Genomic DNA, 56,146 nt, shown 5'->3' with positions numbered 1-56,146 from the left:
TGCGCACAAAAGGTTTGGCGAAAGCGGCCAAGAAATCTGGTCGCACCGCGGCCGAAGGTTTGGTTGCGGTTGCTGTCTCAAACGGCAGCGCGGTTGCGGTTGAAGTGAACTCGGAAACCGATTTCGTTGCAAAAAACGCTGAATTCCAATCCATGGTTGCAGGTATCGCGCAAGCGGCGCTTGGCGTGGATGATGTGGATGCGTTGAAAGCGGCGGATATGGGCGGCAAGCCTGTTGAAACCGTGATCACCGATGCGATTGCGAAAATCGGTGAAAACATGGCGCTGCGCCGCATGGCGAAATTGTCGGGCCAGACGGTTGTGTCTTATGTGCACAACGCCGCTGCTGATGGCATGGGCAAGATCGGCGTTCTTGTCGCGTTCAATGGCACCGATGAGGGTTTTGCCCGTCAGGTGGCAATGCATGTTGCAGCGGTAAACCCTGCATCCTTGTCTGCGGATGATCTGGATCCTGCGATTGTTGAAAAAGAGCGTCAGGTGCAAATTGACATCGCGCGTGAATCTGGCAAGCCAGAGGCCGTAATCGAGAAGATGATCGAAGGACGTATGCAGAAATTCCTGTCCGAAGTGACCTTGTTGAACCAAGCCTTCGTCATCAACCCAGACCTGACCGTTGCGGCTGCAGCGAAAGAGGCGGGTGTTGAGCTGACAGGGTTTGTGCGCCTTGAGGTTGGTGAAGGCATTGTGGTTGAAAAAGAAGATTTCGCCGCAGAAGTTGCGAAGGCAGTTCAAGGCTAACTCCGCACCAAATTGCGAAACAATGAAGGGCAGGGGGCAACCCCTGCCTTTTTTCTTGTTAAATGAAAACGGCGTCACTCAGGGACATGAATGACGCCGCCAACAGCCCGCTTTTTATTTAGGGACTCTAGGTACAACCTGTATGTCCCTGCGGGGGACACCGCGCGACACATGGGGTTATTATATTCAATTTACGAACATTCGACACTGAGTAATTCCTCAGGGTTGACCATGGTCACGCAACTGTGAGATAGGTTATTAATTGGTTAATAAAATTGTTTTACGTTCAATTTTATAAAAAAATTTGGTTTAAAATTAATGTCTTAGCTGCGGCTTGCGCTGTTGTGTCAGCCTGTAGGATATCTCTTGCGCCGCGGAGATGTTTCTCTACCGTTGTTACATTTATCTCCATGGCGAAGGCGATTTTGCGCATGGTGCGTCCCTTGATCACCAATTCCAATGCTTCGCGCTGTCGTTCGGTTAGGATTCGCAAATGTGGCGAGACGGGCAGCGCAGTGGCGCATAGGTTAAACAGATGACAATAAGCGAAGATATCTGCACCATATTAACCCCAGATGTCGATAAGCGCCCCTTGGGTCATATGTTCTACGCCGATCAATCCAAACTCGGCATTTGCCGCATGGTGATGCCGTGGCAGCGAAACTGTATGTCCCGCAGTGATCGCGTGAGCCGTAAAAAGCTCATATAATTCGCGCTCGGCACGAGATAACGCGGTTCCATCAGGTGGTGCTGATGACAGATGCGTCCAAGGTTCTGCACCAGTGTTGGACATGGCCCATTTGACGATGGGACAGACGCGATAGAGATTTTCGCCAACATAGCCCGCAATCAACGTTTTAGGACAGTTGTGCAGGATACGGTTGTCTTGCGCGTGACCCGTTTTGCCAAATTCAGTAGCGATCGGGTTGGTGGCATATATGAAACAGCGAAAGCCATAAGGCGTCAGCATCTCTTGATGAAGCGTGACCAAGCTCTCGGCATCAGCGCAGGCTAAGTAACGCGCAGTTTGTGCATCAACCATAACAACCCCCATGTTTAGCGCTGTAAATTTATCGGCGCAGGGGGATGATTATTATTTCCGCTTTAAATCAACTGGTTGCTGCAATTTATTGAAGTTAGGCTGTATCTTACCTCATCATAAACTTAACATAATCATGATTATCGGATAAATAGATAGGCGCAAAATCTCGCGCCCCCATGATCACCCAAGCGCGTATCCAGCGCCGCGCACAGTGCGAATTGGGTCACCCTCGCCCCGACCTCGCAGCGCCTTGCGCAGACGGCCAACATGAACATCGACTGTGCGACTGTCGACATAGATATCGCGGCCCCAGACGCGGTCGAGTAATTGTTCTCGGCTCCAAACGCGACCAGGACGTTCCATGAACGCGGTCAGCAAACGAAACTCAGTCGGCCCAAGATTTATCTGTGCGTCACCGCGGAATGCGCGATGTGCGCTGGTGTCGAGTTTGATATCCTCATATTCCAATGTCTCCCCCACCGAAGATGGTCGTGTGCGGCGCAACTGGCTGCGGGTGCGGGCCAAAAGCTCGGCCAAGGAATAAGGTTTCGTGACATAGTCATCTGCGCCCGTCTCAAGGCCGCGAATTTTGTCGACTTCCTCGGATCGAGCAGAAAGCATGATCACGGGTATCCGCGCCGTTTGCGTGCCTGACTTTAACTGACGACACACTTCAATGCCTGACACATTGGGCAGCATCCAATCCAGGATAATCAAATCGGGCGGTGTTTCGCGCACGATAAGCAATGCCTCATCACCGCTATCGGCGGTCAGCACGTCAAACCCTTCAGCCGCGATATTATATGCCAATACCTCGCGCTGTGCGGGTTCGTCTTCGACAACCAAAATTACGGGGGAATGTGCCATGTTGCGCTACTTTTTTGTTGGATTACAACTTGTAAGAGGATTCAGAGATCACATCTTGCTTAGGGCGGATATCTTCGGGCATCGAGCCCGTTACGAGATAGACCACCTGCTCTGCGATCGAGGTGACGTGATCCCCCATGCGTTCAATGTTTTTTGCCATAAAATGCAAATGCATACAGGCTGTAATTGATCTTGGATCTTCCATCATAAAGGTCAGATATTCGCGGAAAAGTGCAGAATAAATCTGATCAATTTCAAGATCGCGCTCGCGCACATCTTCGGCCAAGCCCAGATCCCGTTGGATATAGGCATCAAGCACATCTTTAAGCATCAGTTCCACCTCGCGCGCCATTCGGCGCAGTGAGGCAGTTGCGCCCTCAATCGGGGGCTGCGCCATCACCGCATGGCTGCGCTTGGCGATGTTTTTCGAATAATCCCCAATCCGTTCCAAATTGGTCGAGACACGGAAGACAGAAAGCACAGTGCGCAAATCGGATGCTGTCGGCGAGCGCAAGGCCAAAATGCGCGCGGCTTCTTCGTTCACTTGGGTTTCCAAGGCATCAATGGCCGCGTCCCCTGCCCGCACCAGATCGGCCAGTTCAGGGTCGCGCGTGTCCAAAGCCAGGACCGATTTATGGATCGAGTCCTCGACCAACCCGCCCATCTTCATGATCCCCGCCTGAATGCTCTCTAGGTCGCGGTCAAATGAGGAAACGATATGTTCATTCGTGTTCATGGCAGCCCTTCCAAGCCGAGAATTAGCCGATACGGCCCGTGATATAGCTTTCGGTGCGCGGGTCTTCGGGATTGGTGAAAATCTTTGAGGTGTCGTCAAATTCAACCAAGTTTCCTAAGTGGAAAAACGCGGTCTTTTGGCTGACGCGCGCCGCCTGCTGCATTGAGTGGGTGACAATCACCACCGAATAATTGCTGCGCAGCTCGTCAATCAGTTCTTCCACCTGCGCGGTCGCGATAGGGTCAAGCGCTGAACAAGGCTCGTCCATCAGCAAAATCTCAGGGTTGGTTGCCACAGCCCGCCCGATACAAAGGCGCTGCTGCTGTCCGCCCGACAGACCCGTTCCTGGGGCATCAAGGCGATCTTTGACCTCATTCCACAGGGCTGCACGGCGCAAACTTTTTTCGACAATCTCGTCTAGATCAGCTTTGCTGCGGGCCAAGCCGTGGATGCGCGGGCCATAGGCCACGTTTTCGTAAATGGATTTTGGAAACGGATTTGGTTTTTGGAACACCATCCCCACCTTGGCGCGTAATTGCACAGGGTCAACGCGGCGGTCGTAAATATCCTCGCCATCAATGCGAATATCGCCCTCAATACGCGTAATCGAGATGGTGTCATTCATGCGGTTCAAACAGCGCAGAAAGGTCGATTTCCCACAGCCTGACGGGCCAATGAAGGCCGTCACAGTTTTATCGAGAATTTCGACATTAACATCCTTAATCGCATGGGTGTCGCCATAATAGACCTGCACATTGCGCGCGGCGATCTTGATGGCATCCTCGCCTGCAATACGGGTGTCGAGTTGCATATTATTCACTTTCGTCTCCATGACTTACCACCTCCGCTCGAATTTACGGCGCAGGATAATGGCGAGGAAGTTCAACAAGAACAGAAGGGCCAGCATCACGATGATCGCGGATTGAGCCAAACCTTCGCGCACAGGCGCATCTTCATTTTGTGCCAAAAGGTAAACAACCGTTGGCATCGATTGTGTCTGCTCCAACAGACCCCCGCTGAAGGGCGAGGATAGCAGATCCGCGCCCGTTGATACAGACAGACCAATCAACAGCAAAGGTGCAGTTTCCCCAAGGGCCTGCGCGATACCGATAATTGTGCCCGTTAAAATGCCAGGCGCTGCGAGGGGCAGAATATGGTGGAACATGGCCTGCACCTTCGAGGCCCCTACCCCAAGGGCTGCTTCGCGAATTGAAGGCGGCACCGCCTTTAGGGCCGCGCGGGTGGCGATCACAATGGTGGGCAGTGTCATCAAAGACAGAACAAAGCCACCAAGCAAGGCCGTGCCGCGAATGGAGGTTGTAATTCCAAGATCCGTCAGCGCGAACAAAATTGTGGCCCCAAGGATACCGAACACGATGGACGGCACCGCCGCAAGGTTGGCAATGTTGATCTCGATGAAATCGGTGAATTTGTTTTTGGGCGCGAATTCCTCAAGATAAATCGAGGCTGCGACCCCAAAAATCAGCGAGAACACCAAGACCACCAACATCATATAGAGCGAGCCCATCAAGGCAGGGCCAATCCCCGTAATCTCACCGCTTTGCGAAAAAAGATTGGTGAAGAATTTCCAATGGAAATGGCGATTGATGATGTCGGCCTCAATCATTGCATCCGCCATGGCCAAATGACCCAATCCAAAACCAGGTGGCATATCGGCCTGACCGCGGCCTTGCAATTCACCCGTCAGATAGCGGGTGAGTGAGATTGCAACAGGCACGCCAGTGAATTCAGTTTCGCCGACTAGATTGGGATTAGCTACGAGGTAATCACGTGTATCACGGCGATTGGCGGCATAGATCATCGAGGCCAAGGCCGCATCATCAAATTCTGAAGGTTGGCGCATCAGACCTGCTGCATCGAGTAAGGCGGATTGCAGGCCTGTTTGCGCCAATGCGGCGGCGGCAGCGGGCATGGCGTCAGCCGTGTTTCCATCGGCAATGGCCTGAACCTGTGACGCGGCAGATGCAAAGCCCGCTCCAGAAAGGGCCGTAACGGCGGCCTCAAGCGCGATATTTGCGGCCGCGATATCATCGCCTTCAAGGGCAGATTGTGCCCCGCGCAAGACGCTGCCCGCTTGGCCGAAGATACGGGCGAGATCACCGCCTGCGACAGCACCGTTTCGCAGATCCGACAAAGGCACCGCTGCCCCATCCATGAGCCCTGCTTGGGCAAGAATTTCATCCGCACGGTCAGCGTAGCGCGCGGTCACAGCGGCCATGACGTCAATCCCTGCGGCCTCAATTGTGGCCTTGAGGGAGTTTGCGTAAATCCCGCGCTCAAACCCCGAGCGCAAGCTGACATCAGCGATTTCCTCTGGCGTGACTTCGCCCCCGTTTTCATTCAGAATTGCAGGGTCGTAATAGAGTTCAATCTCGGCTTGATATTGCCAGAGCGCAGGGATACCGCGCGAGACGATTGACCACAAAAGCACACACAGGAAAAACAAAACTACTGTGATAGCAGAGATGCCAAGAATGCGCAGCGCAAGACCCTTTTGGTGGCGCTTTTGCACCTGTTCTGAGCGGGCATATAGCGATTGCATTTTGCGCTTTGGCAGATCAGAGGGGTTGGACAGATCAGTCATCAGTCATACTGCTCCCGATATTTGGCAACAATCCGCTGTGCGAGCAGGTTCAACCCCAGCGTGACGAAGAAGAGCGTGAAGGCCAGCGCGAAAACCGCCAGAACATCGATCGAGTCGAACCCTGACCCCTCGCCCGTGAGGACGGCCACGATGCGGGTTGTCACAGTCACAACCGCCCCGAATGGGTTTGGCTCCAACCCTGTGACCGAGGACAATGCGCCTGCGGCCAGAACCACAATCATGGTTTCCCCAATCGCGCGGGATGCGGCCAAAACGATGGCGCCCACAATGCCCGGCAGCGCGGCAGGCAATATCACCTTGGTCACCGTTTCCGCAGGTGTCGCCCCCAGACCAAGCGAGCCATCCCGCATCGCCTGTGGCACGGCATTGATCACATCATCGGACAAAGACGAGACGAACGGCACCAACATCATCCCCATCACAACGCCTGCGGTCAGAACCGAGACCGTGTTGGGCATAACCGTTGATCCCACCACCGCCTGTAAAAACGGGCCGACTGTCACAAGAGCGAAGATACCATAGACGATTGTCGGGATACCCGCGAGGATCTCTAGCGCGGGTTTGATCGTGGCACGCAACGCGCTTGGGGCGAATTCCGACAGGTAGATTGCCGCAGAGAGGCCCAAGGGAACCGCGACCAAAAGTGCCACAAGCGCGATGTAAAGCGTGCCCCAGATCAAAGGCAAAAACCCAAGCGCTGAGACATAGTTGCCATATGGCCCCTCAGGCGCGCCCGCAACATCGCCTGCAGGGGCCCACTCCATCCCAAAGAGGAAATTGAAAATCCCATATTCCTTGAAAAAGGCTAATGTGGGGAATGTGATGGCTGATAGAATGCCAACAGTCGTCAAAATGGCGATGGTGGAGGCAAAGATCAAAAAGGCAAGAATCCAACGCTCGACCGAGATGCGCGCGCGGAAATCGCGGTTGATCAATTTTAGACCATAGAGAAACCCGCCGATGGCCAAAAATACTGCGCCGAGCCGCCCTGTCAGTTCGACCATGGCGTTAAAGCTGCGCAGGCGCAAAGCGGTCTCAAACATTTTTTGCGAGATATTCGCGCCAATAATTTGCCCGTCATCGCGCAAGCGCTGCGCCAACGGGGTGAAATCTATACGCCAGCCCTCAATATCGGCTTCGGTTGCGTTGCCATTGGCGATATAGCCATCAATCGCAACCGCCAACCCTTTGACATTCGCAACGAAGAGATCGCGCTGCGCGGCAAGGCGGACGTCTATCACATCCTGTGGCAAGCCATCGGTGACGTCAGCGGATAACTGTAATTCAGGTGCATTGGGATCAATGATCGAGGCCGTATAGCTGTTCGATGCAATCCCTGATCCAATCGACCAGAGAATAATGAAAATCAGTGCTGGCACAGAGGCCGCAAGGGCCACATGCATGCCATGTTGTTTCGGAAGTGAATGCAGGCTCGACTCAACCCCGTTTGCGACAGAAATCGCGCGGGCGCGCCCGATAAAAAAGCCCACAATCGCAAGCACTGCAATTAGGGCCAAAACAAGCGAAATGCTGATGGTCAGGGGCATTTGGTCGTCCGCTCTGCTCTTGTAAGTTTTGCCTTTTGGGCGGGGTGGATCTGGGCGGTGGAACCGCCCAGACCGAATTTAGAAAACTGTCAGATCTTAGAGGCCTGCAACCATTGCTTGGGTCGCTGCCAATTCTGGATCAGGGACAAGGCCGTATTCAGCCAATGGGCCACCAGGGCCTGCGATTTCGTCAGAGATGAAGAACTCAACATATTCCTTCAAACCTGCGATCACGCCGATATGCTCTTGCTTGACGTAGAACTGCAGAGGGCGCGATACGGGGTATTCGCCAGATGCGATTGCATCAACAGTTGGGGTTACGCCAGACATAGTCGCAACCTGAAGACGGTCAGTATTGTTTTCATAGAAAGACAGGCCGAATACGCCAATACCTGTTGGGGTGCTGTCAAGATTTGCAAGCGTCTGTGTATAGTCGCCTTCGATATCGACAGACCGGCCATCGGTGCGCAGGGTCATGCAGGCTTCTTCAACTGCATCTTCGTCCATGCCCATACCAGCCATTGCTTCTGCTGCGCCAGTTTCCTCACAGCCTGCGAGGATCACATTTTCTTCGAAAACTTCGCGTGTGCCGTGGTTCGTGCCAGGAACGAACATGTTGATTTCCTGAGAAGGAAGATCGCCATTTACGTCAGCCCAGTTGGTGTTTGGGTTGGCAACCATTGCGCCATCAACAGGCAACTCAGCGGCAAGCGCCAAGTAGATATCTGCAGGTGTGAAAGCGAAAGAAGGGCCATTGATGTCAGAGGCAAATACGATGCCGTCATAGCCAATGCGAACTTCGATTGGGGTTACGCCGTTGCCTGCGCATACTTCGCGCTCGGAGTCTTTCATCAAGCTAGAGGAGTTCGCGATATCGATTGTGCCTTCGCCAACGCCTTCGCACAGCATGCGGCGACCAGTGGACGAACCGCCACCCTCTACAACGGGGGTTGCGAAATCGGTTTCAGCGCCAAACGCTTCGGCAACGATATTTGCATAAGGCAGAACCGTGGATGAGCCCGCGATGCTGACATAGTCACGGCTTTGCGCGGCTGCGCCCGTTGCGGACAATGCGGCCAAGGCAAGGGCGGAAACGGTCAATTTTGTGAAAGACATTCTTCTGTCACTCCAAGTGGTTTTCGGGTTGGCAGAACGGGCACCAGTGCCGCGCTCTTGTGGGCCTGCCTATGCGTGGTTCGCCAAGCTTTTGTGACGGAAACGTAACAGTTATATGACAATGCCCTCGGATCGCCCGAATTTTGTGACAATTTTGCGAAATTCCGAAATTTTGAGCATTTCTTTATGAAAATGGCGAATTCCGATGGTTATTCGCTCGGAAGAATCACGGAAAAGCAGCTGCCTTTCCCCTGTTCCGAAGTGATTTTCAGACGCCCGCGATGGCGCTGGACGATGTGTTTTACAATCGCAAGGCCCAAACCCGTTCCCCCCATGGCGCGACTGCGGTGATTGTCCACGCGATAGAATCGCTCTGTCAGGCGCGGGATGTGTAAGGGATCAATTCCTTCCCCCTGATCGATGACATCGACACATAAAAGCCTGCCCTTAAGGCTGCCCTGCCCTGTCTCGTGGCGCATCTTGATTGTTACGGTCTTGTTCTGTCCGCCATATTTCAGGGCGTTATCAATAAGGTTGCGGAAAACCTGTGTCAGTTGATCGTTGTCGCCGCGTAACTCGGTGCTGACATCATCGGGGCGCTGTATCATCAACTGACAGCCGCTTTCTTCGACCAAGGGGCTCAAGGCCGCCTGCACGCGCGAGACAACATGCATTACGTCAATCACTTGATCGGGGCGTTGACGCTGTTGCGATTCAACCCGTGACAGCGACAAAAGATCCCCGATCAGGCGGTTCATCCGCTGTGCTTCATCTTGCATGATCTGCAAGAAACGCGATTGCGCTGCGGGGTCTTTGGCGGCAGGACCGCGCAGTGTTTCGATAAACCCAAGAATTGCCGTAAGCGGGCTGCGCAATTCGTGGCTGACATTGGCCACAAAATCGCGGCGCATTTCTTCGACCTCGGTCACATGGGTGACATCTTCGAAATGCAATACAATGCCAAGCTTTGCTTGGGGCAAGGCCGTGATACGCACGATAAACCGCTCGGCCCCTGCGGTGCTGGTTTGGATAAATTCCGCCTCGGATGAGACGCCAAATTGCAAAACCTGTTCAATCGCCCGCGCCAAAGTGGGCTGGCGAAACAGTGTCACATAAGAGCGGCCCTGCGCCCATGTTCCAAACATGGCTTCAGCTTCTTCGTTTTGTTCGAGCAAAATACCATTCGGCCCCAAGCGCACCATTGGGTCAGGCACGCAATCGAACATGGCTGTCACAATTGCCTCAAAGGAATGGATGTTGCTCATTTTCTGGGCCTTTTCGGGGGGTAAAGGGTCGAATCAATACGCTCCTTAGCTTCGCCAAGTTTCGGAAAATGTCGACTGCCCCTTTTTTTTTGTGCTTTTTCATTTTAATTCGTTGCATCTGTAACGATTTTGCGGCGGATAATGGATTAGGCGTCAGGGCTTAGATGTCCGAATTGAGAGTGCGGCACGATGTCATCGGCTTCGAATAACGACACTGCGTTGCGTCAGATGCGCAACTTGGTTTTGGTGGAGGTTCCCCCAAATCTCGCCTCTCGTTTGCCGCGCATGGTTGATGCCGCGGAAATGGTTATGGCGGCGAATATTGATAAAATGCCCGAAATTTTGGCCACTGAGCGCCCTGATATGGTGATCTCACCCTTGATTGGCCCGAAATTTGACGCGATTGAACTGGCGGCTCAATTGCGCAATGCCGCATTTCGGGGGCGGTTGGTGGTCATTTGCGATAAGCTGCCTGACCCCTCTTTGATCCGACAAGAACTGGAAAATCAGGCCTTGGGGTTCACGGTTAGCCTGTTGGTTTTGGGCGATAAGGACAGGTCCATCAGGGTTTAGACCGCCGCCAATGCCGCTGTGAAATCGGATTTCAGTTGCGTTACATCTTCGATCCCGACTGACAGGCGGAAAAAGCCTTCGCTGATGCCAAGGGCCGCGCGCCCCTCAGGGGTCAAGGCGCGGTGACTGCTCGAGGCGGGATGGCTGAGGGAGCAGGCCACATCCCCCAATGTGGGCGCAAAGGCGATATTGGGGGCCGCTTGCACAAAGCGATTTGCCGCCTCGCGACCGCCCTCAATCTCAAAGGACAGCATATTGCCCCCCTGCCCCTCAAATAGCTCCATGGCGCGGTTGTGATCAGGGTGGTCGGGACGCGTTGGATATAGCACGCGCTTTACCTTTGGATGATGGGCCAAAAATTCGGCCAAGGCGGCTGCATTTTCCTGTGCCCGCGCATAGCGCAGATCAAAGGTGAACAAACCCCGTTCGGCCAGCCAACATTCATAGGGTGCAGGCGTCATGCCCGTTGTGACCGCAAAATCATAGATCGCTTTGCGATGGTCTGGGTTTTTCGCGGAAACATATCCCAAGGTCACATCGGCATGGCCCGCCAAAAGCTTGGTCACGGAATGGATGATGATATCTGCCCCGACCTCATAGCTGCGCATCATTGCCGGCGTGGTGAAGGTGTTATCCAATACCATGATCAAACCATGTTGGGCGCAAATCTCGGCAATACCTGCCATATCGGCCACACGCAAGGTGGGATTTGAGAGGGCCTCGACCAAAACGAATTTCGTATTGGGGCGAAGGGCGCGTTTAAGGCTTGGCGCATCGGTCGGATCAAACTGACCGGTCTCGATTCCAAAACGCGGCAGGTCTTGCGACATCAACCGCAAGGAGCGGCCATATAGCTGGTCAGCGCCGACCATGTGATCGCCCGCCTTCAAAAGCCCAAGAAGTGCGGCGGTGATTGCGGCCATGCCAGACCCCGTGATCAGGCCGCCTTCTGCGCCTTCTAGCGCATCAATACGCGCGGCCAATGCGGCTGCGTTAGGATGACCTTCGCGCGCATAGGTATAGCCCGCCAATTGCCCGCTATATTGCGCGTCCAGTTGGTCAGGGCTGCCTGCGGCATAGACCACGGATTGGTGCAAAGGTGTGGCCACTGGCCGCGCCGCGCCAATATCCATGGCTTGACGGCGGATGATCTGACTGGTGGTTTTGGAATCTTTACTCATGCGCGGGTCGTCCCATTTCCTTTGACGATATATTTGAATGAGGTCAGCTGCTCTGCGCCTACGGGCCCGCGGGCGTGCATTTTGCCTGTGGCGATACCGATTTCAGCACCCATTCCAAATTCCCCACCATCGGCGAATTGGGTTGAGGCGTTGACCATCACAATCGCGCTATCGACATTCGCGGCAAAAATCTGTGCGGCCTCAGGGTTTTCCGTCAGGATCGCATCCGTATGGCTCGAGCCAAACTGGGCAATATGATCCATCGCAGCAGATAGGTTTTCCACGGGCTTGGCCGCAATGATCATTTCCAAGAATTCCTTGCCAAAATCGTCTGGTGCGGCGCGCTTTGTGCCTGCGATATCGGCCAAGGCCCCATCGGCGCGCACCTCAACCCCTGCAGCAACGAGTGCGGCAATAATGGGTTCCGCATGGCTATTGATCGCGTCTTGATGGATCAGCAAACATTCAGCCGCGCCACAAATACCTGTGCGGCGGGTTTTTGCATTTAACACCACGCGCAGCGCCTTATCCAAATCGGCATCCTTGTCGATATAGATGTGGCAGATGCCCTCAAGATGGGCAAAGACAGGCACGCGGGCCTCAGCCTGCACCAAACCGACCAAGGCCTTGCCACCGCGCGGCACGATGACATCAATCTGTCCTTGTGCATTCAACATGGCACTGACGGCCGCGCGATCCCGTGTTGGCACGATTTGCACGGCCTCTGCGGGCAGGCCAGCCTCAGTGACGCCACGCACAATTGCGGCATGGATGGCGCGCGAAGAATGAAAGCTTTCCGATCCCCCCCGCAAGATCACGGCATTGCCAGATTTCAGGCATAGCGCCGCTGCATCCGCAGTCACATTGGGGCGGCTTTCATAGATGACGCCAATCACACCAAGCGGGGTACGCACGCGGGCGATATGCAACCCTGTGGGCCTGTCCCATTCTGCAATCGTGGCGCCAATCGGATCGGGCTGTTCTGCAATCGCCCGCAGGCCACCCACGATATCGCGCAGTCGCTCCTCGGTCAGGGTGAGGCGATCCATCATCGCCGCTGTCAGCCCTTTTTCAAGTCCGTAATCCAGATCTTGCGCATTCGCGGCCAGAATATCCGCGCGGGATTTCCACACATAGTCTGCCGCGCCAATCAGGGCTGCATGTTTGCGTTCAGCCGATGCTGTGGCCAAGGCGCGCGCCGCAGTTTTCGCGCCCGCGCATAGGCCGTTCATCAATCCTGTGATATCCTCTGTCATTGGCGCAGCCCTCCCTTATAAGGCCATGTCATCGCGATGCACCAAGGCCGCGCGCCCTGGATAGCCAAGCAATTCTTCAATCTGATCAGAATGATGGCCTGCAATAATCTTGGTTTCATCGGCACTATAGCGCGACAGGCCAATTCCGATATGCGCGCCGTCTTGGCCAAGCAGTTCCACAGGATCGCCGCGCAAAAAACTGCCTGAAACCTTGTGCACCCCAGCAGGCAGCAGAGACTTTCCCAGATTGAGCGCGCGCAACGCGCCTGCGTCCAAGGTCAGGCTACCTTTGGGCTTCATTCCCAAAATCCAACGCTTGCGCGCATCTTGGGGGTCGAGTGTCGGAATAAACCATGTCACCCGCGCGCCGCCCTCAATCGCCGCAAGGGGCGCACTCACCGCCCCTTGAGCAATCGCCATGGCGCATCCTGCACTCATGGCGTTGCGCGCGGCCATCAGCTTGGTTTTCATGCCACCTTTTGACAGACCCGTTCCCGCATCGCCTGCCATCGCCTCAATCTCAGGGGTTATGTCATGGATCACGGGGAAATGCGTGGCGCTTGGGTCTTCTGAAGGGTTGGCGGAATAAAGCCCATCCACATCTGACAACAAAATACATTGATCCGCCCCCGCCATGGCGGCCACATTCGCCGCCAGACGATCATTGTCGCCATAGCGGATTTCATCAGTGGCAATAGTGTCATTTTCGTTGACGATGGGAACAGCACCCTGTGCGAGAAGGGTTGCAAAGGTTGCGCGCATATTCAAATAGCGCCGCCGATCTTCGCTATCATCCAAGGTCAGCAGGATTTGTGCGGCCGTGATCCCATACGGGGCGAGATATTCTTCATAGGCGCGGGCCAAGCGGATTTGCCCTACGGCTGCGGCGGCCTGCGCCTCGTCAAGGGAGAGCGCCTTGGCGCCAAATCCAAGCACCCCGCGACCAAGCGCGATTGAACCAGACGACACCACGATCACATCCGTACCGCGATTGCGCAGCCGTGCGATATCCGCGGTCAAATCTTGCAACCATGCCTCGCGCAATTGGCCCGATACACCATCGACCAAAAGGGCCGAGCCGATTTTCACCACCAATCGCCGCGCCTGTGCCAGTTGCGGCACCGCCTGCTGGGGCTGTGTTATGGCCGCCACGCTTCGTCTTCCTTTGCGTCCAATTTCTTTTGGCGCAGATTGCTGTCATCAATCCCCGCGCGCAAGACCCGTAACACCTCGGTCACGCCTGTTTTTGCGACCCCTGACATCAACATGACTTTACCGCCAATCGCCTTTTGCAGAGCCTCGCGCTTTTCGGCGATTTCTTCATCGCTGAGCGCGTCAATTTTATTGAGAACTGTGACACGGGGCTTGTCGTACAGCGCGTCTGAATAGGCCTCTAGCTCGGTCAGAATGGTTTCACAATCACCCACGACATCCTTGGATGTGCCATCAATGAGATGCAACAAGATCGCGCAGCGTTCGATATGACCCAAGAAGAGATCGCCAAGCCCCCTGCCCTCAGATGCGCCTTCGATCAACCCAGGAATATCAGCAACCACAAATTCAACCCCATCGACCCCAACAACCCCCAAATTCGGGTGTAGGGTGGTAAAGGGATAATCCGCGATTTTCGGGCGAGCATTGGACGTTGCTGCGAGAAATGTCGATTTCCCCGCATTTGGCAAACCCAAAAGCCCCGCATCCGCGATCAGTTTAAGGCGCAGCCAAATGGTGCGCTCGACCGCCTCTTGGCCAGGATTTGCACGGCGGGGTGCCTGATTGGTGGCAGATTTGAAATGTAAATTCCCAAAGCCGCCATTTCCCCCCTTGGCCAACAACACGCGCTGGCCAACCTCGGTCAGATCGGCGATGACGGTTTCCATATCCTCGTCTAGGATTTCTGTGCCCGCAGGCACGCGCAAAATGATCTCGTCACCATCTTTGCCCGTGCGTTGGCGCCCCATGCCAGGCTGCCCGTTTTTGGCAAAGAAATGCTGCTGATAGCGAAAATCAATGAGGGTGTTTAGCCCATCAACCGCAACGGCCCAGACATCACCGCCGCGCCCGCCATCGCCGCCATCAGGGCCGCCATATTCAATGAATTTTTCGCGGCGAAAGCTGACGCAGCCAGAGCCGCCCGCGCCCGAACGGATATAAACTTTGGCAAGATCAAGGAATTTCATAAGTTCACCTTTCGCGGGCAGCTTATGGCGCTCCCTTGCCAAATTCGGAATGTCTGACCTGCCTTAGCGCCTTAGATCAGTTTTTTCAAATATGTCCATGTGGGCAATGCCGCGCTGCGCGCGACTGAATAGCTTTCTGCATCGCCCAGATATTCAAAGCCTGCATTCACCAAAACCCGCGCCGAGCTTGGGTTGTCTTGAAAGACACTTGCGAAAATTGTGTCATTGGCCAGAGGGTTTGCCGCAATAAGGGCGCGCACCACTTCAGAGGCGATACCCGTGTTCCACATTGTGGGGGCCACCCAATAACGGATTTCCGACTGCCCGCGATCCATTTGGTGCAATTCGATCACGCCAACCAATTCCGCCCCACCTGAAGGGCTGGCATCAATGGCCCAAATCACATCTTGGGATTGATCCGCCAAGGCGCGTTCAATCATGGCTTCAACTGCCCCCGGTGGCAGCGGATGAGGGATATTGGGTGTCATCTCGGCCACGCGTTTGTCGGATGCGTAAAGCGACATCAACCCTGTATCCGCCATGCTTAAGGGGCGCAGCTGAAAGCGATCTGTCGTAATGACAGATTGCGCGGTGATTTTGTCTTGCTTCATGATCGCACCTATTGCCCCATTTTAGGGCTTAACCAACGAAAAAAGGGCCGGCTGAAACGCCGGCCCCTTTTCGAAATCATCGCGAAAAGCGTGGCGTTACTCAGCAGCTTCTGCTGTCGGCAACACGGAGATAAATGTGCGGCCCTTAAAGCCCTTGCGGAAGCTGACATTGCCCTCGGCGGTTGCGAAGATCGTGTGATCTTTGCCAATGCCAACACCTTCACCCGGCCACCATTTTGTGCCGCGCTGACGGCAGATGATGTTACCTGGAATTACGGCTTCGCCACCGAATTTCTTAATGCCAAGGCGGCGACCAGCACTGTCGCGACCGTTGCGGGACGAGCCACCTGCTTTTTTATGTGCCATGTGTCTCTCTCCTTATGCCTTGTCCGCTTTCGCGGCTTTGGGTTTCGCAGCTGCCTTTTTAGGTGCTGCGGCTTTCTTCTCGGCGGCGTCCTTCTTGGGGGCTGCTTTCTTGGCAGGGGCCTTTTTAGGGGCGTCTACCTTTGCATCCTCTGCCTTTGCGGTCGCAGGCTTTTTCGCGGCTGCCTTTGCAGGCTTCTCTGCCGCCTTCTGTGCTGCTGCCTTCTTGGCAGGGGCTTTTGCAGGGGTTGCTGCAACCAAGGCCGCCATTTCAGCCGCAGAAAAAGAACCCGCGCCAACAGCCGCCTTAACACCAGATTTATCCGCGCCCGAGGCAAGGATCTCAGTCACGCGCAACAGGGTCAGTTGCTGACGATGGCCCTTCGTGCGCTTAGAGCTGTGCTTACGGCGGCGCTTGACGAAGTGGATCAGCTTTTCGCCTTTGATCTGGTCGATCACAGTGGCCTGAACAGCAGCACCAGACACAAGCGGCGCACCAAGCACAGGCTTGTCGCCACCGACCATCAGAATTTCGTTGAATTGAACGGTTTCACCTGCTGCAGCCGCTAGTTTTTCAACGCGCAGAACGTCACCCGCCTGCACCTTATACTGCTTGCCGCCTGTCTTAAGGACCGCGAACATGGGTCTTTCCTTTCCAGTTCCGCGCCGTGCGGCCCCCGCCTTGGGGTGTTGATGCAAGGGTTTGACCCACTTGCGCCTCTGGCTGCGCACCCTGATTTCAGGGCGTTCATCACAAAAATCAGAAACCGCCCGAGTCACCTCGCGCGGCCTGTGCGCTGCGTATGCCCCAGGGGCGTTTGACTGTCAAGGTGAAGTCAGAGACAAATCATGGCGAATAGGGCTATGCATTCAAGGCCGCAAAAAATCTTGCAAGCAGCTGCCCACACCCCCTTGCGCGCCCTGCCGCCTGCCGCTATTCCCCCACCACCCTGACCCAAAGCGCGGAGAGGTGCCGGAGTGGTCGAACGGGGCGGTCTCGAAAACCGTTGTGGGGGTGACTCCACCCAGGGTTCGAATCCCTGTCTCTCCGCCAATATCCTTTTCAAGCTATTGATCTTGTTGAGTTATTTTTGCGCTCACTCACCCAACCCACCCACCAGACGACCCATCGTGACTGTTGTTGAACACCGTTGTGAGGTCCACTGTGGATGGGCTGGCGAGTCTTGACCCTGGGGAGTGCGAGGGGGGGGGGGGCGGCCACATGGCCAGAGGATGGACCCCGCCCCGGGGTATAATGGGTTGGCTGTAACTGCGTAGGGTGGTCAAGAAAAGGTGTAACGTTTGTAGACTTTGACAGCTTTGTGCGAGTTCTCCGAGCGCATCCTGCTTGACCTTGCAATGAGGGCTGCTCTTAACCTGTGGCGCGGTACTCACAGTTCTGAGATTCCCGCGGCAGTTCGTCCTGTGATAGCCATTCAATGCAACCCGATACCGTCAGAGATAGCACAAAGCACATGACAGTCCGCTTACGCACAGTAGAAAAAATCAGTTACATGCCCTACTAAAAAGGGGTCAGGTAAATAACCCGGGTGAAGTTGATGCAGGTGGCGTATTACGACGCTCCAATTGCGGCGTTTCTTGAAGCCGATGAAGATTCCATCTTGGGCACTCTCGTGCAGCATCATGGCTTCGCTCTAGAACACCAGCAGCGCGGCGCCTGGATTAACCAGATAAACTTACTCAAGCCGGTGCTGTCGGACCTCGCGAGCGGTCACATCCTGTTCGAGTTTGCGATCCCAAGAATGGGAAAGCGTGCAGATGTGGTTCTTCTTTTCGACGGCGTAGTCTTTATTCTCGAATTCAAGGTGGGCGCTCGGAACTTTGACCGCTCAGCTATCGAACAGGTCCATGACTACGCTCTGGACCTGAAGAACTTTCATAAGGGCAGCCACGAACTGCCGATCGTCCCTATAGTCCTCGCAACCGAGGCGGCAGTCGCAGGGCTGCCAAACGTGAGGTTCGCGCCGGATGGTATCGCGTACCCCGTTCTTGCACGGATTGACCAACTGCCTGCGTTGTTCGTCTACTGCACTGGCGCAACTGCGCTTGACCCCATCAATGTTCAGAATTGGCTGAGGTCTGGCTATCAGCCGACGCCTACAATTGTTGAAGCGGCCCAGGCGCTTTACCAAAATCATGCCGTCGAGGAAATCGCCCGATCGGATGCTGGCGCTCGGAACCTTAGACAGACAACAGGCTGCATTTCAGAGATTATCGATCGCTCCAAAATTGGGGGACGAAAGTCAATCTGCTTCGTTACTGGTGTTCCAGGGGCCGGCAAAACTTTAGCCGGCCTCAACATCGCGACCAAACGCGCACAGGAACACTCTGATGAGCACGCTGTGTTCCTCTCTGGAAATGGTCCCCTGGTCTCGGTGCTACGCGAAGCCTTATCGCGGGATGAGGCCACGCGTGAAGGAACGTCAAAAACAGATGCCCATCGTAAAGTTTCTAGCTTCATTCAAAACATCCACCATTTTCGGGACGAGGCATTAAACAATACTGCCGCGCCCCATGAGAAAGTTGCAGTATTCGATGAAGCACAACGCGCCTGGACGCGTGAGCAGGCAAGCCGATTCATGCAAACAAAGCGTGGACATCTCGGCTTCGACATGTCGGAACCAGAATTCTTGATTAGCGTGATGGATCGTCACGACGATTGGTGTGTGGTGGTTTGCTTGATTGGAGGCGGTCAGGAGATCAATACAGGTGAGGCCGGGCTTGGAGAATGGCTATCGGCGCTCAACGACCGCTTTAAGAACTGGGACATCTACATCTCAGATCGGCTCGAGGACGGAGAGTACGTAACGGACGCGACATCAGTGCGCCTTCTGCACGAGCTTCCAGTTCAACGATCTCCCGAACTCCATCTGAGCGTATCAATGCGATCGTTCAGGGCGGAAGCGCTATCGAGCTTTATTGGCAGCATTGTTGACAATCGTACAGAAGCAGCGAAGGAAGTCTATCGTCAGATTGAGGGGCGCTACCCGATTTGGCTAACGCGAGATCTCGATGCAGCGCGGGGGTGGCTTCGGAACATCGCCCGCGGAAGCGAACGCATTGGGCTGGTTTCATCCTCAGGCGCGCATCGCCTGCGCCCCGAGGGCGTGAACGTAAAGGCAAAGATCGACGCTTCAACTTGGTTCTTAAACGAAAGAACAGATGTGCGCTCATCGTTCTACCTTGAAGAGGTTGCAACCGAGTTCGACGTCCAGGGGCTTGAACTCGACTGGGTTGGAGTTTGTTGGGATGCTGATTTCCGACATACTGGCGACGATTGGCAGTTCTACAGCTTTCGGGGCACCGCCTGGCAGAAAGTCAATCAGGCTGAGCGTCAACTCTACCTGAAAAACGCCTATCGTGTGATCCTGACCAGGGCCCGGCAGGGCATGATCATCTTTGTCCCGCTAGGTAGCTCATTGGACCCCACGCGAACGCCAAGTTACTACGATGAGACCTATGCCCACTTGAAAGCTTGCGGTTTGAAGGATCTACCCCTGTCTCCCTGAAGGTTGCACCAAGTCGTTAACGCCATGAATAACACAAAACCGACATCAGCTTTGTGATTAAGTTTTGCAATAGCTACTGGACCAGGTTGCAAGCAGTCCACGTCAGGAATGCTTGATAGCGAGAAAATTCAGCTCCATGATACTTGCCCCGGCTTCGAAGGCGGCATGGCTGCTTTCGACCTGTTCCGAAACGCTGATCGGCACGGCAGGGTTGTTGGCCTTGGTGGGCAACGATCCGGTGATCGCGACGCAGATGATGCAAGGGTTGGTCATGGGGGTCGTGCCTTTCAAACGGCGTGGGCGCAGGCCATGGGCATGCGGGCCAACGCATCGAGGAAAAAGGGGCGAAAGCCCGCGGGGTGTTCGCTCATCGGGAAATGGCCAAGTTCGTCCATCACCGCAAGGGTGGCGCCGGGAATGGCCGCGGCGGTGCGGCGCGCATCTTCGGGCGTGCAGGTCAGATCATAGGCACCCACCAGCAGATGCACGGGGGTGTTCGCGGTGTCGATCTGCGCAAGCCGGGTGATCAGGCTGTCATCCTTGGTGAAAAACATGGAGCGTAGAATTGCGCAGATCCCAATTACAGATCTCGTGGCAAGCATCAAAATTGCGCTTTCTTCCGTTTATCCCCTCGCCCACGCGATACTGATCCTATTTGAATTTTTGGCACCAGCAAAAAGACTTGAACCCCGGGATCTCTGATTGAAAACATCTATCCCTGTGCCGTCGCGACCCGCACAATATTTCAAAGGCCACCCCACTGAACGCAGGCCGTGACCAAAAAGGGAAACCGTCAGAGCAACAACGCGCGATCAAATAGGTTACCAACGGGCAACCCAGCCCAAGATAAATGGCCTAAACATAAAATTTAAAAGACATTCCTGAAAATGGCGGAGGGGATGGGCCTGACGTCAAACCTTCTCCACCGCATAGCCGACTCGGTTCCGAATTCGCAGAGCAATACTCTCAATCGTAAAGGCAAAGGCCGGGCTGTTCGACTTCGCGGCAGAACGCCGTATCGGCGTGCCCGCGACTACAGGTTTCCGGCCATGGCGGAATGCGCTGCCGCTCTCGGGTCCTCAAGATGGAGCGGTCACTCCTGTCCATGGCTTCCAGCCTTCGCCGTTCCCAAAAGAGTTGAAAGAAGCCCGCCGGCCATTTCTATGTGCCGACGGGTCCGACTGTTCAACCCATGAGGTCGCGCAGGTTTGTATCGAGTTGCGCGATCATCGCCGCGTCCGTCCCGAAGAGGCCCAGATGTCCGTCGATGCTGTCCAGCACCCTGAACTGGGCGTCCTTAACCAGCGCGGCTTCGCGTTCGCAGTCGGATGGCGGGAAGAACATGTCGTGGCTGATAGGCATCACGAACATCTTCGCAGTGATGCGGCTCAGGGCCGCCGCAAGATCTCCACCCGCATGACGCGAAACATCGCCGCGCTGCCACTTCCACGCCATGCGCAGCAGGTTGTTGGGGTCCATCGGTCCGAAATAGCCGCACATGAAGGCATCTACGAAATGTCCCATGTCAGTGAAGCCGAGCGCCCGGTGCCGTCCTTTGGCAAAGAACTCGGTCGACCAGCCCATCACCGTCCAGAGCATCGCGTGGCGCCGCAGTCCGGCCGCCACATCGGCGGAGGTCTGATAGGCTCCGCCAGCGTAACCTGGATCTGTGGTGATGGCTTCCATCAGCGTCTGGGTGAACAGGAAGTCGTGCTCGGTATTGGCTGCGGTACCGGCCAACGGGGCCGCCCGTGCAACCATGTCGGGAAAGCGCACCGCCCATTCGTAGGTCTGCTGCGCACCCATCGATCCGCCGATGACCAGTGCCAACCGCTCGATCCCGAAGTGCTGTGTCACCAGTCGATGCTGCGCAACCACATCGTCGCCGATGCGGACGAACGGGAAATCCGCGCCGCCGCCGGGGCCCGAAGTATTCGACGGCGAGGTAGAGAGCCCGTTCCCGATCTGGTTCACGAAGATGAAGAAATGGTTTGCAGGGTCCAGCGCGCGACCTGAGCCGACGTAGACGTCCTGCATGATCCTGCTGGTGCCCGAATACCAGGTCGGGACAAGGACCGCATTGCTGCGATCTGCGTTCAACGTGCCCTGCGTTGCAACGGCCAACTGGCAATTGCGCAGCGTGCCGCCTTCTTCCAGATCAAGATCTCCGATCCCGATCAGGTCGTATGCGCCGTGCACGTCGTGATTGTAGTAGGGGTGCGGTGCCATGGTTTCCTCCCTCGCGCCGATGCAAGCCGACATTCCCCAAGTGGCCTGCCGCTTGACTTCAAGATCGCCTGATTTTGCTCGCTGGGCAAGCGTTTTTTTGGCCCCGAGCGGTGTCTGTCGTCGCGCAAACGGCCGAAGTCGGGTGGATCAAGCCTCGAACCCGCAGCATTCTGGCCCGGCAGAGCCGCTTTTCCGCGCGGCAGACGGACCTGTCCTGCCGCTTTCGTTCAGCTTGGGCATGGATCGTGGTCATGCGCATGACGGAGGCGTTCGAAGACGGCGGATGGCGGCAAGGACGGCCCGCACCATCGGGCCGGTGACGGCGACCTCGGCCAACTGGAAGGTAATGGCGCGGGCGTGGCGGACGACGCGGGCGCCGATCTTGATCAGCTTGAGTTGCAGGCTGGTCAACGACCAGTCCGCCATGGCCTCGGGCAGTTCGATGCAGCGCAGGAAGGTTGCCAGGTTGTAGGCCAGCGCGTGCAGTTGCAGCCGCACCTCGTTGTGCCGGAACTTCCGGCATGACAGCCGCGTCCAGCGAAAGGCATATTTGCCTTCCTTGATGTGCTGCTCTGCGGTGCCGCGCTGGTTGTAGAACCTCACCACCCAGTCTGGCTCCATCGGCAGGTTGGTGACGATGAAGCCGACTTTGGGGAACAGCTCGCCCGGATGCCATTCGATCTTGGCGATGACGCGGCGCGGCTTGTCCCAGGACGCCGCCTGATACTCGAAGTCCTCGAAGAACCGTTTGACCTTGGTCAGCGAAGGCCGTCCCACGGGCCGTGTCAGCCGATGCGCGATCTTCTCGCGCAAGACGGCGTTGGCGGGCAGACGGATGGCGTAGAAGAACCTGGCTTCTTCCAGCCGCATATAGATCGCGGGGATCGCGTAGGCAGCGTCGGCCCGGAAGAAGCGTCCACCAAGGTCGCGGCCAGCATATCGGGCAATGACGGGATCAAGGACATCCCGCCAGCCATCGGCGCTGTGGACATTGCCGTTACGCAGGGCGCAGCGCTCCAGCATGCCAAACTGGTTGAACAAGAAGATGGGGTGATAGCAGGTGCAGTCGAAATGCCCGTTCCAGGCAGCACCTTCCTGATCGCCGTGGGTGGGGCTGACCGAGCTGTCCATGTCCAGCACGATGTATTTCAACCCGTTGCGGTCATGAAACCGGTCGATCCATTGGCCGTTCAGATCGGCCAGCGCCGCCCGGTTCGCGGCCAGAGCCAGCGTCTCGGTCTCGAACCGTCCCATCTGCGATGCCGAAGCAGCTTGCGCCTCGACGGCCCTGCCGCCAACGACCTGACGCATCACGGGATCGAGGGCCAAGCGGTCGGCATCGTTCACATCCTCGTATCCGGCCAGTCGTCCGAACACCGATTGCCGGAACAATCCGTCAAGCCGATGGAGCGTGTTCTTCCCGGTGCGGCTGTCTCGCAGCGCCTCCGACGCCAGATTGGACAGGCCGAGCACGTCATCAAGCTCGCGCATCACCAGCAGGCCACCGTCTGAACTGATCTGCGCACCACGGAACTCCAGACGCACACGGCGGTCGAAATCAACCCGATCTCCCCGCGCCAAGCCCGCACCCTCCAGGTGATCCATGAAACGCGCCCCTCGCAGCCGTCAACGCCATGATTTATATGCGAAATATCACGATTACGACAGCGAAATCAGCGACTTACTTGGAGAATGTGGGTCCATAACCTTCTGCGACCATCAATGAAGCATATGACGCGGTGCCGTATCTGGAGATGTATTCACATGCAGTTGAAAAACCACTCTCACCCAAACTCATTCTTTGGCCTGCAACAAAACCCCGCAAATATTGTTGGCAAACCTGGACATCAGCGACCCTCAGCGCCTCTGGCGTTAATCCATTATTTGTCTCAGGATTCGGAATCCCACTAAGCACAGACAATCGATTTAATATTTGATCAGTTTGAGATGCCACTACACAAGGTGACAATGTCAAATCGATATTCTGTGCGGACACCGGCAAAGTCCAAGCAATACAAAAAAAAATCTGCAGAAATTTTTTCACACAGTGGTCCTCCAAACTCTTCTACCTCCCCCATCTTGTGACCAGTCCCTGCTTCGTGTCCAGCCTAACCGTCTTAGAGCCAATCCGATACTGCCTGCGCAGGGGCGGGCGTTGTACCGACCGTGCAGCCGCGCCACGAGTTCGTCCATGGCCCACGGGCGGTTGCGCTGTGCGGGCGGCAGGGAGCGCATGAGGGCCTCGATCTGATTGGTCAGTGGGATGTCGCATTGAATGCGACTGTCGCGCAGGCGCTTGCGCTCCGCTGCACGGATGGCCTCTTTAGATTCGTTCTTGGCGCGTTCACGCTCGGCCCGCAGATGGTCGATGTAGCGTTTCATGTGTCAACTTCCTGTGGTGGCAGGATAACGACTTCCGGACATACAGGGCAGTCTTCAGGACAAAGATTCATGGCTCTGATAAACCCGTGGCCAACGTGTTGCGCCGCCCTATGCGCTGCATCCTCAAGCTCACCCTCTCGCTGCGCGCAAGAGCCTTCTCTGTCTGGGAAGGTCCATCCCGCGCGCCCGTACCGGTCACCTTCACTGCGCGCGGACCATTGCCATGTTGTAGGTCCAAATATTGCTTTCGGATCAAGGGGTGTAATTAGGGCAACAATTTCATCTCCATAGAACCCGGCGTATGTATTGTTTCCATCGGGCATGAAGGTCAGCTTCTTCTTTTCCATGTCTTGTTTCCTTTCGACCGGGGCAGCGGTTGTAAAGTATTGCGTGGTTTGCGCGGTTTGGGTCCATTTCCCATAAAGTCCCTATGTGAAGCTCTATAGAAAAAGTTTCGGGATGAGCTCTGAAACTGAGCAAAGTGCGCATAACCACACATGCGAGGGGCTGCTCCAGTAGAAGGTGGGGCAGCCCGTGTATATTTTTATTTCAAGTGTATCGTATCACGCTGCAGCGCTATCCGGGCATATTCGCGACCCGAATTAACCTTTGGATGCCCCCGGTCGCTCAGACGACGTGTAAAGGTGTTTTTAGTGGCAGCCCGGCTGCCGTTTTCGGCCGCCCAACTAATATATGCGGCGTAAAGATCACCTGTCGGGCAACTCAGGTCTGCGCCCATGCGGCACCGGTCGCTTATAAACTGACCTATGATGTCCTCATCGGTCCGGTAGCCTTCCGTCGCGGTTTTTACAGATTCGGGCACGGCCAGCCCGTGTGCCCAATAGTCCTTCACCCCGTCGAGCGCCCAGTTCAGGATGCCACTGCCTTCACGGCGTAAACGTTCCTGAAGTCTCGAATCTTGTTCATGCTCGGGTATTTGGACGCTCCAGTCGATCAGCGTCACCCTGCGCCATATGCCCAGGCTCGTGTCGTGAATCGCTGGGCGGTGGTTCCCGGCCATGATGAACGTATGTGACGGAGCGAAGTCGATAAATGACCTCCCGTATACCGGCCGCGCAGTCAGCACATCGCCACCGGTCCAGAGCTTGACACGTTCTTCGTCCAAGCGCCCCTCCCGTACCTCACTAGCGAATGTGCCCCTTGCGCCCTGTAAGCGAAGGGTGTCGGCGCTTGGTCCTTGGGAGGACCGATCTTGCCGCATAAGGGCCTCGGCTTGTATACTCACAGCGTAATCGCCAAGTATGAACATCAGGGCGTCAACGAAGGTGGTCTTCCCATTTGCACCACCACCGTGAAAAAAGAACAGACGCTGTTCGCCTGGCTTGCCCCAAAGGGTCAGCCCAGCAACTTGCTGGATCAATCTGCGCACCGCAGCATCGGGCTGGACACGAGCTAGGAACGCCTCGAACTGCGGTGCAGCGGCTTCTGGAGCGAACTCGACGCCTGCTCGCTTTGTGATGAGATGATCAGGGCGGAACCCGATAAGCGAACGCTTGCGCAGGTCGAGCACGCCGTTCCTGACACCCAAGAGGTCTGGCTGAGCATCGAGGTCGGCAGCCGCCACCGTCATGCCATCGTGCGTCCATCCCACGGCTGCCATTGCGTCCATGCGCGGCAGAGTACTGCTGGCCGCCGCGTGCTTCGCGGCCTTCTGGCTCGTCTCGACCTGTCCCTTCTCCATTAAGGCCGCACCGGTCTCGTGGATATACGCGATGGTTTTGCGGGCGGCCCGCCGGATCATATTCGTCGGGTCACCTGCCTTGCTCCACCCGGCGTGCGGGTCGAACCTGAGCACATCGCCGGTCTGGTCCACGCGCAGCAACCGCCCCCGCCAGACATTTGCGAATATACTGCCGTTGAGAACGTCCCGCTCCTCGACCTGATCAGTCACAAGCACCGTCGAAAGCCGTACACGCCGAGGGTCTTCCCAGCCTGCCGCCTTCGCCATGCCGAACAGTGTCCCGAGGGTTATGCCGCCCGCCGGTTCGATGCTATTCCACGCCTTGTCGAAAGCGGCGTCGGTGTATTTCTCACCCCCCTCTGACCATGTGCGTGCGAGACCTTCGGCACACGCCCACTCCGTGGAACGGATCGCCATCAGCACGGATACCCACTCCGGGTGGAGCATATCGGGGTCAAGCACTGCCAAGGCACCGCGCACCCGCTCGACATTCGCGGGTGTCTCTGGGTCGGGGCCATAGGCACCGAAGTTTACGGCCTTTGCACCCGCGTTCTTTACGGGTGCTCCGGACAGGCCGCCTTTAGCCTGCACCGCAAGACGCATGGCGGCTACACCAGCGTCTACCGACTCCCATGCTCCGGCGTTCATAAGCACTTCCCCGGTAACGGTCACGAACCGGCCTTGAGCATACGCCTCGAACCCTGTGCCCTTGTCTGCGATTTGGGCGAATCCGCTCGTCGATCCAATTACCCTTAGACCGCGCCCCGATGGGCTGCGTTCAATATAACAGTCCTTACACGCCTTCATTATGCGCCGAACATCCAAATCGTTGATGAGCTTGCCGCTCGCGTCGATGCAGTTGTCGAGGTCGAGTGCACCGATACCCGTACTGGACAGGAGCGCGATGCCCATGCCCGCGTAATGCTGCGGAGCGGCGTTATAAGCCGCCAAAGCTTCGTCGAAGGTCACAAGATTGGCCACGTCTTCCGGGTTACCAAGAGAGCCGCTCCGCACTGCTCCATTCGCATAGTACGGCACCTTGTCGGGCTTGGGTTTGTCGGCCTTTATGACCGCTTTCCAAAGTAACCAGAGCTTCTGCGCCTTGAGTTCATAGGGAACGACGTCGCCCATGCATGCCGAGGGTGGATTGAAATAGTCGCGTTTCATGACACGCCTCCGTTCAAGTAGGCACGAACATCGGACACGCGCCACCGGCGGGCCTGCGGTCCAATAGCAATGGGCTGCGGCAAACGCCCAGCCTGCACGTCACGCCAGATCGAGGCGCGGCTGCGCCCTGAGAGGATCGACAGCTCCTTCGCCGAAACCAATGCCTCAGCAGGCAGGCTGGTAAGTGTTTCAAGTCTTTGCGGTATGGCCATGGTGCCCTCCAGTTGCGTTTGGATGACACACGCATATCGGCTGATGGCAGGGGCAGTACTTGGTCTGTCCAGATTATTTTGGCATGCGCTCAAAGTACCGTAGAACGGTCCTTTTACTTAGCCCTTCTGCAATCGCGATCTGCTCCGCCTTGTGTTTTAGCCCCCAGTACTTGAGGTTCCTCGTACGAGCATCACGGCACCGCTCATCAGCTGCTGCTGCCTTCCCTTTGCCGCCTGCCGGACCCCTTTCTGGTGGCTTGATCAGCTGATGCTCTTCGTCGTCCGTATATTGAAGAAATTTATCATTCGCATTCGGAGTCTCGGACACTATCGCGTCAGCAAGTGGCGACGGCTGACCAAGCCGACTAAGAAAGTAGTCGGGCACGTTTGCGGCGGCCTTGTCCATCTGCTGTCGCATATTTGCCTTTGCACGCTCTCTGGCTTTCCGTTGTGCTTTTGTTTCTTTCATCCTCACCCCCTCCCTCCCAGCGCAACAACATTCCCACCAGCAGCCACTCCCGTGACATGTGCCGCCCATGCGTCCATTACGCCACGCCGTTGCTCTACTAAATCCGTCCGGTGATAGGCTGCTTCGACGGCATTACGGATCGTATGCGCAAGCGCGCGCTCTGCTAGATCACGTGATACGCCCTTCTCACTGGCCCAGTCTCTGAATGTCGACCTTAAGCCATGGGGCACCGCAGGACGCCCAGACCGCTGGTCTAGGTATCCTCCATCCCGAGCTTCGTTGATGCGCTTCATGCAGGCACTTAGTGCCGCGTCAGACAGCATCCCACCCCTCACCGCCGGAAAGACGTAAGGCGAGCCCAAATCGCGCGGCAGCGCCTGCAACAGCGCGACCGCCTGCGCGGTGAGCGGCACTCGGTGCTCCTTTCCAGCCTTCATCCGCTGCGCAGGTATGGTCCAAAGCTCGGCCTTGAGGTCGATCTCAGCCCATGTAGCGCCCCTGATTTCACCCGACCGCGCAGCCGTTAGGGCCATGAATTCCAGCGCTCGGGCAGCTACACCATCGCGCCCCTTCAGATCAGCAAACCAACGAACCACGTCGCCGATTGACAGCGCGGGGTGATTAGTGACCTTCGCCACTTTCGAGGGCTTGGGCAGGATTGCGTCAAGGTTTCCTTTCCACCGGGCCGGATTGTCACCCTCCCTATGTCCCGCCACGGTCGCCCATGCCAACACCCCCTCGATACGCCCCCTCACGCGGGTCGCCGTCTCCGTCTTCGTCTGCCACATCGGCTCTAGTACGCGCAGCACGTCCGGGACGCCTATGTCACCCACCAGCATCTTCCCCAACTTCGGGTTTGCGTATGTGCCCAGGGTCGAGCGCCACTGATCGCAGTGTTTGGGGTTCTTGAACTCAGTCAGTTTGCTATCAAGGAACTTCTCGACAGCCTTCTCGAAGGTCAGCCCGCGTTTCTGCTCGGCCTGCAGCCGGGAGCGCAGCGCCTTGCGCTCCTCGACAGGGTCGAGCCCCTGCCAGACCTTCTCCAGCTCAGCACGCGCGCGTTCACGCGCCTGCGCCAGCGTCACGGTGGGATAACTACCCAAGCCGATATGCCTGCGCTTGCCGCCCACTGGCGTACGGAGGAGCCATGACTTGGACCCACTCGGCGTGATCTGCAGCATCAGACCCTGCACCCCGCCGACCGAAATGACCTTGTTTGACTTACCCCCGTCATGCTCCAGACGCTTAACCTCAAGTGCTGATAGTTCCTTAGCTAGCTTTGGCATTACCAACCTTCCTACCTACCCAAATGCTTGCGATCATCTGAGACTAGCTGAGATAGGGTGCACAAGTAAAATCGATCAAGGCCTTGTAAAAAATTATATTTTTAACCTGAATGTGCTCGGATGACACAATTAAATGGCGGCCTGTCTCTCCGCCACATCCCTGCACACCCAATCCCTGCCCCGCGCATTTGCGTCTGGCTTTTGTCGGGCTTTGCCGTTATGGGCCTGCGGAACTCTCCCCCTTTGCGGATAAGGAATTCCGATGGAACTGCGTAATATCGCGATTATCGCCCATGTCGACCATGGCAAAACAACCCTTGTTGATGAGCTGCTCAAGCAATCGGGCGCCTTCCGCGAGAACCAAGCCGTGGCTGAGCGCGCGATGGACAGCAATGACCTAGAGCGCGAGCGCGGGATCACTATTCTGGCGAAAGCCACCAGCGTGGAATGGAATGGCGCGCGCTTTAATATTGTGGACACTCCAGGCCACGCCGATTTCGGCGGTGAGGTGGAGCGCATTTTGAGCATGGTGGATGGCGTGGTTTTGTTGGTGGATGCCGCAGAAGGGCCAATGCCGCAGACGAAATTCGTAACGTCCAAGGCACTGGCGCTAGGCCTACGCCCCATTGTTGTGCTGAACAAGGTGGATAAACCAGATGCCGAGCCTGATCGCGCCTTGAACGAATGTTTTGATCTGTTTGCTTCGCTTGGTGCAAGTGATGAGCAGCTTGATTTCCCGCATCTCTATGCATCGGGGCGCTCTGGTTGGGCGGATACATCGCTGGAAGGGCCGCGCAAGGATTTGACGGCGCTGTTTGAATTGGTGATGCGCCATGTCCCTGCCCCGCGTCAGATTGCAGAACGCAGCGCGCCGTTTCGGATGCTGGCCACAACGCTTGGCTCTGACCCGTTTATTGGGCGTATCCTGACAGGGCGCGTTGAAAGCGGCACGCTAAAACCAAATGAAACCGTTAAGGCGCTGTCGCGTGATGGCACCCAGATCGAAAGTTTTCGGGTGAGCAAAATCTTGGCCTTCCGCGGCTTAGGCCAGCAACCCATCGATGCGGCTGAAGCGGGGGATATTGTGACACTTGCGGGTATGACCAAGGCCACTGTGGCAGATACAATCTGCGCGCCCCAAGTCACCGAGGCGATCCCTGCGCAACCGATTGACCCGCCGACGATTACCGTGACCTTCGGCATCAATGACAGCCCTCTTGCAGGCCGCGATGGCAAAAAGGTGCAAAGCCGTGTGATCCGTGAACGCCTGATGAAAGAGGCAGAATCGAATGTGGCCATCAAGGTGGCAGATACGCCCGGCGGCGAGGCGTTTGAGGTCGCAGGGCGCGGCGAATTGCAGATGGGTGTCTTGATCGAGAACATGCGCCGCGAGGGGTTTGAACTGTCGATTTCCCGCCCGCAAGTTTTGTTCCGTGAGGAAGGCGGTCAACGCCTCGAACCCATCGAAGAAGTGACTGTCGATGTGGATGATGAATATGCGGGGGCGGTGATTGAGAAAATCACAGGCCCGCGCAAGGGCGATCTGGTCGAGATGAAGCAAAATGGCGGCAAGACCCGTATCGTGGCACATGTGCCATCGCGTGGTTTGATCGGCTATCACGGGGAATTCTTGACCGATACGCGCGGCACGGGCGTGCTGAACCGCGTTTTTCACGAATGGGCACCCCATAAAGGGCCAATTCCCGGTCGGCGCGCGGGCGTTTTGATCTCCATGGAAGATGGCGAGGCCGTGGCCTATGCCCTGTGGAACCTTGAAGAGCGTGGCCGCATGTTCATTGGCCCGCAGGAAAAAGTCTATCAAGGCATGATCATTGGCGAACATAGCCGCGACAATGATCTAGAAGTGAACCCGCTTAAGGGCAAGAAATTGACCAATGTGCGCGCCTCTGGCTCTGATGAGGCAGTGCGCCTGACCCCGCATGTTCAATTCAGCCTCGAAGAGGCGATCGCCTATGTTGATGATGATGAATTGGTTGAAGTGACGCCAAATTCGATCCGTTTGCGCAAGCGCTTCCTTGATCCGCACGAGCGTAAACGCCAATCGCGCGCGGCAAGCTGACAAACAAAAAAGCCCGCCATTTTGGCGGGCTTTTCCTTATTCGTTTTTGCCAGTCGGTAAGAGTTGATCCATGCTGATAGAGGGCTGTGCGCATCCCGCCTCGCCCACGACCTTTGCGGGCACCCCCGCAACAGTGGTGCAATCAGGCACCTCGTGCAGAACAACAGAACCAGCAGCAATGCGCGAGCAATGACCAACACGGATATTGCCCAAAACTTTGGCGCCTGCGCCGATCAAAACGCCATCCCCAATTTTGGGATGCCGATCTTCTTCCTCTTTGCCTGTGCCGCCTAAAGTCACCGAATGCAGCATCGACACATTGTCGCCGACCACGGCCGTTTCACCGATCACGATAGAATGCGCGTGGTCGATCATGATCCCCTGCCCGATCCGCGCATTGGGGTGGATATCCACGCCGAATAGCTCAGAGGTGCGCATTTGGATGAAATATGCAAAATCGCGCCGTCCGTGCTGCCACAGCCAATGACCCAAACGATAGGCCTGCACCGCTTGAAACCCTTTGAAATAGAGAAGCGGTTGGATGAAACGATGGCAGGCAGGGTCGCGATCCGTCACGGCAACAATATCCGCACGGGCCGCTGCGCCAAGAGATGGGTCGCTGCGATAGGCCTCGTCTGCAATCTCACGCAGGATTTGTTCGCTCATCTCACTTGAGGCCAGCTTCTGCGACATCCGATAGGCCAATGCCGCCTCTAGCGATTTATGATGCAGCACGCAGCCATGGATCACACCACCTAGCAGAGGCTCGGCTACAATAGCCTCCTCCGCCTCGCGCAAGATACGATCCCATACAGGATCCAGCTTAGATGGTTTTGGGTGTGTTTGGGCCATATTCTGCCTCCATCACGTCAATTCAGACGACCGATATAGCAGGTATAGCATATTTGAAAACCCAATGCGCTTTCAAAATTTGGGGCGGGTTAGACCCAATCGGGCAGGCTTAATTGAATATAATGCGCCACCAATCGCACCGTTCCACCTGAAAAAACTCCGCCTTGTGCAGTAAGGGTAAGGGCAGTTGGTGACCAATAAACAAGCGGCGCTTGCGGCCCGTTTACCCATGAATTGAAACCCAAAGGTATGCCTGATCCAAATCGCAAGGGGTCGTTTGCGACCCCAATCGCCCATGTGCTCAGCGTGCCCATGAGCGTGAATGTGACCAATTCCGTGACCCCCAACCCGATGCTTCGTTCTGGGAAAATAGGGTCTGTTGTGCCACTGGCACTGCGCGGTTTTTGAACGGCTCTATCGCCGCCTCGTCAGTCCTGATGTCATCTGCCGAGAAACAGCTTGTGCTGCCGCAGGCGCGAACGCCTGCCGTTTCGTTTTGCGACGCGGTTAATTTCCAGAATTGGCTCGTGCATCCGCCTCAATCTCGCGCCAGAGCGCGACATTTCGGTTATGCTCGGCCAATGTTTCAGCAAAGGCGTGACCGCCTGTGCCATCTGCCACGAAAAAGATGTAATTCGTGTCGTCAGGGTTCAACGCCGCTTCAATAGAAGCGCGCCCTGGATTAGCAATCGGCGTTGGTGGCAGGCCGTCAATTTGATACGTGTTCCAAGGGGTTACGCGGTCAAGTTCACTGCGCCGCAAGCCACGCCCCAACACGCCTTGCCCCTCCGTGACGCCGTAGATCACAGTCGGGTCAGTCTGCAAACGCATTCCCTGCCGCAGACGATTGGTAAAGACACTGGCAACAACCCCGCGCTCTTCAGCCTGCCCCGTTTCTTTTTCGATGATTGAGGCCAAGATCAACGCCTCTTGCGGCGTGCTGATTGGCAGGTTCTCTGCACGATTGGCCCACGCCTCCATCAAAATGGCCTCTTGGCGGGCTTGCATCTGAACCAACAGCTCCGCCCGCGCCATGCCGCGCGTGGCCTCGTAGGTGTCCGGGGCCAATAACCCTTCGGAAGGGATCTCCGCTACCTCACCGGTTAGGAATTCTGCTGATTTCAGCCCTTCAACAATCTGCCAAGATGTCAAACCTTCTGGGATCGACACGCGATAGGCAATGCTTGCGCCGCTTTCGGTGATTTCGCTGTAAATCGTTGGGATTTCCGCATCATAGGCAAATTCAGCCAATTCAATCACTTCGCCCGTGCCAGGCACCCGCTCGACCAGACGCTGCTCGCCCGTGCCATCAATGCGCAGAACATAGGTTGCCACATAACGATAAACGGGGGCGGCATTTTGGGTGATGACCCCCAAAATCTCCTCCATTGAGGCGCGCGCAGGGATTTCAAAAGACCCGGCACGAATAGCGCCTGACATGTCACTATATTCTGCGCCCAAACGAAAAATAGCAGGATGCGTCACAGCCCCCGCTTCGGCCAAACGCGCGGCCACTTGCGACAGGCCCGCACCGCGCGGCACCTCGAAAAAGATCGGCCCCTCAAGCGGCCCTTCCTTGGTAAATTCCCGCTGACCCCACCCGATCGCGCCAGCCACGGCGATACATAGCACAATCAGCAGGCTGAACGCATTCGCAGCCACGCTTTTCCACATATGTCAGACTTTCCCCATAATCAGACAGGCATTTGTCCCACCAAAGCCAAAGGAATTGCTCTGCACCACATTGATCTCGCCCTTAACAGCCTGATTGGCGCAAAGATTGATGGCCGTTTCTGCCGCAGGCGTATCAAGGTTAATTGTTGGGGGGACGATTTGGTCACGAATGGCCAAGATAGAGAAGATCGCCTCAATCGCGCCCGCTGCACCCAACAAATGTCCTGTTGCGGATTTTGTTGAGGACATCAGCAGATTTTTCGCATGATCCCCCATCAACCGCTCAACCGCGCCCAATTCAATGGTATCGGCCATAGTCGAGGTGCCATGCGCATTGACGTAATCCACATCTGACGGCGCTAGCCCTGCACGCTTAAGTGCGGCACGCATCGCGCGCTCGGCCCCTTCATGGTCAGGCGGTGGGGCCGTGATGTGATGGGCATCGCCCGACAGGCCATAGCCTAAAATTTCCGCATAGATTTTTGCGCCGCGCGCTTTGGCGTGTTCATATTCCTCCAACACAACCACGCCCGCGCCTTCGCCCATGACGAACCCGTCACTGTCACTATCCCATGGACGGCTTGCCTTTTGAGGTTCATCGCCCCGCTTGGTCGACAACGCCTTGCACGCGTTAAAGCCCGCAATACCAATTTCACAAATCGGGCTTTCTGCACCGCCTGCAATCATCACATCCGCATCACCCCATTGGATAAGACGCGCCGCGTCCCCAATGGCATGTGCGCCCGTGGAGCAGGCCGTTACAACCGCATGGTTTGGCCCACGGAAGCCATATTTGATCGACACTTGCCCAGAGATCAGGTTGATCAGCGCACCTGGCACAAAGAAAGGCGATACGCGGCGCGGCCCTTTTTCCTTAAGCGTGATGGATGTTTCGGCAATCGAGGCCAAGCCACCAATGCCAGACCCAATCAAAACACCTGTGCGCTCAAGCGCATCACGATCTTCGGGTTCCCATCCTGCGTCTTTGATGGCCTGCTCGGCCGCCGCAACGCCATAGAGGATGAATTCATCCACTTTGCGCTGTTCTTTCGGCTCCATGTAAAGATCAGGGTTAAAGGTCCCATCCGACCCATCGCCGCGCTTCACTTCGCAGGCATAGGTCGTTGCCAGATGGCTTGCGTCAAAGCGGGTGATGGTTCCCGCCCCTGATTGGCCCGCCAAAAGCCGCGACCATGTCTCCTCCACCCCTGTGGCCAAAGGTGTCACCAGTCCCAATCCTGTCACAACAACGCGCCGCATCTTCACTGCCCTTCTCTCGTTTCGCGAAAGCTTGCACGTTGATAGCCTAGGGGTGCCAAGATGGGCAATCCCTCTCGCAGAAATCAGGCAGATTCCCTTGCCATTTTGGCACAAAAAAACGGCACCGCCGCAACGATGCCGTTTTCAAAACCTATCCCTCAGCTACTAGGCGGACTGTGGGGGAATGGATTATTGCGCGTCAGTGATGAACTTGACCGCATCGCCGAAAGTCTGGATCGTTTCCGCCGCATCATCGGGGATTTCGATGCCAAATTCTTCCTCGAACGCCATTACCAACTCGACTGTATCGAGCGAATCCGCGCCCAGATCGTCAATGAAAGACGCGTTTTCAGTCACTTTGTCTTCATCTGCGCTCAGATGCTCGACAACAATTTTCTTCACGCGACCTGCGATATCGCTCATGTTCTTTCCTCATCCGTTTCGTGCGTGGGTTTATCCCCTGCACTGTTTCACTGGGCCGATTTTGGCCGCTCAATCCCGATCCCAACCGACTCAACCAGAGAAATGTCAGAACCAGAGCCGCCGAAAAGCAAAGCCTTTCGGTGAAAATCAGCGCCGCTATAGCATGTTTGCGAAATAAGGCAATGCCTCAATCCCACCATAACGGCACAACTGTTACAGCATCGCCATGCCGCCATTCACATGCAACGTGGCCCCTGTAACATATCCCGCTTCATTTGATGCCAGATACAGCACGGCTGCCGCGATCTCTTCGGGTGTTCCCATCCGCCCTGCGGGGATTTTGACATTGATGGCCGCTTTTTGATCATCATTCAGCTTATCTGTCATCGGTGTTGCAATGAAACCTGGCGCGACACAGTTCACAGTCACGCCACGGCTCGCCACCTCATAAGCAAGGCTTTTTGACATGCCCACTATGCCCGCTTTCGCGGCTGCATAATTCCCCTGCCCTGGATTGCCCGTTGCCCCCACGATAGAGCTGATATTGATGATCCGACCCCAACGCGATTTCATCATACCGCGCAACGCGCCGCGGCACAGCCGCATGGTTGAGGTCAGATTAACCTCCAACACCTGTGCCCATTCCTCGTCTGACATCCGCATGAACAGGTTATCGCGTGTGATGCCCGCATTATTGACCAAAATATCCATCGCGCCCATGCCCTCGATGGCTTGTTTTGGCAGGGCTTCAACCGCCTCAGCATCGGACAAATTGCACGGCAGAACATGGCTGCGCTCACCCAGTTCAGCGGCGAGGGCCTCAAGCGGCTCAACCCGCGTTCCAGATAGGGCAACCACTGCCCCCGCGCTATGCAACGCGCGCGCAATATCCGCACCAATCCCCCCAGATGCGCCCGTCACAAGCGCAGATTTTCCTGTCAAATCAAACATAAAGCCCGTCCTTATCCCTTTAGCGCGGCAATATCCGCAGCCGTTCCGATTGCTTTTGTCTCCATCTCGCGGGCAATGCGCTTGACCATCCCAGACAGTGCTTTGCCCGCGCCGAGCTCCCACGCCTCGGTCACATCATTTTGCGCCATCCACATCACGGATTCGCGCCACCGCACGCGGCCTGTGACCTGCGTGATCAGATTGTCGCGGATCAGTGCGGGGTCATTGCTTGGCCCCGCCATCACGTTGCCGACCAATGGCACAACAGGCGCGTTTAACGTGACACTTGCCAACGCCTCCGCCATTGCATCGGCCGCAGGTTGCATCAATGCGCAATGAAAGGGGGCAGAGACAGGCAGCATCACAGCGCGCTTGGCCCCGCGTGCTTTGGCAAGCTCAACGGCGCGCTCTACCGCCGCCGCATGACCCGAAATCACAACTTGCGCGGGGTCATTGTCATTGGCCGCTTGGCAAACATCCCCATCAGCCGCGTCAGAGGCCAAATCCGCCACCGTATCAAAATCTAGGCCCAAGATTGCGGCCATCGCGCCCTGCCTTTTGGGCGTAGCTTTTTGCATTGCATCGCCACGAATGCGCAACAACTTGGCCGTATCCGCCACCGACAGGCTACCTGCCGCACAAAGCGCGGAATATTCGCCCAAAGAATGCCCCGCCACAAAACTTGCGTGCTCTGTAAAGGCAAACCCTTCGGCCTCAAGCGCGCGCACGGCGGCCATTGACGTTGCCATCAACGCAGGTTGCGCATTGGCGGTCAGGGTCAATTCGTCCTGATCCCCCTCCCAAATCAAATGCGACAGGTTTTGACCCAGTGCTTCATCCACCTCTTCAAACACCGCGCGCGCCGCGGCGTAGGTTTCAGCCAAATCACGGCCCATTCCAATGGTCTGCGCCCCTTGGCCCGGAAAGATAAAAGCACGGCTCATATTGCCTCTCCCACTTGTTTGTCTTGGGGTTATGGCTACAAGATATAGGGGGCAAGGGCAATTCATAACCGCAATTTTGTCCTGATTTTACGGCAAGCCCGCTACAGCTTGCACCCTGCCGTGATCTGTGTTTAAACCAGGCAACTTTCGCCTAATATAAATGCAACGGCGTGATCCCTCGTGACTGATGGGGCGAAAGTGGAACGCATCGGTCTTTGAAACGCGCCCGAACAGTATCGGAGTTCACATGCCCCTTTACGAGCATGTTATGATCTCGCGTCAGGACTTGTCCAACGCGCAAGCTGAAAGCTTGATTGAGCATTTCAGCACCGTCCTCAAAGACAATGGTGGTTCCGTGGTTGATGCCGAATATTGGGGTATCAAGACCATGGCCTACAAAATCAACAAGAACCGCAAAGGCCATTATGCCTTCTTGCGCAGCGATGCCCCATCGGCTGCCGTGCATGAGATGGAGCGTTTGATGCGCTTGCATGATGACGTGATGCGCGTCTTGACCATCAAGGTTGACGCCCACGAAGAAGGCCCTTCGGTTCAAATGCAAAAACGCGAAGAACGCGGCGAACGCCGCGAGCGCCGTTAATTTAAGGGAAGGATAGAATCATGGCAGCAAAACCGTTTTTCCGCCGCCGCAAGTCCGACCCGTTTGACGGAGAAGACGCGCCAAAAATCGATTACAAAGATGTGCGCTTGCTTCAGCGTTACATCTCTGAACGTGGCAAGATCGTGCCTGCACGTATCACTGCCGTATCAGCAAAAAACCAGCGCAAGCTGGCACAGGCCATCAAGCGCTCTCGTTTCCTCGCGCTGTTGCCCTATGCAGTGAAGTAAGGAGAAACCGATATGGATGTGATCCTTCTTGAACGCGTGGCCAAACTTGGCCAGATGGGCGATGTCGTTTCGGTAAAAGACGGCTATGCGCGTAACTATCTATTGCCACAGCGCAAGGCGATGCGTGCAAATGACAACAACCTCAAGGCATTCGAAGCGCAAAAAGCCCAGCTTGAAGCGCGCAACCTTGAGACAAAGAAAGAAGCCGAGGATTTGGCAGCTCGCTTGGGTGGTCAGCAATTCGTTGTGATCCGCTCGGCCTCTGATTCTGGTGCGCTTTACGGCTCTGTCACCACCCGTGACGCGGCTGATGCGGCCACCGATGCAGGGTTCAGCATTGATCGCAAGCAGGTTGCCCTGACCGCGCCGATCAAAGAGCTTGGCCTTCACGTTGTGTCTGTCGTTCTGCACCCTGAGGTAGATGTGACCATCACCCTCAACGTGGCACGTTCGACCGAAGAAGCAGAATTGCAAGCCTCTGGTAAGTCAATCCAAGAACTGGCCGCCGAGGAAGAAGCTGCTGCAGAATTCGAAATTGCAGAACTCTTTGACGATATCGGCGCAGCCCAGCTGGACGATGATGAAGACGCCCCTGCCCCTGCGGCAGAGGCAGCAGACGAAGGTGACGAAAACGCATAAGCGTTTCTCAGACTGCAAACCAAAAGAAAACCGCGCCCCAAACAGGGCGCGGTTTTTTCTGTTTACCACCTTCGCTTGGATCAGTTCGTCCAAGTCTCCAATTCCAAATTGGCGGGACAGCTTTGACCATTATATGTGCCAAGCCAAACATCAACACGCCCGTTTAGCGCCGATGACCCATAAACATTGATCAAAGGATCAAGGTTGCCATTGCTGTCATCATCAAACAGCCATGTACCATCCGCTGTATTGACCAACATCACGGTGTCGCAACTCGCGTTGACCTGCAATTCCAACCGATACCCCTGCATCTGGCTGAGGTTGAAGGAAAATTGCGGTGCAGGCGTGAACCAGCCATGACCAGGCAAACCGCACCCAGAAATCTCGCCGCTGCCATAGGCCGATGCTGAGAAATTGGTGGGTGAGTATAGTTGCGGCCCGTTCAAATTATAGCTTGGCCCTGTCAGGCCGATGGTCGGACAATTGCCCGAATTGCTTGGCGCGGCGGTGCTCGCCGTCCATGTTTCAAATTCAATCGTAGCCGAACAATTTGCCCCTAAGGTGCCAACCCAGACATCCACCTGCCCATTCAGCGCATCGCTGCCCGAAATACGCAGCATTGGATCAAGATTGCCGTTGCTGTCATCGTCAAAATACCAGATGCCATTAGCTGAATTCACAAGTAGCGTAGCATCGCAACTGCTGTTCACTTGGATCTCAAGATCATAACCCTGCATGCCTGACAGGTTTAGCGTATATTGCGGGCTTGCCGAGACCGATCCTGCACCAGATATGCCGCAATTGCTGAGCATCGCCCCGCCCGTTGCCATGGTCGAATAGCTTTGCGGTGAATAAAGCTGATCCCCGGTAAAACTCAGATAAGTGCCGCTTTTGGCAAAGGTTGGACAGGCGGCTGCCGTGACCACAGACACAAACAACACGGCACAGGCTGATAGTAAAACGCGTAGCATGACTTCGTCCCTCATTTTTTTGAATTATCCCCAAATCGCGAATGGCACGCGCGACCCATATGTGCATTTCACCCCGTCTCTAGCTTACGCCGAAATCCCCAAAGCACCACAAAAAAGCCCCCAATCTTCATTGGGGGCCTTTCGCAATGCTGTAAAAAGTCTTTTGAAGATTACTCTTCGTCCAAGGCCTCAACAGCTTTTTCAAGCTTGGCTTTGGTGGTTTCAACATCCTTCACTTCAGCCTGCTCAAAGATATAGTCAACGACCTTATCCTCGAACAATGGTGCGCGAAGCTGCTGCTGCGCTTGCTGATTTTTCTGAATGAATTCAAAGAACGCGCGCTCTTGACCAGGGTATTGACGCGCTTGGTTCATGACCGCTTGGGTGAATTCCGCATCGGTCACTTGAACCTCGTTCTTCTGACCCAATTCCGCCAAGAGCAAGCCCAACTTCACACGGCGCTCGGCCAGTTTTGTGTGCTCTTTGGTTGGTTTGATCTCACCATGATCATGGCCCTGATGCTCAGGGTTTTCTTCATGCCAAAGCTGATGCGCGATCTGCGCGGCTTCTGCCTCGACAAGGCTTGGGGGCAGATCAAACTTAACTTTCTTGTCCAGCTGATCGAGCAAAGCGCGTTTGGTGATCTGGCGCGCGGCCCCTGCATATTCGGCCTGCAAACGCTCCGACACCTGACCCTTCAGGGCCTCAAGGCTTTCTGCGCCATATTTCTTGGCAAGCTCATCATCAATCGCCGCAGGAACGGGCTTTTTGACCTCTTTGATTGTGCAATCAAAGGTCGCTTCTTTCCCTGCCAGATGCTCAGCGCCGTATTCCTCAGGGAAGGTTACAGAAACCTGCTTTTCTTCGCCTGCTTTTACGCCGATCAACTGATCTTCGAACCCTGGGATGAAGCTATTCGAGCCCAAAACAAGTGGGTAATCTTCGGCGCTGCCGCCTTCAAACGCCTCGCCATCGACCTTGCCTACGAAATCAAAGACGACCTGATCATCTTTGGCGGCTTTACCCTTTTTGGTTTCGAAATTCTGGGCTGTCTCAGCCAGTTTCGCCAGTGTCTCGTCAATCTCTTTGTCTGATGCAGGCACAACCATGCGCTCAAGCTTCAGCTTCTTGTAATCCACATCAGGGATTTCTGGCAGACGCTCATAGGACATCGAGACGATGACATCATCGCCTTCTTTCCAATCCTCGTTCACCATCTTGACCTCAGGCTGCATCGCAGGGCGGTCGCCAGATGTTTCAAGGTGGTTTTGCATCGCGCTATCAACAGCGTCTTGCATCGCCTCGCCCATGACACGGGGGCCGAATTGCTTTTTCAAAAGCGCCATCGGCACTTTCCCCTTGCGAAAGCCTTTCATCTCAATCTCAGGCTGCGCTTCGGTCAGTTTCTCATTGACCTTGGCTTCGAGTTCCGCACCCGTGATGGTGATTTCATAGGCGCGCTTTAGGCCTTCGTTTAGGGTTTCCGTGACGTTCATCTGCTTTCCTCGCAATCGAAAACGGTGGTCACCCAAAGGCGACCCGCAAAAAGGGAATTTGCGCCTTACTATTGACAGGCAGGGGGGCGTTCAACCCCGAAATGCGGGCCAAGCGGCGCTTGGCCCCTGCATTCACATAAATTAGGGCAAAATAACCCGTGGTTCAGCCACGCCTTTGACCTCAAGCCGTGCATGATAGAGCAATCCTTGCGGCGCATCTGGCGCGTCCATCCCCTCCTGTGCGGAGGTGATGTAGAGGTCTTGAAGGTCTGGCCCACCAAAGGCGGGGCAACTGGAATGCCGCCCGTCAAGCGTGACCACGCGCTCAAGCCTGCCATCGGGGGCATAACGCGCAACACGGCCCCTGCCCCATTGCGCATTCCAAATATAGCCTTCGGCATCCACCACAGACCCGTCAGGGTTCAAATCTTCCCCTCGCAGGTCAAGAAACACCGAAATTGGCCCATCGGGCCATCCATCGGCATTAAGGCCGACCTGCATAATCTGCTGATCTGGGGTCGAGCAGAAATAGGCGTTCTTGCCATCAGGCGAAAAGCAAATCGAATTGGGTATGGTCACGGCTGCGAATAATTTGCGCAATTCACCCTTATAGTAGCGATAAATCGCTCCTGCCCCCTCTTCGAACTTCTTGCCCATCGTCCCGATCCAGAACCCGCCCTGATGATCCGCGCGGCCATCATTTGAGCGTGTCACGGGGTTATCCGCCTCAAGATCACACAACGGCGTGGCGGTGCCTGTGTCCAAATCAAACACAAACAGCGCGCGTTCAGAGGCGATGACGATACGGGTCTCATCGACCCATCCCGCCGCCGAAACCAAATCTGGGAACCCATATTCGCGCTGAGCGCCATCTTTCAGCGCAAAAAGGGTTTTGTTCATAATATCGAACCACAGCAATTCCCCACGCAACGGATGCCACAAAGGCCCCTCACCGAGGAAATTTGGCTGTGTCGTTATCGCGCTTGCATGCACACCCATGATCCAACCTCACTTGGCCAATTCACTGGGCAACAGACCCTCAGGCATGTTTTGATAGCACACAGGCCGCAAAAAGCGGCGGATCGCCAAAGATCCCACGGATGTCGCCCCAAAATTTGTAGACGCAGGATAAGGCCCGCCATGCACCATGGCATCGCAGACCTCGACCCCAGTGGGGAAACCGTTGGCCAATACGCGGCCTGCTTTGCGCTCAAGGATCGGTAAGAACGCGCGGGCCTCTGCCAGATCGCCGTCATCCATATGCAACGTGCAGGTCAACTGCCCCTCAAGACTGAGGGCAATTCCGCGCATCTGTGCAAGATCACGGGCGCGCACAACCATCCCCATTGGGCCAAACACCTCGTGACCAAGCGCATCATTGGCTAACCAATCTGCGCCGCTCACCTCATACAGATAGGGGGCTGCATCGCGGTTGTCGCACATGGTTCCCAAAACCTCACGCACCGCGTTTTGGGCGCCGATGGTTTTGACCCCATTGCGATAGGCCTCGGCAATGCCTGTGGTTAGCATCACCTGCGGCGCGGTTGCAGTAAGCGCCTCACTTGCGGCCGCAACAAATGCATCGGCCTCAGCCCCGTCAATCACCACGGCGATCCCTGGATTGGTGCAAAACTGCCCCACGCCCATTGTCAAGGACCCGGCCCACGCGGTGCCAATCGCCGCGCCACGCGCGGCCATCGCGGCCGGCATCAAAAACATCGGGTTCACGCTGCCCAATTCGCCAAAAAATGGGATTGGGGTTGGACGCGCTGCGCAGAGATCAAACAAGGCGCGCCCGCCTTTGAGCGAGCCCGTAAAGCCAACCGCAGTAATCAATGGATGCTGCACAAGCGCGCCGCCCACCTCGTAGGCCCCGCCATGGATCATGCTAAACACGCCCTCAGGCATTTCGCAGGCGCGGATCGCAGCCAAGATAGCCTCGGCGATGATTTCAGCCGTTCCCGGATGGGCTTCATGCGCCTTGACCACCACGGGGCAGCCTGCCGCCAAGGCGCTGGCCGTATCGCCCCCCGCTGTTGAAAAGGCGAGTGGGAAATTCGAGGCGCCAAACACGGCCACGGGGCCAACAGGGCGCTGCATCATGCGCAAATCAGGGCGCGGCAACGGCGCGCGATCAGGTAGGGCTGCATCATGGCGCAAATCAAGATAGTCCTCTTTCAGGATATGCGCCGCAAACATCCGCAACTGGCCCGTGGTGCGACCGCGCTCCCCCTCAAGGCGCGCGGCAGGCAGGCCCGTTTCGCGGGTCCCAATATCGGTGATCATCGCGCTGCGCGCTTCAATCTCATCCGCGATTTTGTTGAGAAAGGCAGCGCGCGCCTCGCGGGATGTGGCACTATAATCCCAAAATGCAGTTTCAGCGGCCTGAACAGCCTGATCCACCAAAGCCGTGCTGCCCTTTGAAACCGCGTGACCCTGACCATCCACAGGGGCCGATGTAAACTGCCCCTCCCCTGCACGCCAGTGGCCTGCAATCAAATGCTGTCCATGCGGGTGAAATTTTGGCTCAGATCCCATAACGCGCTCCCTTATCACTGGCTGTTGGCGCTATCGTTAAAGACCTGCAAGCCATGCTGCAAGGGAGGGGCGTCAGGGTTTGCGGGAATTTGTCGCGCAAGCCTGACTTGAAATCAGATCAATCAACGCCAAAACTAGCCTTGTGACGGCGTCAATTTCAGTCATTCGTGCCAATAATGACTGACAAGGGAGTAAGTGATTTGACGCAAAAAATCGGACTGGCCGCAGCCTTGGCCTTTGCAGTTTCGGGCGGGGCAGCATGGGCAAGCGGTGACGCCGCTGCGGGTGAGCGCGCGTTCAACCAATGCGTGGCGTGCCATGTTGTCAAAAACGCAGCAGGTGACACGCTTGCGGGGCGTAATGGGCGCACAGGGCCAAACCTATACGGCGTGGCAGGCGGCCCTGCAGGGGTGGCCGAAGGCTTCCGCTATTCCGCCAGCCTTGCAGCCTATGGTGAGGCGGGCAATATTTGGGATGAAGAATCCTTTGTGGCCTATGTCCAAGACCCGACCGCCTATCTGCGCGAGGCGCTTGGCGACAATGGCGCGCGCAGCGCGATGTCGTTCCGTGTGCGTGGCGAGGAAGATGCCCGCGATCTTTACGCCTATCTCCAATCCTTGGCGACCGAGTAACGCCAAACATTCTCGCGCGGCATGGCGTTTCAGCCATCCGCGCGAGATAAAATCAGAGCGTGTCCGTTAAGCGTGGAGCAATGGCCATCTTAAGGCGCAACTTACTTGGTCGCGCCAATGTCAATGAACTCATCCACAAACAGCGAAAGCAGCTCAACGCGTGATTTTACCCCTGCCTTTCCCATCAGCGAATGAGTCTGTGACTTGATCGTGCCCAACTTTACACCACGCAGGTTTGCGATCTCTTCATTGTTCAATCCGCGCACGATCAAAAGACCAATATCCGCCTCTGTTTTTGACAGACCCCAATCGCCAAATTTCTGGCGGATCAACGCGTCAAAATCCTCGCGCAGATGATGGAGTGAGGCCGCTTGCGCATCGCTGAGACGTTCCAACCCCCGAAGATGCATCACCATTTGAACCATCCCTAGAATGAGGGCCAGAACTGCGGTTATTTCAAAAATCAGATGCACCAGTTCAACTTGAGAGTAGGAAATACCCGCCGCCAAATGGTCACTCAAATCAGCTACGACATCCAAAATGAAAAAGATGCTGCTCACCAGCATCAAACCCAAAGATACGAGAATGAAGCCTTTTTTGTTTTGCATTGGTTCCGTCCTCATAACACTCTGATCTGTTCCTGCTTACAGTAAACCCAAGTTAGACGCGATTGAACTAAAGTTTAACGACAAAATTCATCATGGGTTCTATCTCGATACCTATCAATTTGCCGCGAGGCACGCAATTTACGAGGTATCACAATGATCAGACGCACAGCTTTACAACTTCTCTTGGGCGGCGCAGCAGCCTTGCCTATGACCGCCATGCTTGCAGGCCAAGCCCGCGCAAGTTCGAATGGCGGCGGCAGTTCTGGCGGCAATGACAGCAGTTCGTCAGGCAGCTTCGGTGGAAACGACAACAGCTCATCAGGTAGCTTCGGCGGCAATGATGATAACGGCACATCAGGCAGCAGCAGCAATGGCTCAAACGGCGGTTCATCGCCAAATAGCCCCTCTGGCCCTGATGACACCCTTAGCGGCAGTTCGTCCAATGACGATTTTCTGCGCCTTCAACAGACGCAAAATATTGACCAGTCCCTGAATGATGACGGGCTAGACCCCGTTTCGATGGATAATCTGGCCAATGTCTTGGCGGATTTCCAATGAGGGCAGCTGTCCTGATCCTCGGCGCGGCGCTTCTGTCGGCATGTGTCGCAACGACATTTAATCGCGGCGCCACGCCTAATTTATATAGTGCATTGGACAGCCAACTTGATGGCTATAGCGGGGCCCTCGCATCAGGCGCGGGACGCTTTGAGATTGTGTCCACGCGAACAGATGGGCGCCGCCTCTGCCGTGTTGTCAATGTCGAAACGGAAGGTCGCTTTCACACCGAAAGTTTCTGCAAGATCCGCGGCGGCGAGTGGAGATAATCCGCCGTGACACTAGACTGGGGCACGATAAGGACAGCGCAACTCAAAGGCGGGGATTTTTGCCTTTACTTGCGCTGCCCTGCTCCCTTCTTACAGTTAATTGAAACCTGCCTTACGGGTTGGCAGATCGTGGAGGCGACAAACCCACCGCGATTGGACATCATTGTGACCAAGAGTGATGCGGTGCTTAAAATTTCTGGTCGCACCCAGACGATCATCAGCCAAAGCTCAGACCCGATTGATGCGCTGAATTATCTTTGTTTAGACCTTGCCTATTGCTGTGCCGCGCAATCCCCAAACGCCACGCTTCTGCATTGCGCCGCATTTGGGACAAAGGGGACAACGCAAATCGCATTCGGCAAAAAGGGCGTTGGTAAATCCACCCTATCCTTTCGCCACGCCTATTGCGGGGATCGCATATTCGCGGATGATCTCCTGCTCTGGGATCGCAGCAAAAATCGCTTCATTTGTCTTGGTCTGCCGCTCAGGATGCGCCGCCCCCTGCCCAAACTCGACACTGATCTTGGGCAGCGCTTCATCGCAGGCAAATCCATCGCCTATTCGCGGCGGGATGCTTTTGACATCGCGCCTGCAGGCTTCGCTTTTTTCCCCGATGAAATTGTCGAGCTGACCCCGACCCCTGCGCCAGTTCCCTTGACGCAACTATTGGCGCGGATCAAAGCCTTTTCAATCTCGAAATCGCTGACGAATTTTCACTCTGAAACCCTGGAGGGGTAAATCCAATGCGTGTTTTTCGCTTCATCCGAACTCTACACAGTTGGCTTGGGCTGCTGATTTTGCCGTGGATCATCTTGTTTGGGTTTTCGGGGTTTTATTTTAATCACCAACAAGCGGTGTTAAATATGCTGCCCTCAGGCGTATATGACGAGACCGCCCTGTCCGAAGCCATGCTTGACGCACCGCTGTCAGCGGCGCAGGCGCTGGCCGTGGTGGAAGATAAATTTCCCGATCTTGTCATCACAGATGCCAACCAAACCACCTATCATGGCTTTCGCGCCTATCAGTTTTTGGGCGATCGGGAACAGGTGATTGTCGCCGCTGATACAGGGCATTTCTACCACAAAACCCGCCTCACCCGCACAACCTTTGCGCCTGATGGCACCCGATTGCATCGCAAAATCTATTGGGGTCGATTTTTATCAACCTTTCACAATCTGGGTTGGGTCGATACACGCTTTGGCACAATTTTAGCGGATATAACCGCTTGGGCCCTGATTATTTTTGGATTTTCAGGTTTGTTTATCTGGGGCTTCCCACGGCACAAGCGCTACTTGCGCGCTTTGGGTGGCCTTTGGCCAAAGTGAGCTGCGCCAATTTTGGCAAAGCGCGTAAATTTACCATGATTTGGTGCGGGTGGAGGGACTTGAACCCCCACGCCTTGCGGCGCCAGAACCTAAATCTGGTGCGTCTACCAATTTCGCCACACCCGCAACGGCGCTGTCCTTAGCAGAGGCTTATGCGGAGTGCGAGGGGGAAAATTACCCTTTTTGTGATTTCTCAGAGGCCGCATCGCCCCGCACCAAAGGCTGCGCCACAATTTCGCCTTATTTCTAATGTTACCTCACCACAGAGGCAAAAGCGGGCAAAGACCCGCGTCAAATGCGAGCAAAACAAATGACAATTCCCGTTAGCCCTGCGCTACTTATGGGGTTGCGCGATTTGGTGCAAAGCCCAATTGACGCAGTGCCTGCGCTTGAGACGCAACTCATCATGGCAGATTTGCCCATTCTCAGCCTTGAGGGGGCCTTGCCCGCAGAACATCTCTATGTGGGGGATCGTGTCATCACCAGTATTGGCGCCCTACCCCTTCAGGCACTGATGCCTGTGCAAATCGCCCAACCCCTGCGCGTGGTGCATCTTGAGGCCTATGCGCTTGGCTCTGACCAGACGCAGCCTTGTGATCTCTTTCCCAGTCAATTGTTGAAAACGCGCCACGGTGACATGGCCTTTGCGCGAGATTTAATCGGGCAGACGGGCGTCAAATACCGCAATCTGCCACAGGCGCGCTTGTTGGCCTTGCAATTTACGCGCGATGCCGAGATTTTTGCCAATGGGCTGATCCTACAGGCGGCCCGTTCGGTCGATCAGGCCGAAGCGTAAAGCCAAAGTTTTCAAACTGATTAAATTTTGTGCGCAGCGCACAAATATGTTGCAAGTCCTCAAATTTCCCTTGAGAGAGAGCAGCGCGAGCGGGCAATCAGATTGCCCCGCCCCGCACAACATGGTGTCAGAAAGGCGCAATGTACGCAGGAAGGCGAGGGCCACATGAAAAAAATCGAAGCGATCATCAAACCATTTAAGCTTGATGAAGTGAAAGAAGCGCTTCAGGAAATCGGCATTCAAGGTTTGTCGGTGACCGAAGTCAAAGGGTTTGGCCGTCAAAAAGGTCATACAGAGCTTTATCGCGGCGCGGAATATGTGGTTGATTTCTTGCCTAAGGTGAAAATCGAGGTTGTTCTTTCCGATGATATGGTCGATGGCGCGATTGAGGCGATCATTGACGCGGCGAAGACCGATAAGATTGGGGACGGTAAGATTTTCGTCTCCACCATCGAGCAAGCGATCCGCATCCGTACAGGCGAGTCTGGTGAAGACGCGCTCTAAGGCATGAGGCCTAAATAGCCAGGGCATTTTGGCCCTATCTCACTCCCCAAAGACCAAAATGTAAGGGAAGGTCACGATGAGCAAAGACAAGGTTCTTAAACTGATCAAAGACGAAGACATCGCATATGTCGATATTCGTTTCACAGACCCGCGCGGCAAGATCCAGCACGTTACCGTGATGTCTGATCTGGTTGATGAAGATTTCCTCGATGAGGGCTTCATGTTTGACGGCTCCTCGATTTCTGGTTGGAAAGGCATCGAAGCCTCCGACATGAAATTGATGGTAGACACAGACAGCGCTTATATTGATCCGTTCTACGCAGAGAAAACCCTGTGCGTGCATTGTAACGTAGTCGAGCCCGACACAGGCGAGCCTTACGAGCGTGACCCACGCGGCACCGCCGTGAAGGCAGAGGCCTATCTGAAATCCACTGGCATTGGCGATGTGGCCTATTTCGGCCCAGAGGCCGAATTCTTCATCTTTGATGATGTGCGTTACTCGGTCGCCCCAAACAAAGTGGGCTACGAAATTGACGCGGTCGCAGCCGCATGGAACACCGATGCTGAGTTCGAGATGGGCAATATGGGCCATCGCGCGGGTCACAAGGGTGGCTATTTCCCTGTGAACCCAATTGACGAAGCGCAAGACCTGCGGTCTGAAATGCTGTCGACCATGAAATCCATCGGGATGAAAGTGGACAAGCATCACCACGAAGTGGCGACCTGTCAGCATGAATTGGGCCTGATTTTTGGGACATTGACCGAACAGGGCGATAACATCCTGAAATATAAATACATCATCCAGAACGTGGCCCATGCCTATGGCAAAACAGCCACCTTCATGCCCAAGCCTATGGCAGGCGATAACGGCACGGGGATGCATGTGAACATGTCGATCTGGAAAGATGGCAAGCCCTTGTTCGCAGGCGACAAATACGCAGATCTGTCAGATGAGGCGCTTTACTTCATCGGCGGCATCCTTAAGCACGCAAAAGCGTTGAACGCGTTCACCAACCCATCGACCAACAGCTACAAGCGTCTGATCCCCGGCTTTGAGGCCCCCGTTCTGCGCGCTTATTCTGCACGGAACCGTTCGGGCTGCGTGCGTATTCCATGGACAGAAAGCCCCAAAGCCAAGCGCGTTGAGGCCCGCTTCCCTGATCCATCCGCAAACCCCTACTTGGCCTTCTCGGCCTTGTTGATGGCGGGTCTGGACGGCATTCAGAACAAAATCCACCCAGGTGAGCCTTCTGACAAAGATCTGTATGATCTGCCCCCAGAGGAATTGGCTGAAATCCCAACTGTGTGCGCATCGTTGCGCGAGGCATTGGAAGAGCTGGAAAAAGATCACGACTTTCTGCTCAAAGGCGATGTGTTCACGAAGGATCAAATCGATGCCTATGCCGCGCTCAAGTGGCAGGAGGTCTATGCCTTCGAACACACACCACATCCTGTGGAATACAAGATGTATTTCTCCTGCTAAGCAGCAGAAATCAAACAAGAAAGGCGCAAGCTTTGCTTGCGCCTTTTTTATTTAGAACCGCATAAACCGCCGCATAAGATCCGTAGTCTGGCGCAGACGACGCTGTGTTGCACAGGCCTGTGCATGATCACCCCCTGCACCTCGCCGCGCAACATGATCCGTTGCTTTATTCACCCCACGCCAAACCATCCGCCTTATCACCATACGGATCATTGCCGAAATAAGGTTGCTCATCTCACCCTCAATTGCAGCTCATAAAACAAGACCCGCAGAACGCGGGCCATGGTCGATGATAACGGGATATTGCGGCAAAATCAGGGCGCGTCATCCTCGAACAAGGCGCCATCCTCATCTGCATCATCTATATCGAAGGGAAGGCCGCCCTCCTCCTCCTCTGGGGCTTCTGCGCCCTCCTCAGACAGGTTCAAGCCGCGCGGGCGATTGTCGAGCAGCCCCGCATCACGCAATTCCTTCACGCCCGGCAAATCGCGGGCAGATTCCAAACCGAAATGATCCAAAAATGCGGGCGTTACCACGAATGTGACGGGCCGCCCGGGCGTCATCTTGCGGCGGCCAAACTTAATCCATTCCATTTCGATTAATTGATCAATGGTACCCCGACTGACGGAAACGCCGCGGATTTCTTCAATCTCGGCGCGTGTCACAGGTTGATGATAGGCCACGATTGCCAAGGTTTCGATTGCCGCGCGCGACAGTTTCCGTGTCTCGACCGTTTCGCGGCTCATCAGAAAGCCCAGATCAGCACTGGTGCGCATCGCCCATGCATCACCCACTTTGACCACATTCACACCGCGCCCCTCATAGCGGCGGCGCAGCAGTTGCAAGGCTTCAGCAGGATCACAGCCATGCGGAAGACGTGCTTCCATCTCGCGGATTGAGACAGGCTCGGCACTGGCAAAAAGCAAGGCCTCAATCATCCGTTCCTGTTCCGCCAAAGGGGGCGCTTGAAACAGGCTCTTCTCAGGCGCGCTTGAGGGTGCTTCAGAAGGTGTTTCGGGGGAAGTTTCAGGTGTATCCGCCACGCCGCTCATCTTTCATCATCCCTTCGTTTCACTTCAATTGGCGCGAATGTTTCCGCTTGGCGAATGACCAATTTTCCCGCCTTTACCAATTCCAAACTTGCCGCAAATGTGGCCGCAGTGGCCGAGCGGCGTTTTTTCGGATCCATGCCCCAACCATCGGGCAGATAGGTCAAGATATCCGTCCACTCGCCCGCATATCCGATCAGGCCGCGCATCCGTTCTAGGGCTTGCTGCATGGTAAAGACGCTGTCGCGATCCATCACAAAGGGGCGGAAATCGTCACGGGTTCTTATCCGCGCATAGCCCTGCATCAAATCAAGGAGGTTTGCGGTATATTTGACCTTGCGGGCGTGGGTGACCGCCTCGGGAATGCCACGCACAAAACGATCCCGTCCCAAACGATCCCGCGCCATCAACTTGGCCGCGCATTCGCGCATGGCGCTCAAGCGTTCCAATTGGAAGGCCAAATGCGCCGCCAATTCTTCGCCTGAGGGGCCCTCTTCTTCGGGATCAGGCGGCAGCAAGAGCCGTGATTTGAGATAGGCCAACCATGCGGCCATAACCAAGTAATCCGCTGCCAATTCAATCCGTAATTTGCGCGCTTCTTCCACGAAGGCCAAATATTGTTCCGCCAATCGCAAAACCGATATTTTGCGTAAATCCACTTTTTGCGTGCGCGACAATGTCAGCAACAGGTCAAGCGGCCCCTCAAACCCATCGACATCGACAATCAACGCCTCGGCTGCGCGGCGTACGGCCACGCTATCCCATTCACCAGGATCGGCGAGAAGATTGTCATTTGCCGCCTCAGGGGGCAGCGCTGGTGTGTCGCTCATATTGGGCCTTTTTCGCTTAGGCTGCGAAGTTCAGCATCTATCGCATATAAGTCAAGCGATGTCGCAGATTTGCGGGCCAAAAGTGCCGCTTGCGCGCGTTTTGCCGCGATCCCGTCCAATTGACCAGAATGGGCAACGACCTCCTCCATTTCGGGTAGCTTGCCATTGCAATGCAAAATCACATCACAGCCCGCCGCGCGGGCCTGTGTGCTGCGTTCTGCCAAACTGCCCCCAAGCGCCCCCATCGAGATATCATCGGTCATCATCAACCCTTGATACCCAATATCCTCGCGGATCATCCGCATCAGAACAGGGGACAGGGTTGCAGGCAGGTCGGGGTCAAGTGCTTCATAGATGATATGCGCGCTCATCCCCATTGGCAGATCAATCAGGGGCCGAAAGGCCGCAAAATCAACCGCCTCCAATTCACTGCGCGCGGCACTGACACGGGGGCAGCTGAGGTGGCTATCCACCTGACCAAGCCCATATCCGGGCAGATGTTTCAAAATCGGTGCCACGCCCGCATCCATCAACCCTTGCGCATAGGCACGGGCAAAGGTTGCAACTGTGTCAGGCTCAAACCCGTAAAGGCGATTTTTTAACACTGCATGGGTTTCAGGCCGCGCAACATCCGCCAAAGGCGCGCAATTAACGTCAAGCCCCACGGCGCGCATTTCAAGCCCAATATAGGCCGCGCGCAAATATAAGGCGCGCGCAGCAGAGTGCGGGTCACGGCGTGCGATCATATCAAGGGGCGGTGTCCAGTGCCGCCAATGCGGCGGCCCCATGCGCTGAACACGCCCGCCCTCTTGGTCAATCAAAATGGGTGCATCCCACCCAACACAATCGCGCAAGCTATCGGTTAAGGCCCGCAGGTGTTCGGGGGTATCGATGTTGCGCGCAAAAAGAATAAATCCCCAAGGGTTGGCTGCACGAAAAAACTGCGCCTCATCCGCCGACAAACTTAGGCCCTGCAGGCCCAGAATTGTAGCAGAATAGGGGGTAGACATAGCCCTGCCCCCCTCACCGAATGGTTGCAGGGATACAGGCCTGACCCAATGCCAAGAGCGCCGTGCAGAAACGGCGTGCATCATCCACCCCGTCAAACCCTGCGACGCGCAGACGGAAGAATTCCTGACCGCCCGAACTGGCCGCCATAATCACGCGACCACGCCCTTCGAAAAAGCCATCATATTGCGCAGCAAGCCGATCCCATTCACGCCGCGCCGCATCGGGGCTATCAAAGGCGCCAAGCTGCACGACCATGTCCCCCGCAGCAAGGGTTGAAGGATCAATTTCAATGGCGTCATCACGGCTAGCATCACTGGGCACCTGCGCAAGGCTCAGATCCATCGTAAAGGGTCGCGGCGTTGGAATAAGTGATACAGCCACGCCCGCGACAGAGGCAGGAATTTTGTCGACCTCAGGCGTAAGATGAGGCTGAGGCGCATCAGGGCTCTCCCCCAAAGCCTCTGCTAAAAGGGCGTTGATCAAATCTTCGGTCGCCTGCGGCACATCCCCCACAGGCGGCGCAGGCGGCCCGATCAATTCAAAACTGTCAGGTGCGATAATGTCCACTTCAGGCGCGGCTTGGGGCATTTCAGCCTCAGGCGTTACCAAAAGGGTCACATCCTCGATCAATTCAACAGGCGGCGGCGCAAGGATAATTTGCGCGGCTGCAGGCCCCGCCTCACGCCCTGCGGCGATCTCATTCACGGCAAGGCCCATATGATCCGCCTCAACCCCGCCAGGGTCATCTGGCGGCACGCGAAACGGCTCGGATGGGGCGGCAATAACGGGCACACTAAGGGTTTGCCGCTTCAGCGCCTCATATCCCCAATACCCCCCAAGCGCCACCATGGCGACCGACATCAGCCCCATGACCCAAAGACCCAACTTACGCACGGACTGCGTGCGTTCGACCTCAGCAAGGCTCGCGGTGATCTGATCGGCGGAGGCCTGAAGGTCGGGCTCGGCTGTGGCGCTGAGAGTTTCCCACCCCGCTTGCGGCATCTGTGGCGCGCGCGCGGATGGGGGGTCAAATCTTTGCGGCGGGTTGGCAAAAAGACGCGCCGGATCAACCGCCATCCCCCCGACAGGCCGTCTGACCTGCGCAGAGTTCGCTATGCGCTGAAACGGTCTTTGCGCGGGAGGTTCTTTTTCATAAGCCGCCATGCCTGCCCTTTTCCGCCGTGATGCCCTTTGTTTTATGGGCTTATGTCACGACACTAACCTGCTCTGCCTCTGGCCTGCGGGGGGGTGAAGACGTTTATCGCCTTACATTTTATCCGCAGGTGTTACCCCTAAGATACCAAGACCGTTGGAAATAACAACGGCTACTGCATCAATAAGGGCCAATTTTGCCGAAGTCGTGGCCAAATCATCTTCTTGCAAAAAGCGCAGATGAGGTGCGCCATTGCCCTTATTCCACAATGCGTGGAATTCAGCGGCCAGATCATAGAGGAAAAACGCAATGCGATGCGGCTCGTGCGATTGTGCCGCGATCTCGACCACACGCGGCCATTCCGCGAGTTTCGCCACAAGCGCGAATTCAGCAGGATCGTTGATTGCGTCCAGATTTTTGTGATCTATCGCGATGCCCAATTCACCCGCCTTGCGCAGCACCGATTGAATGCGGGCATGGGCGTATTGGACATAGAACACAGGGTTATCTTTGGATTGCTCTAAAACCTTGTCGATATCAAAATCCAAAGGCGCATCGTTTTTTCGGGTCAGCATGATAAAGCGCGTGACATCGCGCCCGACCGCCTCGACCACATCGGACAGCATGACGAAGGTGCCTGCGCGTTTTGACATCTTAAACGGCTCGCCGCCTTTGAAGAGGCGCACCAATTGAGTCAGCTTAATATCAAGCGGCACCTTGTTTTCGGACAGCGCCGCCACGGCGGCCTTCATCCGTTTGACATAGCCGCCATGATCGGCGCCAAAGACATCAATCAATTCATCATAGCCACGGGTAACCTTGTCATAATGATAGGCGATGTCAGGGGCAAAATATGTCCATGCGCCATCCGATTTCATAATTGGGCGATCCACATCATCGCCATGCTCGGTGGATTTGAACAAGGTTTGTTCGCGCGGTTCCCAATCCTCTGGGGTTTTGCCCTTTGGTGGCTCTAACACACCGCGATAAATCAGGCCCTTGCCCTTCAGGTCTTCAATCGCGGCTTCAATCCGCCCCGTGCCGTAGAGGGATTTTTCACTAAAGAAGTGATCCATTTTCACGCCAAGACTGTCGAGATCAGCCTCGATCAGCTGCATCATGGCCGCGATGGCGAAATCACGCACGGGGGCAAGCCATTCCCCCTCGGGGCGACCAAGATGCGCATCCCCAACCTCGGATTTCAGGGCCTGACCCACCTCGATCAGGTAATCGCCTGGATAGGTGCCATCCTCAAAGGACACAGCCTGACCATGCGCCTCGAGATAGCGCAAATACACAGAACGCGCCAAAACATCGACCTGCGCCCCACCATCATTAATGTAATATTCGCGCGTAACGTCATATCCTGCGTAATCCAACAGGCTGGCCAAAGCATCGCCAAAGACCGCGCCGCGCGTATGGCCCACATGCAAGGGCCCTGTCGGGTTGGCCGACACATATTCGATATTCACCTTGCGCCCCTGCCCGATATTGACGCGACCATAGGCACCGCGCGCCTGCGCAATGCCGCGCAGCATCTCGCGCCATGTCTGCGCAGAAAGGCGAAGGTTCAGAAAGCCTGGCCCCGCCACATCGGCGGTCTCAATCCGTGGGTCGGCCATCAGGATCGGGGCCAATGCATCGGCGATATCACGTGGCTTTAGCCCTGCAGGTTTTGCCAGAACCATGGCCGCATTCGTTGCCATATCGCCATGGGCGGCATCGCGCGGGGGTTCAACCGCGACATTGGCGAAATCAAGCCCTGCGGGCAACGTGCCTGCGGCCTCCATCTGACCCAAAGCGTCAATCACCAAGGCGCGAATATCGGCAAAAAGCATCATGTTTTATCATCCTGATTGTCTTGCGCCCTGCTGTATCAGGTTGCAGAGCAAGGTCAATGCCACAAGGCCCTTAGAAGACGGCCCCCAGACCCAAGTCACGATTGAAGATCCGCCGATGGGTTTGCAGTGCGAACCGATCCGTCATGCCCGCGATATAATCGCAAACCAACCACGCAAGCGTGGTGTCATCTGGCGCTGCGCGCACTTCGGCCTGCCATTGGCGGGGCAGTTGGTCAGGGTGGGCCATCATATACGGGAATAAATCATTCACGACATCCGTGACGATTGCGCGTGTCTCGACCACGCGCGGGGCAC

General features: G+C 55.8%; 58 protein-coding genes, 2 tRNA genes and 3 pseudogenes (2 of these 63 running past the window's edge). 16 read left to right on the top strand and 47 right to left on the bottom strand.

The genetic code is table 11. From position 1 onward, the window contains the following. On the top strand, positions 1-758 hold the 3' portion of the coding sequence (tsf, locus tag AAC621_RS00885) for a translation elongation factor Ts (RefSeq protein WP_340251252.1). Its footprint begins 118 nt before the window's first position; the window shows 758 of its 876 coding nt (coding positions 119-876); its start codon lies beyond the left edge, outside the window; the stop codon is at positions 756-758. 292 nt (positions 759-1,050) lie between these two features. Here the strand turns inward: tsf and AAC621_RS00880 are convergent, their stop codons facing one another. The 9 genes from AAC621_RS00880 to AAC621_RS00840 form a co-directional block, all read right to left on the bottom strand. Continuing rightward, entirely contained in the window at positions 1,051-1,251 is a 201-nt protein-coding gene (locus tag AAC621_RS00880) for a sigma factor-like helix-turn-helix DNA-binding protein (protein WP_340251250.1), read from the bottom strand. 72 nt (positions 1,252-1,323) lie between these two features. Further along, entirely contained in the window at positions 1,324-1,800 is a 477-nt protein-coding gene (locus tag AAC621_RS00875) for an autoinducer binding domain-containing protein (protein WP_340251248.1), read from the bottom strand. A gap of 180 nt (positions 1,801-1,980) precedes the next feature. Next, the gene (gene phoB / locus AAC621_RS00870) at positions 1,981-2,667 is read right to left on the bottom strand and encodes a phosphate regulon transcriptional regulator PhoB (protein WP_340251246.1); all 687 of its coding nucleotides are present in this window, start codon (positions 2,665-2,667) and stop codon (positions 1,981-1,983) included. 22 nt (positions 2,668-2,689) lie between these two features. Further along, a complete protein-coding gene (gene phoU / locus AAC621_RS00865) occupies positions 2,690-3,403 on the bottom strand; it encodes a phosphate signaling complex protein PhoU (protein WP_340251244.1) in 714 nt (237 codons plus the stop codon). A gap of 22 nt (positions 3,404-3,425) precedes the next feature. Further along, positions 3,426-4,214: a phosphate ABC transporter ATP-binding protein PstB gene (gene pstB, locus AAC621_RS00860; protein WP_340256230.1), complete on the bottom strand. Its 789-nt coding sequence runs from the start codon at positions 4,212-4,214 to the stop codon at positions 3,426-3,428. Between the two features lie 24 nt (positions 4,215-4,238). After that, positions 4,239-6,008: a phosphate ABC transporter permease PstA gene (pstA, locus tag AAC621_RS00855; RefSeq protein WP_340251242.1), complete on the bottom strand. Its 1,770-nt coding sequence runs from the start codon at positions 6,006-6,008 to the stop codon at positions 4,239-4,241. Continuing rightward, on the bottom strand, positions 6,008-7,576 hold the full coding sequence (gene pstC / locus AAC621_RS00850; protein ID WP_340251240.1) for a phosphate ABC transporter permease subunit PstC: 1,569 nt from the start codon (positions 7,574-7,576) through the stop codon (positions 6,008-6,010). Before pstC ends, pstA begins: the two co-directional genes overlap by 1 nt. 96 nt (positions 7,577-7,672) lie before the next feature. Further along, positions 7,673-8,692, bottom strand: coding sequence for a PstS family phosphate ABC transporter substrate-binding protein (locus AAC621_RS00845; RefSeq protein ID WP_340251237.1), 1,020 nt, complete (start codon positions 8,690-8,692; stop codon positions 7,673-7,675). Positions 8,693-8,901: 209 nt separating this feature from the next. Continuing rightward, positions 8,902-9,957 carry an ATP-binding protein gene (locus tag AAC621_RS00840; protein WP_340251235.1) on the bottom strand — a complete coding sequence of 352 codons (1,056 nt, stop codon included), beginning with the start codon at positions 9,955-9,957 and terminating at the stop codon, positions 8,902-8,904. A gap of 189 nt (positions 9,958-10,146) precedes the next feature. Between AAC621_RS00840 and AAC621_RS00835 the strand changes: the two genes are divergently transcribed. Then, a complete protein-coding gene (locus AAC621_RS00835) occupies positions 10,147-10,530 on the top strand; it encodes a hypothetical protein (RefSeq protein ID WP_340251233.1) in 384 nt (127 codons plus the stop codon). Here the strand turns inward: AAC621_RS00835 and AAC621_RS00830 are convergent. The 7 genes from AAC621_RS00830 to rplU all read right to left on the bottom strand — a co-directional run bounded on the left by AAC621_RS00830 (position 10,527) and on the right by rplU (position 16,763). Continuing rightward, positions 10,527-11,711, bottom strand: a complete 1,185-nt coding sequence (locus AAC621_RS00830; protein WP_445322474.1) for a trans-sulfuration enzyme family protein — start codon at positions 11,709-11,711, stop codon at positions 10,527-10,529. The genes AAC621_RS00835 and AAC621_RS00830 overlap by 4 nt on opposite strands. Further along, on the bottom strand, positions 11,708-12,967 hold the full coding sequence (locus AAC621_RS00825; protein WP_340251230.1) for a glutamate-5-semialdehyde dehydrogenase: 1,260 nt from the start codon (positions 12,965-12,967) through the stop codon (positions 11,708-11,710). Before AAC621_RS00825 ends, AAC621_RS00830 begins: the two co-directional genes overlap by 4 nt. A gap of 15 nt (positions 12,968-12,982) precedes the next feature. Further along, the gene (gene proB, locus AAC621_RS00820) at positions 12,983-14,089 is read right to left on the bottom strand and encodes a glutamate 5-kinase (RefSeq protein ID WP_340256224.1); all 1,107 of its coding nucleotides are present in this window, start codon (positions 14,087-14,089) and stop codon (positions 12,983-12,985) included. 17 nt (positions 14,090-14,106) lie between these two features. Continuing rightward, complete coding sequence (gene obgE, locus AAC621_RS00815; RefSeq protein WP_340251228.1) at positions 14,107-15,147, bottom strand: GTPase ObgE; 1,041 nt, start codon at positions 15,145-15,147, stop codon at positions 14,107-14,109. 71 nt (positions 15,148-15,218) lie between these two features. After that, complete coding sequence (locus AAC621_RS00810) at positions 15,219-15,758, bottom strand: GNAT family N-acetyltransferase (protein WP_340242722.1); 540 nt, start codon at positions 15,756-15,758, stop codon at positions 15,219-15,221. Between the two features lie 96 nt (positions 15,759-15,854). Next, positions 15,855-16,124 carry a 50S ribosomal protein L27 gene (gene rpmA / locus AAC621_RS00805; protein WP_317654644.1) on the bottom strand — a complete coding sequence of 90 codons (270 nt, stop codon included), beginning with the start codon at positions 16,122-16,124 and terminating at the stop codon, positions 15,855-15,857. 12 nt (positions 16,125-16,136) lie between these two features. Next, the gene (gene rplU / locus AAC621_RS00800) at positions 16,137-16,763 is read right to left on the bottom strand and encodes a 50S ribosomal protein L21 (RefSeq protein ID WP_340251225.1); all 627 of its coding nucleotides are present in this window, start codon (positions 16,761-16,763) and stop codon (positions 16,137-16,139) included. A gap of 322 nt (positions 16,764-17,085) precedes the next feature. Here rplU and AAC621_RS00795 point away from each other — a divergent pair. Further along, positions 17,086-17,175: transfer RNA gene (locus AAC621_RS00795), tRNA-Ser, on the top strand. Positions 17,176-17,680: 505 nt separating this feature from the next. Then, complete coding sequence (locus tag AAC621_RS00790; protein WP_340251223.1) at positions 17,681-19,651, top strand: DUF2075 domain-containing protein; 1,971 nt, start codon at positions 17,681-17,683, stop codon at positions 19,649-19,651. 138 nt (positions 19,652-19,789) lie between these two features. Here AAC621_RS00790 and AAC621_RS00785 read toward each other — a convergent pair. The 11 genes and pseudogenes from AAC621_RS00785 to AAC621_RS00735 all read right to left on the bottom strand — a co-directional run. Further along, positions 19,790-19,924, bottom strand: a pseudogene (locus tag AAC621_RS00785) (3-keto-5-aminohexanoate cleavage protein); the annotation flags it as partial. A gap of 14 nt (positions 19,925-19,938) precedes the next feature. Then, a pseudogene (locus AAC621_RS00780) lies at positions 19,939-20,202 on the bottom strand (alpha/beta fold hydrolase); the annotation flags it as partial. Positions 20,203-20,836: 634 nt separating this feature from the next. Further along, entirely contained in the window at positions 20,837-21,880 is a 1,044-nt protein-coding gene (locus AAC621_RS00775; RefSeq protein ID WP_340251221.1) for an alpha/beta fold hydrolase, read from the bottom strand. Positions 21,881-22,129: 249 nt separating this feature from the next. Next, positions 22,130-23,485 carry an IS1380-like element ISPme1 family transposase gene (locus AAC621_RS00770; protein WP_012112698.1) on the bottom strand — a complete coding sequence of 452 codons (1,356 nt, stop codon included), beginning with the start codon at positions 23,483-23,485 and terminating at the stop codon, positions 22,130-22,132. A gap of 76 nt (positions 23,486-23,561) precedes the next feature. After that, positions 23,562-23,924: a hypothetical protein gene (locus AAC621_RS00765; protein WP_340251218.1), complete on the bottom strand. Its 363-nt coding sequence runs from the start codon at positions 23,922-23,924 to the stop codon at positions 23,562-23,564. Then, a complete protein-coding gene (locus tag AAC621_RS00760) occupies positions 23,921-24,262 on the bottom strand; it encodes a hypothetical protein (protein WP_340251216.1) in 342 nt (113 codons plus the stop codon). Before AAC621_RS00760 ends, AAC621_RS00765 begins: the two co-directional genes overlap by 4 nt. Beyond that, positions 24,259-24,609: a hypothetical protein gene (locus tag AAC621_RS00755; RefSeq protein ID WP_340251214.1), complete on the bottom strand. Its 351-nt coding sequence runs from the start codon at positions 24,607-24,609 to the stop codon at positions 24,259-24,261. The genes AAC621_RS00760 and AAC621_RS00755 overlap by 4 nt, the downstream gene beginning before the upstream one ends. Positions 24,610-24,806: 197 nt before the next feature. Next, positions 24,807-27,131 carry a phage/plasmid primase, P4 family gene (locus AAC621_RS00750; RefSeq protein ID WP_340251212.1) on the bottom strand — a complete coding sequence of 775 codons (2,325 nt, stop codon included), beginning with the start codon at positions 27,129-27,131 and terminating at the stop codon, positions 24,807-24,809. Next, positions 27,128-27,343, bottom strand: coding sequence for a helix-turn-helix transcriptional regulator (locus AAC621_RS00745; RefSeq protein ID WP_340251210.1), 216 nt, complete (start codon positions 27,341-27,343; stop codon positions 27,128-27,130). The genes AAC621_RS00750 and AAC621_RS00745 overlap by 4 nt, the downstream gene beginning before the upstream one ends. A gap of 73 nt (positions 27,344-27,416) precedes the next feature. Further along, complete coding sequence (locus AAC621_RS00740; protein WP_340251207.1) at positions 27,417-27,812, bottom strand: hypothetical protein; 396 nt, start codon at positions 27,810-27,812, stop codon at positions 27,417-27,419. 2 nt (positions 27,813-27,814) lie between these two features. Next, a complete protein-coding gene (locus tag AAC621_RS00735) occupies positions 27,815-29,098 on the bottom strand; it encodes a tyrosine-type recombinase/integrase (RefSeq protein ID WP_340251205.1) in 1,284 nt (427 codons plus the stop codon). A 262-nt stretch (positions 29,099-29,360) separates the two neighbouring features. Between AAC621_RS00735 and typA the strand changes: the two genes are divergently transcribed. After that, on the top strand, positions 29,361-31,178 hold the full coding sequence (gene typA / locus AAC621_RS00730; protein WP_340251203.1) for a translational GTPase TypA: 1,818 nt from the start codon (positions 29,361-29,363) through the stop codon (positions 31,176-31,178). 36 nt (positions 31,179-31,214) lie between these two features. Here typA and cysE read toward each other — a convergent pair whose 3' ends face one another. Both cysE and AAC621_RS00720 read right to left on the bottom strand, forming a co-directional pair. Continuing rightward, complete coding sequence (gene cysE / locus AAC621_RS00725) at positions 31,215-32,030, bottom strand: serine O-acetyltransferase (RefSeq protein WP_340251201.1); 816 nt, start codon at positions 32,028-32,030, stop codon at positions 31,215-31,217. Between the two features lie 89 nt (positions 32,031-32,119). Then, on the bottom strand, positions 32,120-32,362 hold the full coding sequence (locus AAC621_RS00720) for a hypothetical protein (RefSeq protein WP_340251199.1): 243 nt from the start codon (positions 32,360-32,362) through the stop codon (positions 32,120-32,122). Positions 32,363-32,409: 47 nt separating this feature from the next. Here AAC621_RS00720 and AAC621_RS00715 point away from each other — a divergent pair. Further along, positions 32,410-32,541: pseudogene (locus AAC621_RS00715) on the top strand (V4R domain-containing protein); the annotation flags it as partial. On the opposite strand, the gene mltG reads toward AAC621_RS00715, so the two are convergent. From mltG to fabD, 5 genes are all read right to left on the bottom strand, one after another. Continuing rightward, on the bottom strand, positions 32,538-33,704 hold the full coding sequence (mltG, locus tag AAC621_RS00710; protein WP_340251197.1) for an endolytic transglycosylase MltG: 1,167 nt from the start codon (positions 33,702-33,704) through the stop codon (positions 32,538-32,540). The pseudogene AAC621_RS00715 and the gene mltG overlap by 4 nt on opposite strands. Before the next feature lie 3 nt (positions 33,705-33,707). Further along, positions 33,708-34,964 carry a beta-ketoacyl-ACP synthase II gene (gene fabF / locus AAC621_RS00705; RefSeq protein WP_340251195.1) on the bottom strand — a complete coding sequence of 419 codons (1,257 nt, stop codon included), beginning with the start codon at positions 34,962-34,964 and terminating at the stop codon, positions 33,708-33,710. A gap of 189 nt (positions 34,965-35,153) precedes the next feature. Next, a complete protein-coding gene (locus AAC621_RS00700) occupies positions 35,154-35,387 on the bottom strand; it encodes an acyl carrier protein (protein WP_340251193.1) in 234 nt (77 codons plus the stop codon). 213 nt (positions 35,388-35,600) lie between these two features. Then, a complete protein-coding gene (gene fabG, locus AAC621_RS00695; protein WP_340251191.1) occupies positions 35,601-36,338 on the bottom strand; it encodes a 3-oxoacyl-[acyl-carrier-protein] reductase in 738 nt (245 codons plus the stop codon). A gap of 11 nt (positions 36,339-36,349) precedes the next feature. Next, positions 36,350-37,282 carry an ACP S-malonyltransferase gene (fabD, locus tag AAC621_RS00690; protein ID WP_340251189.1) on the bottom strand — a complete coding sequence of 311 codons (933 nt, stop codon included), beginning with the start codon at positions 37,280-37,282 and terminating at the stop codon, positions 36,350-36,352. 247 nt (positions 37,283-37,529) lie between these two features. Here fabD and rpsF point away from each other — a divergent pair, with 247 nt between their 5' ends. The 3 genes from rpsF to rplI are packed head-to-tail and all read left to right on the top strand — an operon-like array spanning position 37,530 to position 38,770. Further along, the gene (rpsF, locus tag AAC621_RS00685) at positions 37,530-37,883 is read left to right on the top strand and encodes a 30S ribosomal protein S6 (protein ID WP_340242711.1); all 354 of its coding nucleotides are present in this window, start codon (positions 37,530-37,532) and stop codon (positions 37,881-37,883) included. A 20-nt stretch (positions 37,884-37,903) separates the two neighbouring features. Further along, entirely contained in the window at positions 37,904-38,131 is a 228-nt protein-coding gene (rpsR, locus tag AAC621_RS00680) for a 30S ribosomal protein S18 (protein ID WP_340251187.1), read from the top strand. A 12-nt stretch (positions 38,132-38,143) separates the two neighbouring features. Beyond that, a complete protein-coding gene (rplI, locus tag AAC621_RS00675) occupies positions 38,144-38,770 on the top strand; it encodes a 50S ribosomal protein L9 (protein WP_340251185.1) in 627 nt (208 codons plus the stop codon). Positions 38,771-38,850: 80 nt separating this feature from the next. Here rplI and AAC621_RS00670 read toward each other — a convergent pair whose 3' ends face one another. From AAC621_RS00670 to AAC621_RS00655, 4 genes are all read right to left on the bottom strand, one after another. Then, positions 38,851-39,741: a hypothetical protein gene (locus tag AAC621_RS00670; protein ID WP_340251184.1), complete on the bottom strand. Its 891-nt coding sequence runs from the start codon at positions 39,739-39,741 to the stop codon at positions 38,851-38,853. A gap of 170 nt (positions 39,742-39,911) precedes the next feature. Next, positions 39,912-41,237: a trigger factor gene (tig, locus tag AAC621_RS00665; RefSeq protein WP_340251183.1), complete on the bottom strand. Its 1,326-nt coding sequence runs from the start codon at positions 41,235-41,237 to the stop codon at positions 39,912-39,914. A 141-nt stretch (positions 41,238-41,378) separates the two neighbouring features. Continuing rightward, positions 41,379-42,236, bottom strand: coding sequence for an SMP-30/gluconolactonase/LRE family protein (locus AAC621_RS00660; RefSeq protein ID WP_340251180.1), 858 nt, complete (start codon positions 42,234-42,236; stop codon positions 41,379-41,381). A 9-nt stretch (positions 42,237-42,245) separates the two neighbouring features. Next, entirely contained in the window at positions 42,246-43,775 is a 1,530-nt protein-coding gene (locus AAC621_RS00655; RefSeq protein ID WP_340251178.1) for an aldehyde dehydrogenase (NADP(+)), read from the bottom strand. Positions 43,776-43,975: 200 nt separating this feature from the next. Here AAC621_RS00655 and AAC621_RS00650 point away from each other — a divergent pair, with 200 nt between their 5' ends. Beyond that, positions 43,976-44,407: a c-type cytochrome gene (locus AAC621_RS00650; protein ID WP_340251176.1), complete on the top strand. Its 432-nt coding sequence runs from the start codon at positions 43,976-43,978 to the stop codon at positions 44,405-44,407. Positions 44,408-44,508: 101 nt separating this feature from the next. Here AAC621_RS00650 and AAC621_RS00645 read toward each other — a convergent pair whose 3' ends face one another. Next, positions 44,509-45,015 carry a helix-turn-helix transcriptional regulator gene (locus tag AAC621_RS00645; RefSeq protein ID WP_340251174.1) on the bottom strand — a complete coding sequence of 169 codons (507 nt, stop codon included), beginning with the start codon at positions 45,013-45,015 and terminating at the stop codon, positions 44,509-44,511. A 153-nt stretch (positions 45,016-45,168) separates the two neighbouring features. Between AAC621_RS00645 and AAC621_RS00640 the strand changes: the two genes are divergently transcribed. The 3 genes from AAC621_RS00640 to AAC621_RS00630 all read left to right on the top strand — a co-directional run bounded on the left by AAC621_RS00640 (position 45,169) and on the right by AAC621_RS00630 (position 47,164). Then, the gene (locus tag AAC621_RS00640; RefSeq protein WP_340251171.1) at positions 45,169-45,573 is read left to right on the top strand and encodes a hypothetical protein; all 405 of its coding nucleotides are present in this window, start codon (positions 45,169-45,171) and stop codon (positions 45,571-45,573) included. Positions 45,574-45,845: 272 nt separating this feature from the next. Next, on the top strand, positions 45,846-46,577 hold the full coding sequence (locus tag AAC621_RS00635) for a hypothetical protein (RefSeq protein WP_340251169.1): 732 nt from the start codon (positions 45,846-45,848) through the stop codon (positions 46,575-46,577). Between the two features lie 5 nt (positions 46,578-46,582). Next, positions 46,583-47,164, top strand: a complete 582-nt coding sequence (locus AAC621_RS00630) for a PepSY domain-containing protein (protein WP_340251167.1) — start codon at positions 46,583-46,585, stop codon at positions 47,162-47,164. Between the two features lie 41 nt (positions 47,165-47,205). On the opposite strand, the gene AAC621_RS00625 is transcribed toward AAC621_RS00630, so the two are convergent. Further along, positions 47,206-47,290: transfer RNA gene (locus tag AAC621_RS00625), tRNA-Leu, on the bottom strand. Positions 47,291-47,474: 184 nt separating this feature from the next. Here AAC621_RS00625 and AAC621_RS00620 point away from each other — a divergent pair. The 3 genes from AAC621_RS00620 to glnA all read left to right on the top strand — a co-directional run bounded on the left by AAC621_RS00620 (position 47,475) and on the right by glnA (position 49,947). Then, a complete protein-coding gene (locus AAC621_RS00620; protein WP_340251165.1) occupies positions 47,475-47,960 on the top strand; it encodes a hypothetical protein in 486 nt (161 codons plus the stop codon). 165 nt (positions 47,961-48,125) lie between these two features. Further along, positions 48,126-48,464 (top strand): P-II family nitrogen regulator, encoded by a 339-nt coding sequence (locus tag AAC621_RS00615; RefSeq protein WP_317654668.1) that lies wholly within the window; start codon positions 48,126-48,128, stop codon positions 48,462-48,464. Positions 48,465-48,540: 76 nt separating this feature from the next. After that, positions 48,541-49,947, top strand: coding sequence for a type I glutamate--ammonia ligase (gene glnA, locus AAC621_RS00610; RefSeq protein WP_340242691.1), 1,407 nt, complete (start codon positions 48,541-48,543; stop codon positions 49,945-49,947). A gap of 51 nt (positions 49,948-49,998) precedes the next feature. Here the strand turns inward: glnA and AAC621_RS00605 are convergent, their stop codons facing one another. The 7 genes from AAC621_RS00605 to AAC621_RS00575 all read right to left on the bottom strand — a co-directional run. After that, complete coding sequence (locus AAC621_RS00605) at positions 49,999-50,181, bottom strand: hypothetical protein (RefSeq protein ID WP_340251163.1); 183 nt, start codon at positions 50,179-50,181, stop codon at positions 49,999-50,001. A gap of 80 nt (positions 50,182-50,261) precedes the next feature. Further along, positions 50,262-50,999 (bottom strand): SMC-Scp complex subunit ScpB, encoded by a 738-nt coding sequence (gene scpB / locus AAC621_RS00600; RefSeq protein ID WP_340251161.1) that lies wholly within the window; start codon positions 50,997-50,999, stop codon positions 50,262-50,264. Next, a complete protein-coding gene (locus AAC621_RS00595; protein ID WP_340251159.1) occupies positions 50,996-51,826 on the bottom strand; it encodes a segregation and condensation protein A in 831 nt (276 codons plus the stop codon). Before AAC621_RS00595 ends, scpB begins: the two co-directional genes overlap by 4 nt. Then, positions 51,823-52,836 (bottom strand): glycoside hydrolase family 3 N-terminal domain-containing protein, encoded by a 1,014-nt coding sequence (locus tag AAC621_RS00590; RefSeq protein WP_340251157.1) that lies wholly within the window; start codon positions 52,834-52,836, stop codon positions 51,823-51,825. The genes AAC621_RS00595 and AAC621_RS00590 overlap by 4 nt, the downstream gene beginning before the upstream one ends. A gap of 13 nt (positions 52,837-52,849) precedes the next feature. Further along, positions 52,850-53,914: an SPOR domain-containing protein gene (locus AAC621_RS00585; RefSeq protein WP_340251155.1), complete on the bottom strand. Its 1,065-nt coding sequence runs from the start codon at positions 53,912-53,914 to the stop codon at positions 52,850-52,852. 189 nt (positions 53,915-54,103) lie between these two features. Next, the gene (argS, locus tag AAC621_RS00580) at positions 54,104-55,831 is read right to left on the bottom strand and encodes an arginine--tRNA ligase (protein ID WP_340251153.1); all 1,728 of its coding nucleotides are present in this window, start codon (positions 55,829-55,831) and stop codon (positions 54,104-54,106) included. 70 nt (positions 55,832-55,901) lie between these two features. Continuing rightward, positions 55,902-56,146: the end of a deoxyguanosinetriphosphate triphosphohydrolase gene (locus AAC621_RS00575; protein WP_340251151.1), read on the bottom strand. It continues 919 nt past the right edge of the window; the window shows 245 of its 1,164 coding nt (coding positions 920-1,164); its start codon lies off the right edge, out of view; its stop codon occupies positions 55,902-55,904.

The sequence above is a fragment of the Roseobacter sp. HKCC-CH-9208 genome, assembly GCF_037805125.1.
Lineage (GTDB): Bacteria > Pseudomonadota > Alphaproteobacteria > Rhodobacterales > Rhodobacteraceae > M30B80.
This window is presented reverse-complemented; position numbering and strand designations above follow the sequence as displayed.

Excerpts from the sequence above, each read along its gene's own strand:
- AAC621_RS00875 (WP_340251248.1), bottom strand. The coding sequence starts at position 1,800 with ATGGTTGATGCACAAACTGCGCGTTACTTAGCCTGCGCTGATGCCGAG.
- phoB (WP_340251246.1), bottom strand. The coding sequence starts at position 2,667 with ATGGCACATTCCCCCGTAATTTTGGTTGTCGAAGACGAACCCGCACAG.
- phoU (WP_340251244.1), bottom strand. The coding sequence starts at position 3,403 with ATGAACACGAATGAACATATCGTTTCCTCATTTGACCGCGACCTAGAG.
- pstB (WP_340256230.1), bottom strand. The coding sequence starts at position 4,214 with ATGCAACTCGACACCCGTATTGCAGGCGAGGATGCCATCAAGATCGCC.
- pstA (WP_340251242.1), bottom strand. The coding sequence starts at position 6,008 with ATGACTGATCTGTCCAACCCCTCTGATCTGCCAAAGCGCAAAATGCAA.
- pstC (WP_340251240.1), bottom strand. The coding sequence starts at position 7,576 with ATGCCCCTGACCATCAGCATTTCGCTTGTTTTGGCCCTAATTGCAGTG.
- AAC621_RS00845 (WP_340251237.1), bottom strand. The coding sequence starts at position 8,692 with ATGTCTTTCACAAAATTGACCGTTTCCGCCCTTGCCTTGGCCGCATTG.
- AAC621_RS00840 (WP_340251235.1), bottom strand. The coding sequence starts at position 9,957 with ATGAGCAACATCCATTCCTTTGAGGCAATTGTGACAGCCATGTTCGAT.
- AAC621_RS00835 (WP_340251233.1), top strand. The coding sequence starts at position 10,147 with ATGTCATCGGCTTCGAATAACGACACTGCGTTGCGTCAGATGCGCAAC.
- AAC621_RS00830 (WP_445322474.1), bottom strand. The coding sequence starts at position 11,711 with ATGAGTAAAGATTCCAAAACCACCAGTCAGATCATCCGCCGTCAAGCC.
- AAC621_RS00825 (WP_340251230.1), bottom strand. The coding sequence starts at position 12,967 with ATGACAGAGGATATCACAGGATTGATGAACGGCCTATGCGCGGGCGCG.
- obgE (WP_340251228.1), bottom strand. The coding sequence starts at position 15,147 with ATGAAATTCCTTGATCTTGCCAAAGTTTATATCCGTTCGGGCGCGGGC.
- AAC621_RS00810 (WP_340242722.1), bottom strand. The coding sequence starts at position 15,758 with ATGAAGCAAGACAAAATCACCGCGCAATCTGTCATTACGACAGATCGC.
- rpmA (WP_317654644.1), bottom strand. The coding sequence starts at position 16,124 with ATGGCACATAAAAAAGCAGGTGGCTCGTCCCGCAACGGTCGCGACAGT.
- rplU (WP_340251225.1), bottom strand. The coding sequence starts at position 16,763 with ATGTTCGCGGTCCTTAAGACAGGCGGCAAGCAGTATAAGGTGCAGGCG.
- AAC621_RS00790 (WP_340251223.1), top strand. The coding sequence starts at position 17,681 with ATGCAGGTGGCGTATTACGACGCTCCAATTGCGGCGTTTCTTGAAGCC.
- AAC621_RS00775 (WP_340251221.1), bottom strand. The coding sequence starts at position 21,880 with ATGGCACCGCACCCCTACTACAATCACGACGTGCACGGCGCATACGAC.
- AAC621_RS00770 (WP_012112698.1), bottom strand. The coding sequence starts at position 23,485 with ATGGATCACCTGGAGGGTGCGGGCTTGGCGCGGGGAGATCGGGTTGAT.
- AAC621_RS00760 (WP_340251216.1), bottom strand. The coding sequence starts at position 24,262 with ATGAAACGCTACATCGACCATCTGCGGGCCGAGCGTGAACGCGCCAAG.
- AAC621_RS00755 (WP_340251214.1), bottom strand. The coding sequence starts at position 24,609 with ATGGAAAAGAAGAAGCTGACCTTCATGCCCGATGGAAACAATACATAC.
- AAC621_RS00750 (WP_340251212.1), bottom strand. The coding sequence starts at position 27,131 with ATGAAACGCGACTATTTCAATCCACCCTCGGCATGCATGGGCGACGTC.
- AAC621_RS00745 (WP_340251210.1), bottom strand. The coding sequence starts at position 27,343 with ATGGCCATACCGCAAAGACTTGAAACACTTACCAGCCTGCCTGCTGAG.
- AAC621_RS00740 (WP_340251207.1), bottom strand. The coding sequence starts at position 27,812 with ATGAAAGAAACAAAAGCACAACGGAAAGCCAGAGAGCGTGCAAAGGCA.
- AAC621_RS00735 (WP_340251205.1), bottom strand. The coding sequence starts at position 29,098 with ATGCCAAAGCTAGCTAAGGAACTATCAGCACTTGAGGTTAAGCGTCTG.
- typA (WP_340251203.1), top strand. The coding sequence starts at position 29,361 with ATGGAACTGCGTAATATCGCGATTATCGCCCATGTCGACCATGGCAAA.
- cysE (WP_340251201.1), bottom strand. The coding sequence starts at position 32,030 with ATGGCCCAAACACACCCAAAACCATCTAAGCTGGATCCTGTATGGGAT.
- mltG (WP_340251197.1), bottom strand. The coding sequence starts at position 33,704 with ATGTGGAAAAGCGTGGCTGCGAATGCGTTCAGCCTGCTGATTGTGCTA.
- fabF (WP_340251195.1), bottom strand. The coding sequence starts at position 34,964 with ATGCGGCGCGTTGTTGTGACAGGATTGGGACTGGTGACACCTTTGGCC.
- AAC621_RS00700 (WP_340251193.1), bottom strand. The coding sequence starts at position 35,387 with ATGAGCGATATCGCAGGTCGCGTGAAGAAAATTGTTGTCGAGCATCTG.
- fabG (WP_340251191.1), bottom strand. The coding sequence starts at position 36,338 with ATGTTTGATTTGACAGGAAAATCTGCGCTTGTGACGGGCGCATCTGGG.
- fabD (WP_340251189.1), bottom strand. The coding sequence starts at position 37,282 with ATGAGCCGTGCTTTTATCTTTCCGGGCCAAGGGGCGCAGACCATTGGA.
- rpsF (WP_340242711.1), top strand. The coding sequence starts at position 37,530 with ATGCCCCTTTACGAGCATGTTATGATCTCGCGTCAGGACTTGTCCAAC.
- rpsR (WP_340251187.1), top strand. The coding sequence starts at position 37,904 with ATGGCAGCAAAACCGTTTTTCCGCCGCCGCAAGTCCGACCCGTTTGAC.
- rplI (WP_340251185.1), top strand. The coding sequence starts at position 38,144 with ATGGATGTGATCCTTCTTGAACGCGTGGCCAAACTTGGCCAGATGGGC.
- AAC621_RS00670 (WP_340251184.1), bottom strand. The coding sequence starts at position 39,741 with ATGCTACGCGTTTTACTATCAGCCTGTGCCGTGTTGTTTGTGTCTGTG.
- tig (WP_340251183.1), bottom strand. The coding sequence starts at position 41,237 with ATGAACGTCACGGAAACCCTAAACGAAGGCCTAAAGCGCGCCTATGAA.
- AAC621_RS00660 (WP_340251180.1), bottom strand. The coding sequence starts at position 42,236 with ATGGGTGTGCATGCAAGCGCGATAACGACACAGCCAAATTTCCTCGGT.
- AAC621_RS00655 (WP_340251178.1), bottom strand. The coding sequence starts at position 43,775 with ATGGGATCTGAGCCAAAATTTCACCCGCATGGACAGCATTTGATTGCA.
- AAC621_RS00645 (WP_340251174.1), bottom strand. The coding sequence starts at position 45,015 with ATGCAAAACAAAAAAGGCTTCATTCTCGTATCTTTGGGTTTGATGCTG.
- AAC621_RS00640 (WP_340251171.1), top strand. The coding sequence starts at position 45,169 with ATGATCAGACGCACAGCTTTACAACTTCTCTTGGGCGGCGCAGCAGCC.
- AAC621_RS00630 (WP_340251167.1), top strand. The coding sequence starts at position 46,583 with ATGCGTGTTTTTCGCTTCATCCGAACTCTACACAGTTGGCTTGGGCTG.
- AAC621_RS00620 (WP_340251165.1), top strand. The coding sequence starts at position 47,475 with ATGACAATTCCCGTTAGCCCTGCGCTACTTATGGGGTTGCGCGATTTG.
- AAC621_RS00615 (WP_317654668.1), top strand. The coding sequence starts at position 48,126 with ATGAAAAAAATCGAAGCGATCATCAAACCATTTAAGCTTGATGAAGTG.
- glnA (WP_340242691.1), top strand. The coding sequence starts at position 48,541 with ATGAGCAAAGACAAGGTTCTTAAACTGATCAAAGACGAAGACATCGCA.
- AAC621_RS00605 (WP_340251163.1), bottom strand. The coding sequence starts at position 50,181 with ATGAGCAACCTTATTTCGGCAATGATCCGTATGGTGATAAGGCGGATG.
- scpB (WP_340251161.1), bottom strand. The coding sequence starts at position 50,999 with ATGAGCGGCGTGGCGGATACACCTGAAACTTCCCCCGAAACACCTTCT.
- AAC621_RS00595 (WP_340251159.1), bottom strand. The coding sequence starts at position 51,826 with ATGAGCGACACACCAGCGCTGCCCCCTGAGGCGGCAAATGACAATCTT.
- AAC621_RS00590 (WP_340251157.1), bottom strand. The coding sequence starts at position 52,836 with ATGTCTACCCCCTATTCTGCTACAATTCTGGGCCTGCAGGGCCTAAGT.
- AAC621_RS00585 (WP_340251155.1), bottom strand. The coding sequence starts at position 53,914 with ATGGCGGTTGATCCGGCGCGTCTTTTTGCCAACCCGCCGCAAAGATTT.
- argS (WP_340251153.1), bottom strand. The coding sequence starts at position 55,831 with ATGATGCTTTTTGCCGATATTCGCGCCTTGGTGATTGACGCTTTGGGT.